We start from the raw sequence: 54289 nt of genomic DNA, 5'->3' as shown, positions 1-54289 counted from the left end.
GTCAAACGTAGAAACTGGCAGCAGCGGATCAAGGAACAAACGGGTAAAGACCCGATGATATGTCCACATTGTGAGAATTGCTATGAATACAGGGGAGAAGTGTGTCTGAAAGACGGCCAATTGGAGATCAAATATGCCAGTGATGATACAGCAAAAAGCTACATGGAAAGGATGATTTACAATTTCACCGGTATCGAAGTCGCGAAACCCCAAAAAGAAGAAGAAAAGAGACCAAAGCTCAAACTTCAGGAGGATAGAGGAAAAGCAGGGTGTGATCAGTTATATATGTTTGGAGTGTCGTGAAAATGAGGAGATACCCTTAGACGTCGTTAGAACAATGGATGCGATGGATGATGGGGATTCCATGGTACCTCCACAGTTTAGTTGTGAGAAATGTGGTGGCACCATGTATCCGGAGTATTATAAGGGTCTTCATGGGAATGAGTATAAAATTACAGATGTCCTAGATGAATAAAAGGACCGAGGCGCAGCCGAGGTTTTTCTTACACTTCTTTATCCTAATCAGACTTTTATGTCCTTTCTAGTCTGCATCTTTCTGAGCAGAAAGTGTTTGTAGACAAAAATAGCGAGGATCTTCAAAGATTCCTTTTTTATTTTACTAAATATTGAGAGGCTATATGGCTAATAATTCGAACGAATGGTATTATAATAATAGTGGATGACTGAATTTATTTAAGCTCAATTAATATCCATCATCTTCTTAGACTATTGCACCTAAGGGCTTACTTATAGTTTCTCTTATGTGGAATATACAACTAATGTTAAGCATTTTAACTATAGGGGATCGAGGAAGGGGATACTTCATCATGGAACAACACCTTCTTGTATTTAAAGAGGTGGCAGAGACAAAAAATATCACTTTAGCAGCTAAGAAGCTTCACATGAGTCAACCCAGCATTAGTTTACAAATTCAAAATCTGGAAAACCAATATGGTGCTCGTTTTTTTGATCGTACTAATAAAGGGGTTACATTAACAAAAGAAGGTAAAATATTCTATGCGCATGTTCGGAGTGTCTTAGACATTTTAGCGAATGCTAAAGAACAGATCTGTGCACTCGCTAAAGATCAGAGAGGGCTGATTTACCTTGGTGCTACTCTAACGATCGGTGAATATATTCTTCCCAATATCTTAGCGTTTCTGTATAAAACTCACCCTGACGTAGACTTCAAAGTTAAAATTGCCAATACCGAATCAATTTCTCAAGATGTCTTGGAGAAGAAAATTCATATCGGACTGATTGAAGGACCTGTTCCCCAGCATAAGGACCTTAAAGTTGAAAACTTCTGGGAAGATGAGTTAGTCGTGGTAATCCCTAATTTTCACCCCTGGGCATCTAGAAAAAGCATTACCTTAACAGAACTTCCTCACGAGCGTTTGGTGACCAGAGAAGACGGATCCGGAACTCGCAAAGTGATGGAAATGGCTTTGAAAGAGAGAGGTCTTGATCCGGATCAATTGAACGTCACAATGGAACTAGGGAGTACTCAGGCAATCAAGCAATTGGTCTCAGCTGGATTAGGAATTACAATTATTTCATCCTTGACGGTTAGTCGAGAAGTGGATCAAAAGATATTCAAGACCTTAAAAATTCAAGAAGCTCCAATATATCGACCTCTTAGTATTCTGACGAATGCACGAACCACTCAGACTAAAGATGAGCGCATCTTAATCAATCTACTTCACGATCACAGATTACTATCGGAAGTATTGAGCAAAGACTATATCGAGTTAGAGGATCTCAATAAGCTAATTTAGCTCAAAGAGCAGGACGAGGACAGAGAGAATGAAAAAGGATTGTAGAATAGGACTTGTACAAATGGAATCATTTGTGGGACAGACTGAGCGGAATTATTTGACTATTACGCGTTTGGCTCAAACTGCCCAGAAACAGGAAATATCTCTGCTGTGCTTTCCAGAGTGTGCGCTTAATGGCTATTCGCCACAAGATGCGTTAGAAATTGGAGAATCTTTGGAGAGTTCTTGGATTAGACAGTTAAGAGAGTGCTCTGCTGACTTAGGACTTACTCTTTTAGTGGGTTTAGTTGAGCAAGTTTCTGAACACGATAAACCTTACATCTCCCACGTGATTCTTTCCCCGGGTGAGGAACCCGCTGTCTATCGTAAAGTGCATTTAGGACGAAGTGAATTAGACTTTTTTAATCCGGGAGACCACTTTCCAATTTTTAATGCACACGGAACAACCTTCGCCATAGGAATCTGTTGGGATTGGCATTTTCCTGAAACAGCGGCGATCTATTCTCTTAAAGGTGCTGAAGTTTTATTTGCTCCGCATGCATCCCCATTAGTCGCTGGGGATCGAAAAGAAATTTGGTTACGTTATCTTGGTGCACGTGCTTATGATAATTCTGTATATCTTGGGGCCTGCAATTTAGTAGGAAGTAATGGAAGGTCTAAAGAATTTAGCGGAGGCGCTTTAGTCATTGGCCCAAAGGGAGACCAATTAAATCAATCTGAGATGAGTGACGAAGGTATACTTGCTGCTACTCTTTCAGCTGATCGGATAAATCTCATTCGGCGTCCTGAACGATCTTCGATGCGAGATAGCTTTTTTCTCGCTGATCGACGTAAGGAGCTTTATCATGAACTTATTGAACTAGATATAAAGACAGGTAGACAAAAATAATAAACTATTCTTTAGAATGCAAAAACCTTTCCAGCAATTAAGCTTGGAAAGGTTTTTATTATTATCGATTTACCAATTGTTGCGTGCGCGAGGTTGATAGCAATCTCGGCAATATACTGGCTTATCACCAGAAGGTTGGAATGGTACAGTTGTTTCTTTTCCACAGGTAGCACAAATAGCTGGGAACATTTCGCGTGGTTGACGAGAATATCCTCCGCCACCGTTATTTCTGGTTTGTGCTTTTCTTGCCGCACGGCATTCAGGGCAACGACCAGGCTCATTAGTAAATCCTTTTTCAGCATAAAATTCTTGTTCTGATGCTGTGAATTCAAATTCACGACCACAGTCTTTACAAGTTAAAATTTTGTCATTAAACATAAAAAACCTCCGAAATTTTATTACCCGCGACATGGGAACTTCAGATAAATCTTCCCACACCCTTAGGCAATCGAGAAGGTTTGAGTAAATCCACAAGTACTCCGAGCATCTTAATTATAGCTAATTAAGATAGATTAGTCAATATTTTCCTTCAAATTAAAAACAAAATTTACCAGTTATTTAAACAGAATAGAAAATATTAAGGAAGTATCTGGTGTGTAAATAAAGTAGTGATTTATCGCATAACATTAAGCCAATAGACATTTCAAAGAATTCAGGCAAGATGGGGGATAAGCAAAATGGAGCACTACAATTGTGAGACGTTACCAGATCGTATCCTGGGCATGCAAAGACTTGAGGACTTATTCAACCAGAACGGTTATATAGTCTGCCAGTCTTCAGGAGAAAAAATATATAACTTTGAGATGATCGTTGCGATCTTTATACCTCTTGGAGCAGAACGTGATCAAGTCATGGCTGTTCATAGGGATCATGCGACAGCCTTTATACAGAGCTGTCTATTGACACTTCATTAGTAACAATATTTAATATGAATTTAGTTTCTAATCTTAAGGTAGGGCTGTACTGGGCCCTACCTTGTTTGAGCTTAGCAAAAGGTTAACTCGGTCCTTTCCCACGCTAACAATTAAGGAGTCGGTATTCAAAGTAATGAAAAATGTAAAGGATACATACCGCTGCGAAATCAACGCCTTATATAAAGGTAATTAAATACAGGGACTAAGGACTAGGACTATTTCTTCTTAGATCGTGACTAATGCCTTATGTTCGATCGAGAGTTGCGGCGCTATAATAAAAACACGAAACACAGAATATAAAGGAGGATTATCAGATGAAAGAAAAGTTAATGGGACTACTTAGAGATGAAGAAGGTCAAGGGATGGTCGAGTATGGGTTAATTCTTGGTCTGATATCAATAGTCGCAATAGTTGCAATTGGTCTTATAGGCCCAAAAGTTAAAGCGTATTTTGATAATGCCAATAATGCAATGTAAGCACTAAGCTTTACTACGAACTAGCAAATGATTCCATTTTATGACAGTAATTATTATCCTTATTAGTATACTAGCTTTAATTCCAGAACCCTACTGGCCGCAGTAGGGTTCTTTATGCAAAGAAGGGGGAGACGGAATGGGAGTGTATGAGGTTGCTCTGGGTTTAACTTTAGGCATCGCTGCTTTAACAGACTGGCGTGAACACAAAATCTATAACAAACTGCTTGTTCCCGCTTTTTTGATTGCACTTCTGCTCAATACGTTTCAAGGTGGGATCTCTGGCTTGACAAGTAGTCTTTTTGGAGCAACTCTTGGTTTTGTGTTACTGCTTCTTCCGTATCTCATGGGTGGGATAGGAGCGGGGGATGTGAAGTTTCTAGCGGTAATTGGATCTTTTGGTGGTGCTTCGTTTGTTCTAACTAGTTTTTTTTATGGAGCTGTTATCGGAGGACTCATCTCGGCCTTTCTACTTGCTCGCCACAAGGTGCTAGTTACTACACTGATGCACTTTCTGTTCTTTTTCCCAATTTTACAAAAACCCAAACATTTTAGCGAAGCCATGAATACCGTAGGACAAGAAAAATTCCCCTACGGAATCGCGATTGCTTTAGGAACCCTGATTGCCTTGTTTTTACCATTGAGAGGTGGATGGTCATGATTCGAAAGCTCAGGACAGGAGAACATGGTCAAGCTTTAGTTGAGATGGCTCTTGTCTTGCCGCTGTTTTTATTGTTACTGTTTGGAGTAATTGAGATGGGACGCATCGGCTACGCTTATATTACGGTTAGCAATGCCGCAAGGGAGGGAGGGCGGGTGGCAACCATTGGAGGAACTGATTCAGAAATAAATACTTCTGTCCAAAATGCTGCAACTTCTCTCGATCCCGCGAACTTAGTGATCAATATAACACCGAATCAAGCTCTACGTCTATCTGGTCAAGGTGTGACCATCCAAGTCTCTTATCCGGTACAATTAGTGATTCCAATCATCAGTGCTGTGATACCTAATCCGGTTGTTGTAAGTTCTAGCATTGTTATGCGACTCGAATAGAAAATACCCAAGTGTCCATTTCTGAACGAAGGAAGGATGGTCATGGTTCAAATAAAATCATATTACCCTCAGGAACGCGGGAGTGTTGTCGTGCTGGTTGCTCTGACCTTAACCGCCCTTCTCGGCTTCTGCGCCATTGTAACAGATATCGGGTTATTGTATGCCCATAAGGCCAAGCTGCAGAATTCAGTGGATGCAGCAACACTCGCTGGGGTACAGGAACTCCCCAATGATCCCAGCCTTGCGGAACAAAGAGCGAGAGATTATGCGACACAAAATGGGGCTCCTGCTGTTACCGTTTCCTTTGAGGCGAATAACGCCAAAATTATTGTTCAAGCCTCCAAGCAAGTGCCTACTTATTTCGCTCGAATTTGGGGGATTACCGAAAAAAGTATTTCTGTATCCTCCAAGGCTATGATGGTTCCACCGCTAGGACTGTTCGGAGCCGTTCCACTTAGCGTCCAGGAACAAGGCTTTATTTATGGACAGAAGTATGTCCTCAAATCTGGAGGAGGGTCTGGAACCACAGATTGGTACCTTGATGAGGATAAGAATAATAGCGTGAAGAAACATGGAGACGAGTCTGGAGCCTCCGGCTGGTACGGCGCCTTGGAACTCACAGGTACTGGTGCCAACAATTATGAATCGGATTTGGCCAACGGGTATCAGGGAACGCTGCGAGTGGGACAAATTCTGGATGTCAAACACGGAAATATGAGTGGGCCGACGGCAGATGCAATTAACACTCGCTTAAGTCGCGATACACGCCTACCTAAAAATACAATCGACCATCATGATCGAAATGCTCCTCAGATCGTGTATATCCCTATTGTCAAGATTATTTCTGAAAGTGGTAATTCCATTCATCAAGTGCAAATTGTTGGATTTGCTGCTTTCTTCCTAGAAGGGGTTGCCGGAAACGGAAATGATTCGGTCGTAACCGGTTGGTTTATCCAGACACTCGCCTTAAATGGCCATTCTTCGGACAACCTAGCGGATTTATTAAACACAGAACAGGCTATGGAGAATGGAGTAGCTAGTAATGATTTCGGATTATACACACCGAAACTGATCCTTAATTAACCCGCATCTTCTTCTGACACAAACTTGAAGAATGCCAGTCTAATTAGCATAGTAAAAGTGATGATTTGTATACTGAGAGGTGATCAACGTGCAGCGAAAAGGTTTTTTTCTCCTGGCTCTGATTTGTGGACTGATCGCAGCAGGATCAATGTATGTTTATCTAAACAGTTTGACTAAAAATTCAACCACCGTTCTTAAGCCTTTAGTGATCGTGAAGACAAATATTCCCGCTCGAACTGTCATAGACGCCAGCCAGTTGGTGGTCAAGGATGTTCCGAGCCATGGTTACCCCCAAGGGGGTTATTCGACGATCCAAAATGTTGTGGGCTCGGTGGCCCTGTTGAATCTCTCAGCCGGAGATTTGATCGTAAGTACGATGCTCGAACGTCAAAATTCTCAGCAGAATACGAGTAATGGGATTTCCACAGGCAGTACAACCGCTCTAACAGTGCCGGACGGAAAAAGGGCAGTCGCGATTCCGATTAATCTAGTAAGTGGAGTTGGCTATTCATTAAAACCTGGTGATCACGTCGATGTTCTTGTGACGATGGATATTAAAGACTCGTCCGCAAATTCGCAGGCTGTGACAGTGACCAGTCTGGCTGCTCAAGATGTTTTAGTTTTGAGCGTGGGAGAAAGTATCGGTGAGGATAAAACCAAGGGTGATGCCACCAAATCTCACACATTAGCACTCAGTGTGCCCCAAGCGATGGCGGTCACCCTCGGCAGTGAAAAAGGTAGTCTTCGTTTATTATTACGTAACCCAGCAAATACGGACATTAGGCAAGATACTCCGATTAACGGGTATGTGTTTATGGATACTAACTATATTAACAACTATAAATAAGTAAGGAGGGCTGATATGAAACGCATCAGCGTCTTAATCGTGGACGATATCACCGACACTAGGGACAGCATCAGGCGGCTTCTCCAGTTTGAAGATGATATAGAGGTCGTCGGTGAAGTAGGATCCGGATCTGAAGCGATAATTTTCGCGGAAGGAAAAAGGCCGGACATTATTTTGATGGATATTAATATGCCCGAAATGGACGGAATACGGGCAACTGAGCTCATAGCCCAACGCGTTCCTGGAAGTTCTGTGATTATCATGTCAGTACAAGGGGAACAGGCATATTTGCGTCGGGCCATGATGGCTGGAGCTAGAGAATATATTGTCAAGCCCTTTACGGGTGACGAACTGGCTAGTGTCATTGCTAAGGTCTATGAAATGGATCGTATCAAAAAGGAAGTTATGGGAGAACAGCCCAAAGTGTTCCTCGACCCTAAAAAACGAAATGGAGAAATCATCTCCTTCTTTAGTACCAAAGGTGGGGTCGGAAAAACGACCTTGGCTACTAATCTGGCTGTTCAATTGGCCAATACAGGTAAATGGCGGGTCCTCTTAATTGACCTTAACCTCCAATTTGGTGATGTTGCAGTCTTCTTAAACCTTGTTCCTAAACGATCAATTGCTGATTTGATCGAATCGGGGCCCATTAAATTTTCCGAGATCCAATCTTACTTTTTGAATCATTCATCGGGTCTTCAAGTGTTAGCGGCCCCAACCCGCCCAGAATATGCCGAACTGATTACGGCTGAGCACGTAGAACAAATTCTTAGCGAGGTGAGACCAAATTTCGATTTTATAATTTGTGACAATGTCAGTCGGTTTGAAGAAGTGGGTTTGGTGACCTTCGATATTGCAACTCAAATTTGGCTTATTGTGGCCATGGATGTACCAACCCTTAAAAATGCTAAACTTAGCCTCGAGGTTATCGAGGGGCTTCATCATACTCCCAAAGTTCAAGTTGTTCTTAACCGTACCAGTAAAGAAATGGGCATGGATCCCCGAGATGTGGAAAAAAGTCTCAATACTAAAATCAGCTATGAGATTCCGAGCGACGGGAGAGCTTTGGTGTCCGCGCTCAATCAAGGTGTGCCTTTCGTAACATCATACCCACAAAGCAAGGCTTCCGAAGCAATTCGAACCATGGCCGGAAGACTCACTTCATCGGAAATTGTCGACCCAAAGCCTAAGCAAAAGGAACAAGAGCGACGAATTCAAAGTCCCATAAAGCAGCTGCGTAGGGTGTTCGGATTTTAGGGAGGGATGAGCAATGTCGTTGCTTAAACGTTTAGAGAAAGAAAAGATTCAACCTCATGAGGAATCTAGGAATGAGCTACGAACGGTTCGTCCTACTTCAACCAATGATCCCTGGCGTGAGTTTAAAAGCACAGTGCATCATGAAGTAATCCAAGCTTTAGATAAGATCAACACCCAAGACCTCAATGCTGAGACACTACACCCGATTATAGAACGTACACTTGATGCGCGGGCTGATGTTTTGGGGTTAACCCCTCCTCGCATGGAACGTCAGCGCCTAGTACAAGAGGTTATGGATGAAATCTTGGGATTTGGTCCGATTGAACCACTACTACAAGACCCTAATGTCAATGAAATCATGGTTAATGGACCTCACCAAGTCTATGTTGAAAGGAAAGGCAAACTTGAGCTGGCAGGGGTCACATTTTACGATGATGCACACGTCTTGCATATTATTGAAAAAATCGTTGCTCCTTTAGGGCGGCGCATTGATGAAAGTCAGCCTATGGTCGATGCTCGTTTACCGGATGGCTCCAGGGTTAACGCGATCATTCCTCCACTGTCCCTAAATGGTCCGATCCTTACTATTAGGAAGTTTTCTAAAGTTCCCTTTGGCATGGAAGACCTAGTAGGCTTTGGGACATTAACTACGGAGATGGCGGAATTTATCGATGCTTGTGTCAAAGCCCGCTTAAATGTCATCGTCTCCGGGGGGACGGGTTCAGGGAAAACAACAACCCTAGGTGTAATTTCCGCGTTTATTCCGGAAGATGAGCGCATTATTACAATCGAAGATGCGGCTGAACTACAACTGCGTCAAACCCATGTCGTCACTCTGGAAACTCGCCCAGCCAACATGGAGGGTAAAGGGGCGATAATGATCCGAGATCTTGTGCGTAATGCTTTGCGGATGAGACCAGAACGGATCATTGTGGGCGAAGTTCGCAGCGGGGAAGCTCTGGATATGTTACAGGCTATGAATACGGGTCATGATGGCTCCCTGACCACTGGGCACGCTAACACTCCGCGCGATATGCTCTCCCGACTAGAAACCATGGTGTTGATGGCCGGGATGGATCTGCCTGTTAGAGCAATACGTGAACAAATTTCCAGTGCCCTAGATGTCATCGTCCAACAGAGCCGCTTGAGAGACGGAAGCCGGAAATTAACCCATATCACCGAAGTTCTAGGAATGGAGGGGGATGTGATTGTGCTCCAAGACATTTACCGTTTTGAGCAAACAGGAATTGACAAGCATGGTAAAGTTCAAGGGCATTTCCGGGCGACCGGAATTCGGCCACATTTTGTTGATAAACTAATTGCTGCAGGGCAGATTCTTCCGGATACTATATTTTCCAATTAATAGTTTCCTTAATAATCTCATGTAAGGAGGGCGAGTATGCTTAATGGGATGGCTCTAACCATCATACTCATTTCGGTAGTCGCCAGTTTTCTAACAGTTTACCTCGCAATTCTTGCCCTTCCACGCCGTGCAGAAACCCTCGAAGCAAAACTTCAACGGTTTACAGCCTTGCGAATTCCGATCAAAAAAGGGACAGATAAACGAGACCTAATACAACTGCTGGCGCTCTTAGGTCGTCACACTCCCCGTCGCTGGAGCGAACGATTGGACCTTGAACTGATTCGGGGAAACATTCCCCTCAAAGGTGGAGAATTCTTGGTCCTCCAAGGTCTTTTGCCCGTTTTCTTTTTCCTGATTGGCAGTATACTCTCGCAAGGAATATATGTTGGGACTCTGTTTGCTGTCGTTGGGGGGGCGCTTCCTAGGATATGGCTAAAATCTGCTCAAAAGAAAAAACGCCGTCAATTTAACAATCAACTAGCGGATGCCTTGCTGGTTTTGGCCAATTCCCTCCGTTCTGGTTTTAGTCTCTTACAAGCCATGGAAATGGTCAGCCAGGAAATGCCTAATCCTATTTCTGGAGAATTTCAACTTGCTTTGCGAGAAATGACCTATGGAACTGCCACAGAAACAGCCTTGACCCATTTATCTGAACGAGTCGGCAGCGATGTCTTAGACCTGCTCGTAACGGCTATGCTGATTCAGCGCCAGGCTGGAGGAAACTTGGCCGAGGTACTTATGAATATTCATGCCACAATCCAGGGGCGCCTTCGCATCCAGCAAGAAATTAAAACACTCACCGCTCAAGGTCGGATTTCTGGATATATTATCGCCATTCTGCCGTTCGGAATTGCTGTTGTTCTGAGCGCGATCAATCCGAGCTACCTTTCCGTACTGTTTACCAATCCGACTGGATTGGCTATGCTTGCAGGAGGGCTGATCTCTCAAATCATAGGGTTTTTGATTATCCGAAAAATCGTTACGATCGAGGTTTGAGGTAACTATGAACAAGGGAGTGAGCCACTATGTTATTATCCATTATTTTATTCAGTGTATTTGGTACCATTTGTTTTACGCTGATCGGGATTTTCTTTGGAAAGCAAGAAATTAAGGCCCAAGAACGGATTTTACGGGCACTAGGTCAGGGAGAAATCAAATTCGAAGCAGATAAACGCTCGCTTAAAGAGCGGTTGCTGCGCCCGATGCTCTACCAATTTGCACAGCGCTTATCACGCCTAGCTCCTAAAGGAAAACCGGAACGCACGACAGAGCAACTGAGTGCTGCAGGATTGTTAGGCCAATGGGCAGAGGTTGAATGGAAAGCTTTACAGTATGCACTGAGCTTATTACTTGCGCTTCTCCTTTTTGGGATGTTTTCATTCATGAATAGTGGACTTTTAACCAGCTTAGAAATGGGGATCATCGGCTTCTTAATAGGTTATATCTTTCCTAATTCCTGGTTGAAGCAGAAAGCAAAAAAGCGGCAAAAGGAAATCCAGCATACTTTGCCCGATGTTCTCGATCTTCTAACCGTAAGTGTGGAAGCGGGCCTTGGGTTTGATGCTGCCTTACTCAAAGTTGTAGAGAAACAAAAAGGGGTCCTGGCGGAAGAATTCCTGAGGGTTTTGCAGGAAATTAAGATGGGACGCCCACGCAGGGAATCTCTGCGCGACTTAGCAAGGCGTAACAAACCGGCTGAAGATCTTAGTAATGTGGTTGCTTCACTCGTACAAGCAGATCAATTAGGGATATCCATCGGTTCAGTTCTGCGTAATCAAGCCAAACAAATACGGCAGAAGCAGCGGCAACGAGCAGAAGAAAAAGCCCAAAAGGCCCCTGTTAAAATGATGATTCCTTTGGTTTTTTTCGTCTTTCCAAGCATATTCATTGTTGTTCTGGGACCTGCTGTTATCCAAATTATTGAAATATTTAAGTAATTTAGTGAACGGAAAACCTACTCATGACCTAGGAGACTTCGGCTGATGAGTACTTTAAGCAAAACAGGAGGGAAGCGAAGGATGAAATCAGGGCATTTGCGTAACCTACGAACTGGGGAGATCGTTGGAGAGTGTGTCATTAAAGCAGACTCGTTTTGGCCTCGTTTTAATGGACTGCTGGGACGCACATCTTTGGCACAAGGAGAAGGGCTTTGGCTCATGCCGTGTCAGCAAGTTCACATGTTAGGTATGCAGTTTGCAGTTTCTGTTTGGTTTTTAGATAGCACAGGACATGTATGTGAGCTGATAGATGAACTACTGCCCTGGAAGGTTTCACCCTATATTCGTGGGGCTCGAAGTGTGATTGAGTTTCCGGTAGGGTGGGGAAACTCAACTAAAACACTGCTCGGGGACAAATTAAATTGGCAAGAAAATATACTCTATGGCTAGTCTACCTATTAGGTGTCCCATAGAATTTCGAAAACACCTTGGCTATAGCCAAATGGTCTTTAACCCCCCCGAGCTCGCGAACTGAATGCATGGCTAAGACCGGATTTCCGACATCCACAGCAGGAATATCAAGGTGTGTACTAGAAATAGGTCCTATGGTTGATCCACCTCGTTCATCAGAACGATTAACAAATATTTGAACGGGGACTTGGGCATTTTGACAGAGGGTTGTGAACACTGCAGCCGTTTCTGCATCAGTTGTGTAACTTTGGTTAGCACTTATTTTTAGCACAGGGCCGCCATTGAGGATAGGATGATTGACTGGATCGTGCTTTTCTACGGCATTGGGATGTAGAGCATGGGCCATATCAGCAGAAATGAGGAAAGAGTGTGCCAAAGCTTGAAAATAAGCCTCTCGGCCTTTTTCTTGTGCTAAGAGGATTCGTTCTAGGACATGAGATAGAAAGGGAGATGCCGCTCCTTGTTTAGAAGTACTGCCACATTCTTCATGATCAAAGCAAGCTAGTACATTGGTCATTAAGGAAGGTTCTGACTTAGCAAGGGCCCAAGCCCCGGCATGGACCATTGCTAAGTCATCAAGTCGTCCTGAGGAGAGATACTCTTGCTGGAGTCCAACAAAACTGCCTTGTATAGTTTCAAAGAGAAAGAGATCAAAATATAAGATTTCTTCTACAGGACAGTTCAATATTTCGGCAAGATGATGAACCAAGCGCTTATCGTTCTGTAAATCATCCGAAATTTGAGACAATAAGGGTAGCATATCTTTTTGTTTATTTAATTCAATTCCTTCATTAATCTTGCGATTCAAATGGATGGATTGATTAGGTATCACCAGCAAAGGGCGTTCACTGTTGTAGAGTTTAATTTGTGGATTAAAGGGAGTCTCACCACGCAGGATTATCCGGCCTGCCAATGATAGCGGTCGGTCCAGCCAAGTATTGAGAATGGGACCGCCATAGGCTTCCACGTTTAATTTGAGATAACGCCCTTCAACCTGGATTTCGGGAATTGACTTCACACGGAAACTGGGACTGTCAGTGTGTGCTGCAATAAGGTGAAAACCATAATCCTCCAATCCACCTAAGCCGATTGTGAAAGCGATCAAGGCAGAGTTATTGCGGCTTACAAAATAGTTCCCACCTGGAACCAAGGACCATTTATCTTGAAGTGATAACTCCTGAAATCCTTGTGGGATAAGGATTTTCTTTACGCTTTGCACAGCATGGAAAGCAGACGGGCTCTGATCAATAAAATTAAGCAGTTCTTGGGCAAACATCCGTTCCTCATCAGTAATAAATGCAGTCATATTATCTTACACCTTTCAAAAGAATTTCATCGTTAGTCGAAGGAGTTCCCTAAATCAGAGTTTAGCTTAGGAAGGAATCTCAGATTTCATCTTTATTCTCCCCGCAGAAAGGACATTCCTTCCTAAACTATTATAATGGTATAATTGCTTAGCAGGAAATTTGAACTCCCTTACAGAAAGATAAAAGCAGATATCTTAGGATCGATATCCATGAATGGGAGAAAAAGTTTGAAAAACTATAGGTTAGCATCACTGGAACATACTAATCATTGTGAATTGACAGAGATTTGGAACCGCTGTTGGCAAGGATATTACTATAATATGTCATTTTCCGATGAGCAAATGAGAGTTTGGCGTGATCTAAGTCAAGCTTCATTAGAGAATTCGATCGGCATTTATGTTGATAATCAAGTCGTCGGATTTAGTTTGCTATCTGTGGACGGAAGTGATGGATGGATCGCTGCGGCCTGTATTGACCCTGATTACCGATGCCAAGGGTTAAGCGAAGTTTTAATGAGAACTCAACTCGATCGTGCATCACGCCTTGATCTTAAACGGGTTTACCTTGAGGTATTGGAACAAAATCACGCACTCAAGGTTTATCAGTCCGTAGGCTTTGCTCCTGTGCGTCAACTTAATCTCTACAGCACACAAGTTAGAACTGACTATCATAATAGTGCTTCGAGAATAATTCCTCTAAGATCAGTTCACGTAGATTTATACTTTGAAAACCGTAGTCGTGCCTTTAAGCCAGCTTGGCAACGAAGGGAAGATTACCTTAGGCGTCATATTAATTATTTTGCAGTTCTGAATATGTCAGGAACCGCGGGCGCCATGTTTGCAGGGGAGAAAAAGGACATTCTGATTGACGTTTGGAGTGCCTCTGCTGCTGGCGCCGCTGAGCTGATTTCTGCTCTACTTCAACGGTCAAATGACCCGTTTTCCTTGATAAATCAGCCTAAGGATTGGATTTTTGCGTTTCTTTGTACGAAGAAAATATTGCCGAGTGCAATACAATTAGAAATGTGCATTCAGGTGACATAAATACTTGTTGCAGCGCATAAGATAGTTGAGTCCCTAAGTTTAGCGGAAATACGGGTCGTTTTTGTTAAACAATTGGCAAACAAAGTTTTTTAATAAAGTTTTTCATAGTTCTTGAAATTTTTGGGATTCAGGTATATAATATTAAGATAACCCAAAAAAATACGAAAGGAAATAATCTCTATGACAAAAGAACAATTAATGATTAATGCGATTTTGGAGTCCGTGGGACTTGAATCTATTAAGTCTGCACCAACCCAAAGGCAAGCCCATGAAGAAGGATAAGTAGTTACAGAAAGGGTGCGGTATTTTGACCCGGATTCTAATCCTAAAGTGTAACCAAGTTAACTTAAACCTATTCTTTAAGACCCAAATCTAAAAGCGAGTTTCTTAAAAATTTAAGGAACTCGCTTTTATACTTGGAATTAGGATGGTCGTTGAAATTAGGGTTTATAAGAATGGAGTCGAAGAATTATGTCATTAGTTGTTTTAGGAATTGCTTGTAGCCCGCGGCGAAATGGTAACACCACTCGCTTGATTCTAGAGGGGATGGAGATTGCGCGAGCTGAGGGTCATACAACGGAAACCATTTATCTCTCGGATTTAAAAATAACTCCCTGTCAAGGGTGTGGAGCTTGTTCAACTAATGGCATCTGTGTACTTAAGGATGATATGCCTGAGCTCCAAGCAAAAATCATTCGTTCTGACCGCTTAATTCTCGCTGCTCCAATCTTTTTTATGGGAGTAAACGCCCAAACAAAAATCATGATTGATCGAATGCAAACATTTTGGGCACTTAAATATTTGCACCACAAAACGTTTCTTCTCCCCTCAGGTCTTAAGCGATCGGGGCTGTTTATTTCTGCGGCCGGAACACGTAAACAAGATGTGTTCTTTTGTGCCGAACGCTCAATTAAAACATTCTTTCATATGTTAGATATTCACTACACTAAACCTTGTTTATTTAGTGGAATCGATAAAGCCGGCGAGATCGAGGACTATCCAAGCTACTTAGAAGAAGTGCGCAAGACTACTCAGGGTTTCCTAATATCCTAATATTGCGATAATTAGCTAGTCCATTCTGGAGGAAATTATGCTATAATAAATGTATATTGTATGATGGAAAGGAAATGTGTCTCATGCAAAAAACTTCTGAACCGTTAATCCACCCTAAGATTGCTATTGTAACAGATAGTACCAGTGATTTAGATCCAGAAATGATCAAGGAGTTTGGGATCGAGATACTTCCTTTGCATGTTGTTTACAAAGATCGAGAATACCTCGACGGAGTTAATATCAGTCCAGATCAAGTTTATGACAATATGGAGGTAGAAGTTCCCACAACTTCATTACCTTCACCTGCTGAAATTTCGAACTTATTTAATCGCTTAAGGGATGAGAAATTCACCCATGTTCTTTCCATACATATCTCCAGCGGCTTGAGTGGTACCTATGATACTGTCTGTCAAGTAGCTCAAGACTATAAGGATATGGTCATTGAAGTATTTGATTCCAAAGCGCTATCCATGGGGCTTGGTTTTCCTGTGTTGGAAGCAGCTCACAAACTCCGCGACAATAATAATTTCCAAAGTATTGTAAATGTAGCTGAGGCTGTTTCAAAACAGACTAAACTCTATTTTGTCCTTTCAACCTTAGAATATCTTAAACGTGGCGGCAGAATTGGCTATGTTTCGGGCACCATCGGGGAGCTACTAAATATTAAGCCCATTATATCCGTGAATGCAGAAGGGAAATATATTACCTCTGCAAAGGTCCGTGGCAGGGATCAGTCCCTTAAGAAGTTATATGATATCTTGGTAGAAAGCACTCAAGAGGGAAGCTACAACGTAGCCATCGTTCATGGGGGGGCAGAGCAGGAAGGACGTAAATTATTAGAAAACGCTCGTCAACTTCCCAACATTAAGCAATTGTTATTTAATCAGATTAGTCCAGTTATGGGCGTTCATACGGGCCCGGGGCTGGTCGGAATCATAATTTCTCCTGTACTTGAACCTTAGTCGTAAGACTGAGGTTTTTCTTAACTCTCAAATAGTTTCGTGACCTAGCATCTATCTAAAGGGAATTTCACATTTACTGTCGAATTCTTTCGAGATTATCTTAACAAATGCATTAAGCGGGTCTGTCGATAAGGGAGAGTTTATATGTTAGAAAAAGAGCGCTGGTACGCCGTGGTTAATCCTAAATCAGCCAATGGGAGTACTTTCAAACAGTGGCCAGTGTATTTAAAACGACTAGAAGAAGAGGGATATTTAATCCAATATGAGTACACTTCAGGGCCAAGGGATGCAACTAAAATAACGCAAAGAATCTTGCAGGAGGGATATACTCATATTATAGCTGTCGGGGGAGACGGTACCATGAATGAAGTGGTTAATGGTTTTTTCACGGACGGCCAAATGATTAATCCTGATGCAGAGTTAGCCCTTTTTTCGCATGGCACCGGAGGGGACTTAATACGCACACTTATGATTCCGAAGGGAATTGAGGGTTTTTTGGCAATCTTAAGTCAGAGACGCAAGCGCAAGGTCGATGTTGGAGAAGTGTTTTTCCAAAAAGATCATGGGCAGCAAGAGAGCCGCTATTTTATTAACGTTGCGGATGTCGGATTAGGTGGAGAGACAGTTGCTCGTGTAAACCAACAAAGTAAATTGCTGGGTGGGAAACTTTCATTTCTAATCGGATCAGTGATAAGTATCCTGCGTTACCGGAATAAAGTCATGCGTTGTGAAATCGACGGTAAATTAATTTCCGAAGGACGACAAAACAGCATTATGGTTGCAAATGGTCGGTTTATTGGTGGGGGCATGATGATCGCACCCCAGGCAGAATTAGATGATGGGCTGTTCGATGTGGTCTGTTTAGGGGATTTTTCAACTCTAACGCTCCTTCGGCACTTGCCTAAGATATATCGTGGAGCACATCTAAAAATCCCTGGTGTGGAGGTGTATCGCGGACAATCTGTTGTCATAACATCGACTGAAAAAGCACTGCTAGATATTGACGGAGAGCAACCCGGATATGCACCTATTACTTTTACCCTTCATCCCAAAACCCTTTGCCTATGGGGTTAATCGACAGTATTAAATTTTACAATTAGAACAGGTATGGGGTAGTTATGCAGAGCCTTGCTCTGCTTGACTACCCCAGCTTAGATTGTTGTTGTACCTATCTAGAGATCAGGTTTATTTCTAAGGTCAATAAAGGTCAAAAAATCTCTGACCATTATTGACCTTAGAATGATTATCGATTATAATTTAACTATCAAGGAAAAAATACCATTGAAGAAATAGAAAATTCAAATCAAAAAGCATAACAATACCTGGAAGTGAGCCTGCGTATGCAGAGTAAATGAGGTGAAACTATGGATTTTAAGGATTATTATGTAGGTCTTGGAGTATCTCCTGATGCCGATGAAAAAACAATTAAGAAAGCCTATCAGAAATTAGCTAAAAAATACCACCCGGATGTTAATCCGGGAGATAAAGTGGCTGAAGAAAAGTTTAAAGAGGCTACAGAAGCTTATCAAGCGATTAGCGATCCAGAGAAACGACGTAAATATGATGAACTCCGGCAGGATTATCAACACTGGCAGAAACGTGGAGGACGAGGAGATTACAACTGGGATCGTTGGCAGACAAATCCCGGCAGAGGGGGTAGCGGGAGTCAGGGTCACACCATGTCCCCAGAAGATTTTGCAGAAATGTTCGGTGGCGCTGGAAGAACGGGTGGCTTCGGTGGTTTTGGAGGGGAAGGATACTCTGATTTCTTCTCTACCCTGTTTGGAGGGGGCGGTGGGCAAGGCCGTGGCTTTAGCGGCGGCTCTACAGTAGGCCGTGGTCGTGCTGGTCAGGACACTGAAGTTGACGTCCAAGTGAGCCTCGAAGAGACGTTTAATGGAACGACACGTCTCATCCGTACAGGGGAAAAACAAATCGAAGCCAAAATTCCAAAAGGGGTTCGCACTGGTTCGAAGGTGCGACTCACTGGTCAAGGCGGCCCTGGGATTGCAGGTGGACCAGGTGGGAATCTCTATTTAAATATTACTGTAAGTCCTCATGTTCACTTTGTCCGTGAAGGAGATGATTTAAGGGCCAAGCAGCCTCTTGATTTCTATCAGGCGATCTTTGGCGGAGAAGTTAGTGTCCGAACGTTTGATGGAGAAGTTCTTCTCAAGATCCCTCCACGCTCTCAGAGCGGCAAGAAATTCCGCTTGAAAGGAAAAGGAATGCCCAATATTGAGCGTCCTGATCAACGGGGAGATCTCTTTATCGAACTTTCCATTATTCTTCCAGATGACTTGAGTGAGCAGGAACTATCCACCCTTCAAGAGTTAGCAAATAAACGAGGATGAGTTTCAACCTAAACTACAAACCTAATAAGGAGTGAGCAACTATGTCTTTTGATACCAATCGACTTACCCAGAAATCCCAGGAAGCAATCACAGAAGCCCAATCAATGGCGGAACGCAATGCCAATAGCCTAGTAGAGCCAGAACATCTAATACTCGCCCTTTTAGAGCAGGTAGAGGGTGTTACATCTCAAGTTTTGACAAAACTAGACATCGCGACGGGTGTACTGATCTCAACAATCCGTCAAGAGATTAATCGATTTCCGCGCATAAGCGGTGGAAACGTGCAAATAAATATTTCCCCACGCTTGCGCACAGTCTTGGTGGCTGCTCATGATGAGATGGCGACCTTTGGAGATGAATATGTCAGTACAGAACATTTACTTTTGGCCATCTTGACAAAGGCTGGAGGACCTGTCGAAAAAATTCTTAAGCAAGCAGGACTGAATCGAGAGAAATTACTGCAAGCTTTGCGAGAAATCAGAGGTACTCAACGCGTTACCAGCCCTAATCCTGAAGGCACTTATGCAGCGCTGGAACAATATGGGCTTAACCTAGTGAAGCAAGCTCGTCGCGGTCGTCTAGACCCAGTCATAGGCCGTGATGAGGAGATACGTCGGGTTATCCAAACTCTTTCCCGTCGTACTAAAAATAACCCCGTCTTAATCGGGGAACCTGGGGTTGGGAAAACTGCCATTGTAGAAGGGCTAGCTCAACGGATTGTACGAGGAGATGTTCCGGAAACTATCAAGGATAAACAAGTTATTTCTCTGGATATGGGAACCCTAATCGCAGGTGCAAAATACCGAGGGGAGTTCGAAGAACGCTTAAAAGCTGTCCTAAAGGAAATTCAAGATCGTGATGATGTGATCTTGTTTATTGATGAATTGCACACCGTCGTTGGAGCAGGGGCTGCCGAAGGGGCTATGGATGCCAGCAACATGTTAAAACCAATGTTAGCGCGTGGAGAGCTTAGCATGCTTGGGGCAACGACTCTCGCTGAATACCGCAAACACATTGAAAAAGATGCAGCACTTGAACGTCGCTTTCAACCGATCCTGGTCGACGCTCCCAGTGTTGAAGATACCATCTCTATTCTGCGTGGTCTTAAGGAACGCTATGAAACCCACCATGGAGTGCGAATCACGGATGGAGCCATCATTGCTGCAGCTATGCTCTCGGATCGTTATATCAGTGACCGATTTCTCCCCGACAAGGCGATTGACCTGATCGATGAAGCTGGAGCACGAATGCGCATGGAAATTACGAGCGATCCCTTTGAATTAGATCAAATTAAACGCAGAATGATGCAATTGGAAATTGAACGCGAGGCTCTTAAGAAAGAAAAAGATGACGCAAGTAAAGATCGTTTAGCAAAGATTGAAGAAGAGTTAGCAAATCTCAAAGAAGAACGTACCGCACTAGAAGGGCAGTTACAAGGTGAACGGGAAGTTCTGGCTCAAATTCAACAACTTAAAGAAGAGATTGACCGCTCGCGTACTCTTATGGAGCAAGCGCAACAGCAATTGGACTACAATAAGGCTGCCGAACTCCAGTATGGTATCATTCCGACTCTAGAAAAAGAACTTCAAGTGGCAGAGCTAAACCTTCAAGCCAAGAAGAATTCACTCTTAAAGCAAGAAGTAGTGGAGCAAGATATTGCTGAAATAGTGGCAACCTGGACTCATGTTCCTGTTGCCAAGCTTATGGAGAGTGAGATGGAAAAACTCGTCCATATGGAAGAACGTCTTCATCAAAGAGTGATCGGTCAAGAGGAGGCTGTTCGTGTAGTTTCTGATGCTGTCCGCCGTGCACGGGCAGGGATACAAGATCCTAATCGTCCTTTAGGCTCATTCCTTTTCTTGGGACCAACGGGAGTTGGAAAAACAGAACTGGCCAGAGCTTTAGCCGAGTACCTCTTTGATGATGAACAAGCGATTGTGCGGATTGACATGTCAGAGTATATGGAAAAACATACAGTCGCGCGTCTCATCGGAGCCCCTCCCGGATATGTCGGATATGAAGAGGGTGGACAACTCACAGAGGCTGTTCGTCGTAAACCTTATAGTGTCATCCTCTTTGACGAAATTGAAAAAGCACATGGTGATGTGACCAATATTCTCTTGCAGCTCTTAGATGATGGCCGCTTAACGGATGGTCAAGGGCGCATAGTAAACTTTAAAAATACGGTGGTCATCTTAACGAGTAATATCATCTTATCTATTGAAGAACTGATCAGCCGCAATGCAGCTCAAAATGAAGTTCGCTCTGCCATTAACGAACAACTTCGAAGGCACTTTCGTCCAGAATTCCTTAACCGGCTTGATGAAGCGATTGTCTTTCATCCTTTAGGGCGTGAGCATATCGGCCGGATCGTAGATATTCAACTTGAGTTGCTGAGTAAACGTTTAAGTGAACGCAGACTCTCGCTGGAATTAACTCCGATGGCTAGTGAGCAACTGGCTAATGAAGGGTATGACCCAGTTTATGGAGCAAGGCCGCTCAAAAGGGTCATTCAACAGCGTCTGCAAAATCCTTTAGCTCTTAAACTCCTGCAGGGTGAAATTAAGGACGGGCAACAAATTCAAGTGGATGTTGATGGGGCAGGATATTCGTTTTCCCAGAAGATGAACCACTAAGTCATTTTTGAGATTCCACTGATCTATAGATTTTCAAAATAGTTATGTTTCCCTGTCCAATGAGGAGGAGTTTGGGGAGAAAAATCTCGAAGAGGCCGAAACAGTGCATCATGCATCTGCTTCGGCCTCGTTTCAACCTCCTATATCAGCTTGAAGTATCCTGCTTACTGTATTCATACGGGTCAGTGTCTTTTGTATAGCACTCGCAGTTAGGGTAACGATTTAGAGGTTATTATCTATCGCTTGCTCAGATGTGAACAATTCTTTGGCCATTTCTAAATAACGAATGGCCTGATCTACTTGGCTTTTAAGTTCATTTTTCCGTTCCCATAATCCTTCTATTTGCTCCTCAAGCTGGACAATTTCAGCCCGCTTTTCCAGGAGCATAGTTTCTACTTCAATTTCCTTGGACTTTGAAAGCTGTGTGGCTTCACTGATTAATGTTTCTCTTTCACTTTGAGCAGCTTGTAAAACCTCGTTAGCCTGTTTATTGGCATCATCTTTTATTTGATTTGCGACCCTCTGGGCGCTGAGAAGGGCATCCCGCAGGTCTTTTTCAATTTGTTCATAGGACTTAAGACGGTTGCCCCATTCCGAGTTTTGTTCCCGTAAGCTGTTTATTTGTAAGCGCAATTCTTTGTTGGCGGCATTGGCTTCCGATAATTGACGGTCTGTTTCTGCCCATGCTTGATCGACAGCCTCCGAATCATACCCACGGAAAACTCGTTTGAATTCTAGTGTGTCCATAGTTTCCATACCCTCCTTTTTATACTTCACAACTTGCATACTTATAAATAAGTAAGGATCATTTTGTTATTTTCTTTCCAGTTTAACTTATCGGGATCTGTCTGTCTAGAATAATAATAATTTATATTTTTAGTGAATAATTTGCGATCTTTTTACACATCCTGAAACTGTTATGTAAATTAATGTTATAAAGGGAGGGATTTTAGGATGCAATTAAATGAGCTGGAAATGAAGAAGATTCTTGACCAAGGCATGTTAACCCGAAGTATTATCGAAAACGAAACTGTCATGAAAAAGTGTCAAATGTACAATGAGATGGCAAAAGATGCTGCAGTTAAAGGGTTTTTTAAAGAACAGGTCAAAGGTTTAGAGGATGTCATCGGATATTTTAAAAAAGAAATGGTGGGACTTCAATAGAAAGGGGAGCTTTGAAATGAGTCAATTTACGGATTTGGATATGCTTTATGATTATGAAAAGGACGCTGCTGCTGCTGCAATGGGCTATATGACACTAGCTACGCGTGCTCATAATGGTAATTTAAGAGATATGTACTTACGCTTAGCTAACGAAGCTACCAATGCCCATAGTAAGGTGAGCAAATTGATTAATCAAAGCGGTGGTATAGCCTGAGGTGACTATAATATTAAAGAACCGGGAACGAATGTTCTCGGTTCTTTAATATTATTCATCATGTTTCCCGACCATGGTTAAAGTGAATTAGACTAAAGATTAACCTGCCACTTGACGAGAACGGTAAAGTGCAGTTTTGTGGCGAATGCGTTGGATTGCATTGTCCAAAGATTTTGGATTAAGCCCCAGACGTTGAGTCACCTCACGTTGTTTGAACCCTTGTATGAAATAATGCTTAAAGACTAGACGTTCAAGATCTGAGAAGTTCTTATTTAGGCCTTGAATCATTGTAATAGCTTCGTCATTTGCGATCACCATTGATGCAGGATCCTCAGCGTTCGGTAATAGTTCTAAGAAACTTGTTTCCTCTGTTTCAGATAAGACATTGTTAAGGGAGTATGCTTCGTTTAAGTTAAGGTGTTTCTGGCGAGTATACTTGCGAAGGCTATCAATGAGTTTGCGTTTTATAACCATTCGTAAAAAATGCAGGAAAGGAATTTCTGAAGTTTGATCATAAGATAAAACGGCTCTGTATATTGCAATTCGGCCTTCTTGCATTAGGTCATCATATTCCGCTCTTGGTAAAAAATATTTATACGCAATGATACGCACTTCAGGTTCATAGTGCTCGATGATTTCGTTTAATGCTTCTTTATTGCCTGAGCGTGCTGCTTCAAGCATGGCCGTTTCTTTATCTTGGGCTCCAATGTTCGAAGTCATAACACTCATCTCCTATCAAAAATTATACTTGATCACCTCTATGAGTCTAATGGAGATGATCTCTTTTGACAAGAGTATTTCAGTGGACAATCCTCCAAAACCTGTAAATAAAGTTACTTGAGCTTTAAATTCTTACGCTTAAAAGGATTTAAGTAAGTTTGCTGTTTCAATAGCTGTCATAGCAGCGTCAAACCCTTTATTTCCAGCTTTAGTTCCTGCACGTTCAATCGCCTGTTCGATACTATCCGTAGCTATAACTCCAAAAATCACAGGAACGCCGGTCTGTAGGCCTACCTGGGCAATACCTTTACTGACTTCATTGCTGACAAGATCAAAATGAGGGGTAGCTCCTCGAATAACAGCACCTAAGCAAATTATGACATCATAACGTTTAGAATTGGCCATTTTTTGAGCTACAAGTGGAATTTCGAAGGCGCCTGGTACCCAGGTGAGTTCAATATCATCGTCCAGACAACCATGTCTGCGCAGGGCGTCCATGGCACCTCCGACTAATTTACTGGTGATAAACTCGTTAAAACGTGCAGCAATAATTCCGACTCTAAGTCCTTGGGCTAATAAATTTCCTTCATATGTTTTCATAGGAACTTCCCTTCTCTACAATATTTTTGCCTTATGAACGATCCTCAAATCTACTATTGAACACTTGTTAAATAATGCCCCATTTTTTGTTTCTTAGTGCAAAGATATTTTGAATTTTCGGGTTTGCACACAGTTTCGAGAGGGACGCGTTGTACAACATTTAAGCCATACCCTTCGAGACCTACAATTTTACGTGGGTTATTGGTCATTAAACGTACTTTGGATATTCCTAGGTCTGCTAAAATTTGTGCTCCTACACCATAATCACGCAAGTCTTCCTGAAAGCCTAAAGCTAGGTTGGCTTCAACCGTGTCTTTGCCTTGTTCTTGAAGTTTATAGGCCTTCAGTTTATTCAATAATCCAATTCCTCGGCCTTCTTGGCGCATATAGAGTAACACACCGCGACCTTCGCGTTCAATATCTTCCAAAGCTCGACTGAGTTGATCTCCACAGTCACAACGCCTAGAATGAAAAACATCTCCAGTAAGGCATTCTGAGTGAACTCTGACGAGCACAGGAGCACCATCATCAACAGTTCCTTTAACGATTGCTAAATGTTCTTTCTGATCAATAATACTAAGATAACCTACAGCGTTAAAGTCTCCGAATTCTGTCGGAAGATGGATGCTTTCCACCCTTTCAATTAGTTTTTCTGATTGGCGACGATAACTAATCAGGTCTTTCAAGGTGATTAGTTTTAGATTATGCTTAGCCACAAAAAGAAACAAATCCGGTACTCTAGCCATGGTTCCGTCTTCATTCATAATCTCGCAGATCAGGCCTGCAGGCTGAAGTCCAGCAAGTCGCGCTAAATCCACGGAACCTTCAGTGTGCCCTGCACGTATTAAAACTCCACCTTCTCTAGCTTTAAGTGGAAAGATGTGTCCTGGACGATGTAATTTGCTAGGTTCACTTTCGGGATCTGCTAAAATTTTAACGGTTGCAGCGCGTTCGAAGGCGGATATCCCAGTGGTACTTGTGACAGCATCGACACTGACGGTAAAGGCTGTTTCGTGTGGATCTGTATTGTTAGTGACCATCGGTTCAAGTTGTAAAGCCCGAATACGATCCCCAGTCATCGGAACACAAATTAGCCCTCTTCCATAAGTCGCCATGAAGTTGATCGCTTCTGGGGTTGCCATTTCGGCAGCCATAACAAGATCCCCTTCATTCTCTCGATCCTCGTCGTCCACCATGACAATCATTTTACCTTGTCGAATATCTTCCAAGGCTTCCTCAACAGTATTAAATGGCATGTCCTTCACTCCTTTAATAATTTTCTTCGATTTGTAGAGGTTACCTCAAATAAAACCATGTTCAGCTAAAAAGCCTAAGGAAAGATCTTTTTTCATTTTATCTGAGTCCTTGCTCATTCCCATAAATCGTGCAACATATTTGCCGATCAGATCTGTTTCAAGGTTTACACTTGCTCCAATGGTCTTTAGTCCCAATGTGGTCTGATCAAAGGTATGAGGAATAAGAGAAACTGTAAAATAATCGGATTCCACATCTATGACGGTCAGAGAAATGCCGTCAATAGCTACGGATCCCTTAGGCAACAGAAAAGGCAATAGAGTAGGAGGGGCGTTGATTTCATAGACTAGGGCAATGCCTACTGGGGATATACGACGTATTGTGCCAACGCCATCAACATGCCCACTGACCAAATGCCCACCTAATCGAGTTTGAAGTTGTAACGCTCGTTCTAAATTAACTTGGCTGCCACCTTTAAGCTCAGCCAGATTAGTTTTTGCCAAGGTTTCAGCCATCACATCCACTGTAAATTCGCGGTCGCTCTGCCGAATTACCGTTAAGCAAACTCCGTTGACCGAGATGCTATCTCCTATCTGAGTTCCCATTAGTACCTTTTTGGCTTCAAGTGTAAGCTGCCCCGATTCTGGTAAGAGGCGCAGGCCGCGGACAGTACCCAGTTCTTCCACAATTCCGGTAAACAAGACTATCCCTCCTTGATGCAGCTTGGCTAAAGTGATTTATAATAAGCTAATAGTCACTTTAGCGGAGATATCCAGTAACATGTAGATCGCCCGTTTCCATATCAACTTGCACGTTATCCAGTGTCAAGGCCTCTGCCATACGCTGGATATGTAAACCTGATAGGGGAGAGGGACCATGCCCGCCAACTAGTTTTGGCGCAATGAAAAATTCGACTTTGTCAATACAGGACTCATTAATCAGTGATCCTGCCAATCTGCCGCCCCCTTCTAATAAGACACTAGTCCAACCGCGACGGACAAGATCCATTAATAGTTCTTTGAGGGGGACATATCTCGAAGTGTCATATTGCCAGACCTCAACCAGTTCATGAGCATGTTGCAAAGAATCGACCTTGTTCTTTGAAGCTGCAAGGGTTGTGGCAATGATGCAAGGGCTTTGTTGGGAAGCGGAAAGAATCTGAGCAGTTTCGGGTAAGCGTAATTGTCCGTCGACAATGACCCGCACAGGGTCTTTGCCCCCTGGAAGTCGACAGGTGAGTTGGGGGTTATCTTGAAGAACTGTTTCACTTCCCACCAAAATGACATCATAGTGATCACGGAGTTGGTGAACATAATGGCGGGACTTTTCCGAACTAACCCAGCGTGAGTCCCCTGTCTCTGTAGCAATTTTGCCATCTAGGGTCATGGCAGATTTATATAAGACAAAGGGTAAACCAGTCGTAATTGCTTTAATAAAGACTTCATTAACTAGGGTGGCTTCTTGGTCCAGGAGACCTACGTCTACCTGAATTCCAGCCTTACGTAAACGATCGATACCGCGACCTGCTACGATTGGATTTGGATCTCTCATGGCAACTACAACACGTTTGATCTCGGCTTTGATCAGGGCGTCAGCACAAGGAGGTGTTCTGCCAAAATGGGAACATGGTTCTAAGGTTACATAAGCCGTAGCGCCACAAGCCTGATCTCCTGCGGCTGTAAGAGCATGAACTTCAGCGTGAGGGGACCCAGCCTTATGGTGATATCCCTCTCCTACGATTAGGTCATCTTTGACAATCACACATCCTACCAGAGGATTCGGACTGGTTCTACCGACAGCTTTAACCGCTAGCTCAAGTGCTCTTTTCATAAATTTTTGGTCGTGTAAATTTGAAGGACTCGATTTAAGCATAGGATTCCTTTCTTAAAACTAGATTTAGTGTATCCAAAAAAAGAAGAAGTAAAAAATAAAAAACACCTGTTCTTTCTCCAGGTGTTGATCATAAAGTCACAGCTCAAAAAAGCGCTCAAACGCTTAAATGTGCTGTTCCTCTTCTCATCCAGACTTTACTGTCGGCCCCGGAATTGACACCGGGTCTGCCTTACGGCTCGCGGGCTTTACCGCCGGTAGGGAATTTCACCCAACCCCAGAGGAATAATACGGATTATTAAATTTCCTATAGTTTACTCCAGGTTGTTGATTTTCGCAACCCTATATTTTCCCATGCAAGGCAAGGAATTCTTCTCGTAATAAACCCATCAGAATTGCGTCATGGTAGTTTCCTAGTACGTAACGAGCCTCACGTTGACGGCCTTCAATTACAAAGCCAACTTTTTCATAAGCCTTAATGGCCCGGATGTTCTGATCCCAAGTATCCAGAGAAATTCGGTGAAAATTCCACTGGCTAAAGAGGTAGCGCGCAAAGGTGATTACGGCATCTGTGCCATAGGCTTTGCCCCAATAGTTTTTATCCCCAATAACAACAAAGAGCGCAACCGAACGAGCAGGGATATTGATTTCTTTAAAGCCAATGGTTCCAATCAGTCGTTCGTTTTCATCTAAAATTATATAGCGATGGGTATCGGGCGACTCGTCAAGAAACTTTACGGCGAGTTGATCTTTGCTTTGTAGGGTATTCAAGGGCCAAGCCCCACTAGACCATAAATTTACCTCTTGATCATTATACCATTGATAGATTTCGTCAAGATCATCTTCTTCTATCGGGCGAATGGAGGTTTTGAGACCTTTTAGCATCAAGCAGAACTCCTTAGTCATCGTTAGTATGTTTCATGAGACTTATTTTAGCATTGATTTTAGGCAAAAATCAAACTGGAAGAAGACCCTAGTGAGCGAAAATTAGGGTCAACAGCTTACTGAATCATACCAGCGGATTAATAGAACCTGTTAAATCCCGCTAGCAAGCTCTGAAATAAAAAAGGGTCTGAATTTATTCACGTTCCTAAAAGTGAATAAATTCAGACCTTTTGGCTAAACTGGTCGGGGCGACGGGATTCGAACCCACGGCCTCTTGGTCCCGAACCAAGCACGCTACCAAACTGCGCCACGCCCCGAATCATTAGAACGAACTTCATATTACCAAACCGAGGTAATCCTGTCAACCTAAATTGGTTATTTGTACGAACTAAAAAAACGGGAAATAGCTATTGATTTGATTTGAAAAGATTTGGTGACTAAACCAACATAAAATGAATGACAATTCATTGCCAAACTTAAAAATATATTGTAGAATAACTTATAATTAATTTTTCAAAATATTGAGTTATGTTGTAGGAAATACTATAATATTGTCAGAATATTTGTTATCCAATGAGTTTTTAACATTAATTAAATTATGAATTATACTTTATTTAGCTCTAGATTGCTACATGTTTTATTTTCATATATACTTTATACAAGCTATCTTATAAATAAAACCCTTAATAGGTGCTTATCTAGAGGGAGAGAAGAAAATGGGGAAAATTGGGATTGTTATGGATTCTACTGGATATCTTTCAAAAGAAATTCTTGAGCAATTTAAGATTCGCGTCGTACCCCTTAATGTTAATATTGGTGATGAAACGTTTTCTGAAACAGAACTAACCAATCCGATTTATTTTGAAAAGCTAAGTCATATCTCCGGTTTGTCGACAACCTCACAACCTTCCGTTGGCACATTCTTGGAAACCTATAATTCAATGTTTTCGGAAGGCATTGAGGATATTGTAAGTATTCATATTTCTGCGGCGATCAGTGGAACAATCCAGTCAGCTCTGATGGCCAAAGAACAAGCTTCCAGTCCGAATATTCACATCTTTGATTCAAGGTCTTCTGCTTTGGGTCTCGGTGTACTTGCTTGGGCAGCAGCAGAATGGGCAGAGCAAGGGTTAAGTAGTTCGGATATCATGGCGCAGCTTCAAACTCTTAATCAACAGACAGAACTATATTTTATAGTTAATACGCTGGAAAATTTACGTAAAGGAGGACGGATTGGTGGTGCAGCTTCACTAGTTGGAACTTTACTTCAAATAAAACCGATTCTTTACTTTAATCAAAACGCACAAATCGATGTTTTTGATAAAGTGCGGTCGCGTACTAAGGCATGGCAACGGGTACTTGACGAATTAAATCGTGCCTTAGCTACAGGAAAACGTTACCGTATTTGTGTTATGCACGTTAACATACCGGAAGAAGGAAAAATCCTACTCAACGAACTTAAGGTTCGATTTCCAGAACATGAAGTTCGTTTATTTGAAGCCGGAGCCGTCATTGCTACTCATGTCGGACCTGGAGCATTTGGCCTCACGTTTCACCCTTGGCCTGTTGTATAAAACTATCTCTTTTTACTGAAGTTGCTAGCCTCAGCGTTGAAACTTATTGATCGTTTAGTGAGCGCTATAGTTGCTCACACGCTCAAAGAGAAAACTGAAAATTTATAATACCCAGACAAAAATCAAAAAAGATTTCTCTTTAAGAGGAAAACTTAGCTTTCTAACGAATAATAATCTCATAGGAGGTTAAGCACATACGAATATTATGCGTTATTGCATTTTAAATTGACTCAGTAAGGTTTGTTGGTTTAATTAGAATATTAAGTATATTCTGAAAATTTTATTAATATCCATTTACACTTTGTGAATATTAACTCATTATCTTATAATTTTAAATTATTCTTGAAATACTGAAAAATTAGTCAATAAATTTTAAACTTTGGCAGGATTTTTAAAACAAAAAAAGAATAGGTTATATCAAGGGGAGATTAGATTGCAGGAGAAGTCTCATAAATATCAATCTAGAAGGAGTTGAGGCATGTTGAAAATAGCAATCTCTGGTAAAGGCGGGGTCGGTAAAACTACCTTTGCAGCCAATCTTGCCCATTGGCTCTCGCAAAAAGGGATCACTGTTTTAGCGGTGGATGCTGATCCCGATGCCAGCCTTGGGACGATCCTGGGTCTCTCTGAGGACGTTCTCTCAGATCTTAAACCGATTGTCGACATGAAAGAACTGATTGAAGCCAGAATGGGTGGTAGTGGAACTTATTACCCACTTAATCCTCAGGTTGACGATATACTCGATGATTACAGCATTTCAATGGGGTCGATTCGCTTTTTCCGGATGGGCAATATCAAAGGGGGAGGAACCTCCTGTTATTGTAAGGAAAACAGTTTTCTTCAAGCCTTGGTCAATTCATTGATTCTTGGCGAACAAGATACTGTGATTTTAGATATGGGGGCAGGTATTGAACAGCTTACTCGTGGTACTGCCTTAGGGGTTGATATCCTAGTCATTGTGACCGAACCATCTAAAGTTAGTGTCCAAACAGTAAAAGTTATTCAAAAACTGGCACTTGAGTTGGGAATTCCACGTGTGGTTGTGGTAGGGAATAAAGTACGCAATTCTAAAGATGAAAATTTTCTTAGAGACCTCTTTCCTTCAGAACAGCTAATTGGTATTATCCCTTACAGTGACGAGCTGTTGGAAATGTCCATTAATTCAGGCAGTGACGAGTTGCCTGGTGGGTCTCTGGGAGTTATTATTAATACCATTTATCAAAAAATCATCGATGAAGGGAGATGACAGAGGTTTTCGTAAGTAGAGATGTGAGTATTAGTATGAGACGAGATCTTAATAAAGAGGAGGGTGTAATATGCCTAGATATCGGGATTTAACCCATACTGCCCGACCATCCGACGCACCGCGAGTCGTTGACCCTAAGAATCCCATTCGTACTACCGACCCTGGCGCACTTCAAATGTTAAAATTGATTGAGGATAAAAAGATTGAGACGGTTTATGACCGTGTAGTTGCCCAACAACCACAATGTGCCTTTGGATATAAAGGAATATGTTGCCGAATTTGTATTGCTGGCCCTTGTCGAGTGAAAAAAGAGGATGGCCCTGGCAGTCGAGGGATTTGCGGAGCATCCGCTTACACGATTGTCTCCCGCAATCTTGTTCGATATATTGCTGGGGGTACGGCGTCCCACTCTGAGCATGCTCGCCATATTCTTCATACCGCACATGCTTTAGTTGAAGGACATGCCGATGACTATGAGATAAAATCCTCCGCAAAGCTTATGAAATTAGCTCAGGATTTAGGGGTTGCCACCCTAGACCGCGAAGAAAAAGAAATCCTGAGAGATGTTGTAGAGATCGGGTATTCCGATTTCGGCCGTTACCAAGATCGACCACTAGCCTTTTTGGATGCTTTTTTGACAGAGGGACGACGCAGAAAGTTTAAACACACCAACATTATGCCAAGAGCTATTGACGGTACTGTCACAGAACTTTTAGCACAAACGGCCATGGGCGTTGACAGTGATCCAGTAAATATCATTTTTGGTGGTCTTAAAGCTGCTCTCGCCGACTTAGGTGGAGAATATATCGGTACAACTCTGAGTGATGTTTTGTTTGGCATCCCTGAACCTATCGTCTCTGAAGCCAATCTGGGAGTCATTAACCCGAAAATGGTTAATATTGCTGTTCACGGACACAATCCAGTCTTGAGTGAAATGGTCGTTGCTGCTGCCCGGAAAATGAAAGCGGAAGCCGAGAAAGTTGGAGCTGAGGGAATCAATATCGTTGGAATCTGCTGTACAGGTAATGAGCTGTTGATGCGTGAAGGTGTCTATCTGGCAACTTCTTCAGCGTCTCAAGAAATGGCAATCATGACCGGTGCTTTGGATGCGATGGTGGTTGATATTCAGTGTATTTATCCCTCCGTGCAAACCGTGGCTGAATGTTTCCATACTAAAGTTGTAACAACCGAAGCTATTATGAAAATCCCCAACGCTCAACACATTGCTTTCAATACAGAAACCGCTATGGATGATGCTAAGAAGCTTATTGCCATAGCTATTGAAGCTTATAAACATCGGGATCCTAAGAAGATTTCTATTCCTACTGAACGTCATAAGCTTGTTGCTGGCTTCAGCTTGGAAGCATTGAAGGAGATCTTCTCTAAAATTAACCCTGATCGACCCATCTCAGTTCTTACGGATGCTATTCAGAGTGGTCAGATTAAAGGGGTTGCTCTCATGGCTGGTTGTAACAATCTCAAACGCTTACAGGACGAGTCCCATATCACAGTTTTAAAAGAACTCGTCAAAAATGACGTTTTTGTAATTGCCACGGGCTGTTCCTCTGGCGCCTTTGCAAAATTTGGACTCATGTCTCCGCTGGCAGTGGATACCTATGCTGGCGAAGGTCTTAAATCATTCATTCAAACCTTAGAAGCTGCAAATCCTGAATTATCAACTGGTTTACCGTTAGTCTTCCATGTTGGCTCCTGTGTCGATAACAGCCGCGGGATCGATTTAGCCATGGCTATGGCTAATGAACTCGGTGTCGATGTGCCAAAAGTTCCTTTTGTGGCATCTGCTCCAGAAGCTATGCATGAAAAAGCAGTCGCTATCGGAAGTTGGGCAGTCACAATGGGACTACCAGTCCATGTTGGATCCATGCCTCCCGTTGAAGGCAGCGACCTTGTCTATGGTATTACGACTCAAATCGCCCATGACGTCTTTGGCGGAAACTTTATTTTTGAAGTTGATCCAGTGCTTGGCGCTCAAAAGCTTATCAATGCTCTAGAATATAGGACTTGGAAGCTAAATGTTCATCAAAAGACTGCGGAAAAAAATAATACGGCAATAGCCCAAGGTTGGTAAGAAAGGAGGAATGTTTATGTCTATGGAGGAAATTTACGCAGACGCAATTAAGGACCCCAACAATCAACCCAAAAAACTCTTACGTAGAGTTTACGATGGCACCATAATTGCTATGACTTATGCAGAAATCCTATTAAATCGGGCGCTTAAAGACTTTGGAAGCGAGCAAATTGTTGGTTATCCGGATACCGCTTATCATCTACCCGTTATCACCTGTCTTTCCGGTGAAAAGGTTACTAAACTGGGTGAGTTAGTTCCAATTTTAAATCGCATGCGTAGTCAAATTCGTACAGATCTTACCTTTGATAACGCCAGGCTTTGGGGTGAATCCGTCCTTTATGCCGCGGAAGTCATTGAGACCCTTAATTATCTACGTGGGGAAGAACCCAAAGTTAAACCTTGGACTGGATTCTTAGGTGACCCAATTGTACGGAAACACGGGATTAAAATGGTTGACTGGACAATTCCTGGTGTTGCTGTTATTCTAGGTCGTGCCAAAGACTCTCAAGCTGCGAAGAAAATTGTCGATAATCTGATGGGTAAAGGCTTTATGATCTTCCTCTGTGATGAGATTATTGAACAATTGCTGGAAGAAAACGTCAAGATTGGGGAAGACTATATAGCGTTCCCACTTGGAAACTTTACTCAAATTATTCATGCTGTGAACTATGCGTTCCGTGCAGGACTCGCCTTCGGTGGAATTCCAGCTGGAGAACGAGAAAATCATCGTGATTATCAGCGTCGTCGGATTCGGGCTTTCGTTTTAAATTTTGGTGAGTTAGATGATGTTAAACTGGCTGCTTCAATGGGCGCAATTTTCATGGGCTTCCCAGTCTTTACGGATCAGGTACTCAGTGATGATATGCAAATCCCTGATTGGTACATTTCTGAGCCTGATTATGAGAAGATCGTTCCCTTGGCAATGGAAGTGCGTGGAATCAAACTAACCAACATCGAAATTCCTATTCCGGTAAACTTCGGTCCTGCTTTTGAGGGAGAAACCATCCGCAAAGCAGAAACCTATGTTGAATTCGGTGGCGGACGTTCTACAGCCTTTGAACTCGTTCAGACAGTTGGACCTGATGAAATTGTTGACGGTCAGGTCACAGTTATTGGGCCCGAACTCGATTCTATTCCTGAAGGGACCAAACTGCCTTTGGGAATTAAGATTGACATTTACGGACGTAAGATGCAAGCAGATTTTGAAGGAGTTTTGGAGCGTCGAATTCATTACTTTGCCAACTATGGGGAAGGTATTTGGCACGTTGCTCAGCGTGATTTGTGCTGGGTGCGGATTTCCAAAGATGCCAGAGCAAAAGGCTTCTTAATTAAACATCTAGGAGAGCTTCTGTTAGCAAAGTTAAAGCAGGAATTCCCGGCCATCGTCGACCGAGTTCAAGTCACTCTTATTACAGACCAAATAGCCGTTGAGGAAGGTCTTGTGAAAGCACGCGAACGATATCGTGCTCGTGACGATCGGATGAGGAGCTTAACAGATGAGTCTGTCGAAGATTTCTATTCCTGTTTACTTTGTCAGTCCTTTGCCCCAAACCATGTTTGTATTGTTACCCCTGAACGGGTCGGCTTGTGCGGTGCAGTGAGCTGGTTAGATGCCAAGGCCTCTTATGAAATCTCACCAAACGGACCAAACCAACCTATTCCTAAAGGGCCAGCCATCGATGAGTTAAAAGGTATGTGGCAAAGTACCAACGACTATTTATTTAAGGCTTCGAACAACACCTTGGAAGAGGTCAATCTCTATACCCTCATGGATAAGCCGATGACCTCTTGCGGTTGCTTTGAGGCTATCATGGCCATCGTTCCTGAAGCAAATGGACTCATGCTGACGACTCGTGAGCATTCAGGAATGACCCCTTGCGGTATGACATTCTCCTCTCTGGCAGGAACCTGCGGTGGTGGAATGCAAACTCCAGGATTCATGGGAATTGGCAGAACTTATCTGCTCAGTAAAAAATTCATTCCTGCTGATGGTGGACTGGCGCGTATTGTCTGGATGCCAAAAGAACTCAAAGAATTCTTGCGTGAGGACTTTATTCAACGCTCCATCGATGAAGGTTTAGGAGCAGACTTCATCGACAAGATTGCAGACGAGTCTGTCGGCACCACTGTCGAGGAAATCGTACCCTTCCTTGAGGAAAATGGACATCCTTGCTTTGCCCTTGAATCACTAATGTAATTGACCCACTAGACGACAAGGCCCTAACGGTATATCTCCAAGGGCCTTGCCAGTCTGTATTATTCGCCTATATCGATTAGAAAGGGGATTTAAAATGGCTCTTACAGGTTTAGAAATCTATAAACAACTACCCAAGAAAAACTGCGGAGAATGTGGCGTACCAACTTGCCTAGCCTTTGCTATGGCATTAGCTTCAGGAAAAGCAGCTTTAGACGCTTGCCCATATGTAACTGATGCTGCCCGAGAGAATTTGGATTCGGCTGCTGCCCCTCCAATCAAAGCCATAAAATTTGGTAAAGAGTCTGTGCTTGGAGATGAAACAGTCCTTTTCCGTCATGATAAGACGTTTTATCACCCAACCACGTTGCTGATTCAGGTCTCTGATACCCTAAATGATGAGGAATTGAATGCTAAAATCGCAGAGATCAAGGGCCTAGAATTCGAGCGTGTTGGTCTCCAATACACCATAGATGGAGTGGCTGTAATACACGAATCGGGAGACGCTGCGCGTTTTGCTAAGGTAGCTGCTGCTGTAGCTGAAGCAACAGATATATCATTGCTCTTGTTAAGCAGTGATGCTGGAGCTTTAAAAGTTGCCCTTGAGCCGTTGGCATCCCGTAAGCCCCTAATTGGAGTAGCAACTGCTGAGAATTATGAAGCTATGGTCAACTTGGCTAAAGATAACTCCGTTCCTGTTATTCTTAAGGCAGATGGCTTGGATGCTCTCGAAGAACTCGTCGTTAAAGCGACAGCCTTGGGCTATAAAGAGTTCGTCTTGGATCCTGGTGCAAGGACTCCTGTTCAGACGTTAGCAAATCTTACCCATATACGACGTTTGGCTATTAAGAAAAAATTCCGGCCCTTCGGCTATCCAGTCATTGCTTTCACAAGCAATACAGAGCCAATGGAAGAAGTCATGGAGGCTACTGTTTATGTGGCTAAATATGCCAGTGCAGTTGTCTTGAAAACCAGCAAGAAAGCTCACGTTTTACCACTTATGACCTTAAGACAGAACATATATACTGATCCACAGAAACCGATTCAAGTTGAGCCTAAATTGCATTCTGTAGGGAATGTCAATGAGAACTCACCATTTTACATTACGACAAACTTCTCCTTAACCTACTATAGTGTCGAAGGTGAAGTAGAAACCTCCAAGATTCCAAGCTACATTCTACCGATCGATACTGACGGAACCTCTGTTCTCACAGCTTATGCTGCTGGTAAATTTGAGCCAGAGAAAATCGTCGAAGCGATGGTGGCCTGCGGTATTGCCGACAAGGTAAAACACCGTAACGTTATCATTCCAGGCTATGTCGCTGTTATTTCAGGAAAGCTTTCTGAACTATCTGGCTGGAAAGCAGTTGTAGGACCACGGGAGTCTAGCGGAATTGTTTCTTTCTCGAAATCCTTAACTTAAGTTTTGGTGCTAGATACCATGATGCAATGCTGAGATCTGATTGATGTTTTCTATACAAAACTATATTATTCGTGGGATTTCTGGTGAAGTAAGGAAGTGAAAGCGATGTCCCAATTTCAAGTGAAGTTTATGCCCGAGAACCGAGTTGTTGAAGTACCTGATGGTACATCCTTGCTCAATGCAGCCGCTAAAGCGGAAATATTCATTAAATCTGGATGCGGTGGTAAGGGGACTTGTGGAGCCTGTAAAGTTGTCGTTTTGAGTGGGGATCCCACAGTAAGTGGAACCGGAAATTTGACACCTGAACAGCTTTCCAGAGGGGTCCGACTTGCCTGCAAAACCTTGGTCCAAGGGGATATGACAATTGAAGTGCCTCCAGAATCAAGGTTACAAGAACATCAAGTTTTAATGGGGGATGTTCAAAAAGGGTTCTTACAGGAAAGCGAACAGGATTTACTCGAAAAATTCGGGCATCATCCCTTAGCAATCAAGCAGAGGATTTCACTTTCCAAACCGACCTTGACAGAAAACTCCAGTGATTGGGCTCGCCTGAGCATAGAACTCCGTCGAGTATTGAAAACCGGAGATAAACCCATTCATATTCCCTTATCCGTTCTCAAACATCTGCCAGAGTCACTCCGTAAAGCAAATTGGGATGTATCCATCACTCTGACTGATACGAACACTGGATTAACGGTTACACACCTTGAAGCTGGAAATGATGTTCCTCCTTATGGGCTTGCCATTGATATAGGTACCACAACCGTTGTCGTTTACCTCGTCAATCTCTTAACGGGAGAGATTGTCGATCAACAGGGTACATACAACAAACAAGCGAAGTATGGGGATGACGTTATATCCCGTATCGTGTTCGCCGTTGAAAACGAGCAAAACTTACAAGAGATTAGAAACGCTGTAGTCGATACCATCAATGGCCTTCTCGACAAGATTCTAACTCGCCAGTCTTTGAGTAAGACGAATATCTCTAGCGCAATGGTAGCCGGAAATACGACTATGACACAGTTGTTCTTAGGTGTAGATCCACGCTATATTCGATTAGAGCCTTATATTCCAACAATGACAACTGTGCCATCTATCCCTGCTCGGGAAATTGGGCTTCATATGTTACCTGAGGCCTTGGTGCATTGTTATCCTTCGGTAGCGAGTTATGTCGGTGGAGATATTGTTGCTGGAACACTTGTCACGGATTTGGCCAACAACGAAGACATTATCCTCTTTATCGATATTGGAACGAATGGAGAAATTGTACTCGGAAACCAGGATTGGCTTGTTGCTTGCGCTTGTTCTGCAGGTCCGAGCTTTGAAGGTGGCGGTATTACCTTTGGTATGCGAGCTATGCCAGGAGCGATTGAGCGGATTATCATTGATCCCCAATCGTTGGATGTATCCCTGAAGGTGATCAATAACCAAACTCCTGTAGGAATATGCGGATCGGGGCTTGTGGATTGTATAGCCAAACTACTCAGTGCCGGTATTATCGACCGCGCTGGGAATTTCCAGCTAGGGCATAAATCAGGCTCGGAACGATTACGGGCCACTACCGATGATAAAGAATTTGTCCTAGCTTGGGCTCATCAAGCCGGTGGGGAAAAAGATGTGGTCATCACTGAAAACGATGTCAAGAATGTTATTCGTGCCAAAGGGGCGATTTACGCTGGAATCCGATCCTTATTAAACATGGTTGCAGTGGATCTTGAAATGATTAGCCGAATCGTCATTGCTGGCGGTTTTGGAAATTACCTTAATATTCATGATTCCGTTCAAATAGGCCTGCTTCCAGATCTTGAGCCAGACCGGTTTGTGTTTATTGGCAATGCTTCCGTTAAAGGTGCGCGTCTTGCCTTACTTTCTCAGAACGCCTGGCGAGAAGCAGAAGAATTGGGACGAAAAATGACCTATGTTGAGCTTTCAGTTGGAGCAACCTATATGGACGAATACATGGCAGCCTTGTTTTTACCCCATACGGATATATCCCTATTTCCATCTTTTCAATAACTATTATTATGGAGGTCACTTATGTCTAAATATATAGCAGTTGCAGGTAAAGGTGGAGTAGGAAAAACCACATTCACCGCTTTATTGTTAAGGCAAATGGTTCATCGCAAACAAGGGACTTCAATCCTCGCTGTCGATGCAGATCCCAATGCAAATCTTGGCGAAGCTTTGGGCCTAACTGTCACGTCGACGATCTCAGAATTGCTTGAACAAAGTAAGGATCCCAAAGCAATTCCTCAGGGAATGCCTAAAAACATCTTTATCGAATACAAACTCCAACAATCCCTAGTTGAGTCAAAAGAAATTGATCTACTAGTTATGGGGGGGCCACAAGGAGCAGGGTGTTATTGCTATCCTAATGATCTCTTGCGCAAACATCTTGAGAATATAGGAGAGAACTATGACTTTGTGGCCGTAGATTCTGAAGCTGGTTTGGAACACATCAGTCGACGTACTATTCCCCATATCGAGATCATGTTTGTAATCAGTGATTCTTCTGCACGAGGTATACGTTCGGCAGGACGGGTCCACGATCTGATACGAGGACTAAAGTCTGCAGTACAAACCATCTACTTAATTGTCACAAAGACAACGGAAGGTAGCTTGGAATCCTTGAGTGAAGAAATTAAACGAACAGGTCTCACTTTGATCGGAGATATTCCGTTAGATCCATTAGTTGTGGAATATGACTTGGCAGGTAAACCATTATATGATTTGCCTGATGATGCCGTCTCGGTAAAGGCTGTGGAAAGCATTCTGAACCGTGCCGGAATCTTTAACTAGAAAGGAGAGAAGTTCATGTCCGTAACATTAGTGAAAGAAAAGTATTCCAGTAAAGTTGGAGAGGTAGTCCTCGGCGCAACTGCTGAACAGGGAGGAACAAGAACCTCCACAATTACAGTTGGAGGAGATAGTGCCTTGCCTTTTCTCCATTTTGAAGGAGAAATGAAGAACCGTCCAGTGATCGCCATGGAGGTCACTGATGTCGTACCAACTTGGAGCGATATCATTACAAGCCAAATTGGAGATGTCATCAATAATCCAGCAGCTTGGGCGAAAAAATGTGTCGACGAATTTGGTGCCGATCTCATTTATTTAAAACTTAACGGTGCAGACCCTGAAGGGGAAAACCGTTCGCCTGAAGATTGTGCTCGTATCGTAAAAGAAGTCTTAGCAGCTGTGGGAGTTCCCCTTATTGTTGAAGGTTGCGACGACTCTCAAAAAAATAACGAGATAATGACAGTTATCGCAGAAGCTGCAACCGGAGAAAATCTTCTGATCGGTATTGCTGAACAGGATAACTATAAGTCCATTGCCGCAGCTGCCATGGTTCACAAACACACCTTGATTGCACGTTCTCCACTTGATATTAATATCTGTAAACAACTTAATATTCTGATCACTGAAATGGGACTACCACTCAACAAAATCGTCATCGACCCTACAGTGGCTGGTCTTGGATTCGGAATTGAATATGTTTATTCTATCATGGAGCGGGCACGTCTCGGAGCCTTAGCCGGTGATAAAATGCTTTCCATGCCCATTATTTGTACTGTTGGTTATGAAGCCAATCGCTGCAAAGAAGCCTATGCATCAGTCGAAGAGTTTCCCGGCTGGGGCGATCTTGAAGACCGTGGATTGCTTTGGGAGGCAGTAACCGCTTCTGGAGTACTACAAGTTGGTGCTAGTATCCTTGTTATGCGTAACCCTGCAGCAGTAAAGGTTGTCCAGAAGAATATTGCTGACATGTTCAATAAATAGGTCATCATTAAACTTCAGATGGAGTAAAACTCCATCTGAAGTAAGTTACATTTATCCGTGAAAATCACCTTCCTATAGTATAATTTTATTATTTTATTAAGATGAAAGGACGTGACCGAATGCTTATTTTTGGCGAACGGATTAACGGAATGTTTACTGATATTGGAGAAGCACTTCGCAATAAGGATCCAAAACCACTCCAATACTGGGCAGTGAAGCAACAAGAAGGAGGAGCTCACTACCTTGACGTAAACTCGGGTCCAGCTATTCCCACGGAAGAGCGAGTCGCAGCTTATGAGTGGATGGTTAATGTCATTCAAGAAGTATCTGAATTGCCACTTGTTTTGGACTCTACAAACTATAATGCTATTGAAGCCGGCTTGAAAGTTTGTAAACGCCCTGCGATTATTAACTCTTGCCCTGCAGAACAAGTCAAAATCGAGCGTGTTTTCCCGATGGCGATTCAATATAACGCGGGTATTATTGGTTTGACCATGGACAAGAAAGGTATTCCTAAAGACGCTGAAAACCGGGTAGCCTTTGCCATGGAATTGGTAGCAGCCGCAGATGAATATGGCGTGCCAATGGAAGATCTCTATATTGACCCATTGATTCTCCCTGTTAACGTGGCTCAGGAGCATGCGCCTGAAGTTTTAGAATCCTTACGTCAGGTGAAAATGTTAGCAAACCCAGCACCACGTACGGTTCTTGGCTTATCCAACGTTTCGCAGAAATCACCGGATCGCAATTTGATCAATCGGACATACATGGCTATGGCCATTGCCTCTGGACTTGATGCTGCCATTATGGATGCTAATGATGATGACCTCGTTGATGTAGCAGCTACGTGTCAGATCCTTCTCAATAGGAGCGTCTATGCTGATTCTTATTTGAAAGTTTTCCGAGCACGCTAATTTCCTAAAGATTTGGGTAAGAGAGACCTAGTTTTGATCGTTAAATTCCTCGTAATTCAGCAAATTTGTTAAGCTCCTCAGAGTTAACTCTGAGGAGCTTAACAATTCCAGAACAATTCTGTGAGATTTTAATCCTTTGTTATTCATACCCTCCAGAAAACAAGCATAGCTATCAAGAGATATACAATCTATCTGGAGGTGTATAATTGGAGACTATTTTTCATCATGATCCACGAATTGAAGACTGGGTTAAGCAAATTACCGAAAAAATCTTTACAGTATGTTTACTGTCAGGAGTAGATTCGGAGGCAGAATTTCAAGAAGGTAGTTTGATTGTTGCGAAAATTGCAGCAGTATTTTTGGGTTTTGCTACGTTTCCTTCAGAATATTTAGAAGATGGCTTAAAACAACTTCTCGAACAGCAACTTCCTGACGCACGTGTGATTAATAACTTTCCGACGTTTCGCGAGACGATGAACAGGATGCTACAAGCAGGAATTTCGAAGGTGATGGAATCCCATCAGATAGCAGCCGAATGTATGAGACAAGAAGCTACAGAAGAAGCTATAGAGGAAGCTGCAGAAGAAGCTACAGAGGAAGCTACAGAGGAAGCTACAGAAGAAGCTATAGAGGAAGTCACAGAAGAAGTTACAAAAAAAGTTACAGAAGAGTTCGTAGAAAAAACTACTAAAGATGACAGTGAAAAGGTTATAATAACTAAGGGTAGTGCAGAAGGAGAACTTATGGTCACTTTAAAACATGTCCTAAGTTTTTCCTTTCCAAATAAAAAAATAACTTGGAACTCCAAGTTAATGGGTCAGACATTTTTAGCCCAAGTAGAGGATACACTGATTTGTCTACAGGATCCTAACCAGGCCATTGATTTGCAGATTTATATTAAGGAAGGTTGGAAAGTCGTCCTATGCACCACAGATGAGCTTAAATTTCCTCGTAGACTAGAGAGGAAATTTAGACAAGCTCAGCGATTAGGAAAAAGGTCCTATCTTTAGGATATTTCTTGCGAAGAAGTAGGAAATACTATTTCAGTGTCGAATTAAGGATAGTAGAGAAGGTTTAGGCATTAATCTAGATTGAAATGAGGAATAGTTTTGTTGGATCAGTTGGGAGAAATATTAAAGAAAACATTATCAGCGATTGAATCAGGAAAAGAAGAAATTTTCTTCATTGCAGAAACGTCACGGACTGAGACTACTCGCCTGATTAATGAACTCTCTCAGCTAAAACTTAACATTGCAGAAGTGATTTCCCAAGTGGACAGTCAAGAAAGAATTGATCGGCGCATGCGTCAGAAACTCATGGAAGTAAATCGTGCGCATCACATACACACCCAAGAAGAAATGATCGAGACTTATGCAGAAGCAAAAGATGCCCAGGTAAAATTACAACTCTTACAGCATAAGGAAGTTCAATTGCGTAATCGCAGAGATGATCTTGAACGATCCCTTCGTCAGATGCAAGCAACAATCGAGCGTGCTCAAAATTTGATGACTCAGGTGGGAATGGCAATCAGCTTATTACAAGGTGGTTTAGCCGAGGCCCTGCATACCCAGACCAACGAACAACGGTTTGAGATGGGTTTACGTGTAATTAGAGCACAGGAAGAAGAACGCCGACGCGTGGCGAGAGAAATTCACGATGGACCTGCTCAAACCCTCGCGAATATCGTTTTGCGTTTGGAAATTGCCGAAAAGTTACTTGAGTTAGATCCTAGCCGAGTCAAAGCCGAGCTAATGGACCTGAAAAATTTAGTACGGGCAAATCTCCAAGATATACGAAGAATAATTTTTGATCTTCGACCGATGGCTTTGGATGACTTAGGAATTGTGCCAGCAATTACGAAATACCTAGATAACTTCCAGGAGAATTATGGGATAAAATGTAAGCTTCGGATTGAGGGACGTGAAAAACGACTTCTTCCGGCTATGGAAGTTGCCCTTTTTCGTTTAGTTCAAGAAGGAATGACCAATGTTGCAAAACATGCCTGCTCGCCTAAGGTCGAAGTATGGCTTATATATCGAGAGGATTGGATGATTGCACGGATTCATGACTATGGCAAAGGGTTTGAGGTCAAATCTGCGATGAATGCACCCGGGGAACATTTTGGACTCGTCGGAATGCGCGAACGAGTAGAAATGTTCTCAGGGCGTTTTTCTATCCAATCTACTTTAGGGAAGGGGACTTTAATCGAATTGTCAATTCCATCGAGTCAGGAGGAGGTACGACAACTTGATACAGATCGTGATTGCCGATGATCACCCCCTGTTAAGGGAGGGACTACGTCGCATATTAGAATTTGAAGAAGGAATCGAAGTTGTTGCCGAAGTAGGGGATGGACAAGGTGCCATTAATGTCGCCCGAAAGATGAAATTCGATATCTTATTAATGGATCTTAATATGCCTGTGGTGAATGGCTTAGAAGCTGGACGTGTCATTCGTCGTGAATACCCGGATATTGGAATACTGGTTCTCACTGTTGATGATTCTGATGAGAAAATATTTCAAGTCCTTCAAATTGGTGTTGCAGGCTATCTTCTAAAAGACGTGGATTCTAAAACATTGATTCACTCAATTCGCAAGGTATATTCCGGTGAACCCATCTTATCTCCTGCTGTTACCGGTAAGTTAATGGGGCAATTGAGTCATCCAAGCCCCGTAAAAGATACTTGTGGACTCAGTGATCGAGAGATGGAAATTCTTCACTATGTGGTACAAGGCTCATCTAACCGAGAGATTGGTACCTCATTATTTATTAGTGAAAAGACCGTAAAGAACCATTTATCCAGCATTTATCGAAAATTAGCGGTAGAAGACCGCACCCAAGCGGCTTTAAAAGCAGTTAAGCTTAAGTTTTTCTTGCTTGATTAAAAATCCCGGAGATTAATTATATTGCGAATCTTCAGACAAACAGGTAAACTATTATTAGAAAATCGTTTAATCTTAAATCACAAACAATATAGAGTGAACTGCTATGCATAGAATTAATATTTAATTTGTAAAGCGTCTATGAAGCATTTTCTATTATAATTTAGATTAGAAAAGCTTTGCGAGGCGCTATTTTTTGGAGGATTGATTTGATGAAAATTAGTTTTTTCGGAGCTGCGCAAGTTGTCACGGGTTCATCCTTTCTTGTCGAATCAGGCGAATCACGTATCCTAATTGATTGTGGAATGTTTCAAGGCTCTAAGGCACTTAAAGAGTTAAATTACAATGAATTCCCCTATAATCCCGCGAGCATTGATGCAGTTATTTTAACGCATGCCCATACTGATCATGCTGGTATGCTTCCCAAACTTATTAAAGCCGGATTCAAGGGTTCAATTTGGGCAACCCCTGAAACCATAAAATTATGTTCTATCATGCTTCCAGATAGTGGTCATATTCAAGAGATGGAAGTTGAACGCAAGAATCGTAAGCGTTTAAGAGCAGGAATTCAACCCTTAAATCCAATCTATACCGTCCAAGATGCCATTGATACTATAGCGTATTTTAAGGCAACCTCTTATCAACAACTCGTTGACTTAGTTCCAACCTTGTCGTTCAAATTTTCTGATGCTGGTCATATTTTGGGTGCGGCACATGTTTCACTCTATGTTAAAGAACAAGACTTTACTAAAACTATTGTTTTTTCTGGTGACATTGGAAATAGTAACCAACCTTATGTTGAAGATCCCAGCATTATAAACGAAGCAGATATTGTCATAATGGAAACGACTTATGGGAATCGACTCCACTCCGAAAAGTCCGAAAATAATCAAACGATTGACCGTATGGAGCAACTTGCTGAAACAATTCGTTCAACCCATGAAGCTGGAGGGAATTTGATTATTCCTGCTTTTGCAATTGAACGTACCCAAGATTTACTATTTTATCTCCGAAAATTGCAAAACGAGCAGCGCATACCTACTTTGCCAGTTTATATTGACAGTCCTTTAGCCATCGCAGCAACAAAAATATTCCAAGAAAACACAGCCCATTTTGATCAAGAAACACAAGACCTGATTAAGCAGGGCAGTAATCCCTTGAAAATGCCAAACGTTCATTTCAGTCAGACCGCTGCAGATTCTATGGCTCTAAATAAGATTGAAAAAGGAGCCATTATTATTGCGGCTAGCGGCATGGCTGATGCAGGGCGGATTAAACATCATCTCAAACACAATCTTTGGCGTGAGAACGCTACCGTATTATTTGTAGGGTATCAGGCCCAAGGAACCCTCGGTCGTCTGCTATCAGATGGCGCAGAGGTCGTAACCATACATGGAGAAAAGGTAGCGGTCAAAGCACGTATCAATCATATGGATGGCCTTTCAGCCCATGCGGACCAAGGAGAATTACTTAATTGGCTTTCTAATTCACAAAAAAAAGCTGAGCAAATTATTCTAGTTCACGGAGAGTTAGAATCTCAAACGATCTTTGCTGAGAAAATACAACAATTGTTCGAGAAGAAACCCATTATTCCCCAACTGGGAGAAATGATTGAGTTCTTGTCCGATCAAATCATTCTTCATCCTACTCCAAAAGCTTGGTTAAGAACAGAGCCTCAAGGTATAACCGAGGATAAGGGACGTTTGGCATCTGAACAAGAATTTGCTAAATCAACCCAACCTTCTGTTCAGCAAAGTTACCATCGAGACAGAAAGCCGAAAACAGGCCTATCTCGTACACATGTTAACAGAGCTTATGTACGGCTTAGGAACCATCTTAAACAGCTTATCGATGATGGGCAACGAACCCGTGATTATGAGAAGGTTGTCAACCTCCTTGATAGCATGACCCGCTGGCTGGAAGAACAACGTAAAACACGACACTAAAGAATTAAGGGTGTTAAAGCCAGGCATATTCCGATGTTTGGCGTTTTATACCGGCTAAGAAGCGGAGGGTTTCCTCACGGCGCTTTACGGCTAAACGTTTGCCAGCTTTTGTGGAGACTTTGTTAGGAAGAGCATCTGCGAAGAGGCGAGCTCTTTCGATGGCATCTTCAGGAGTTTGGATTAATTCATCTTGCCCGACTAAACTAAATAACCGCATTAAACCAATGTTGCCTAAATTATCTAAAATATCAGATTCGCGTAAGTAGACTGCTTCGTCACTCCGACCAGGTTCCGAATAGTACATGTGGTTTTCTATGGCGTCTAAAACTATTGGTAATTTGATCGGAGTGAACATCATTTGTTGCAAGATATTTGCAGCAACCCCTTTGGAACGTAAAGCGTGGTCAATACTCTTGAGGGCATAAACCGGGTATTTTCCCGTGTCATGTAGCATAGCAGCCGTATAAAGAACTTCATCATCAAGTGCTAAATGACTTGAAAGTTCTTTGGACAGATGATATACTCTGAAACAATGTTTAACTCCCCAAGCTGAGTGAGCTCCCGATTTATCGACGATCTGAATAAGTTGTTGTTGAAAGTCCATGTATTTTCCTCCTTTATCCATATGCCAACTATATACGCCAAAGGGCTATCATTATCCTTCCATAAAATGGCATTTATTTTAAGAGGTATTCATTGTTTTTTGTCAAAATAAAGAAGTGAACAGTCAATTTTTCCGCGATTCAATCTTATAATCAGACATATTGCACAATAAGAGAATTATCTTCTTATCATATTTTTGAACGGTACATGGGGAGTGACGTAAATGAATAAGGTTAGTGTTTATGGGAGCTTTACACAAGCTCTTTTCTTTTCAGGTAACGTTTCAATTCCGAAATATCTCTTAACTCATTATAAAGAAATTGGCTTGAATGATCTTGAGATGATGATTTTAATTCAGATTCTCTGCGAGGCAGAATCAAATCCCTATCCATCAATCGCTACTTTAAAGGGTCGAATGACTGCGTCTTCCTCCAATATTGAGGAGAGTCTGGGTCAGTTGGTGGAACGAAAATTGCTAACGATTGAAAGGTACTGGAATCCGAGCGAATCAAAGTGGAGTAACAGTTATAGTTTGGTAGGTCTGATAGAGGAACTTGCTGAGCTATGGGCGATAGAACGTTCTCAACAGTTGGAGGAAGAACGTACACTTAAACAAACTCTTACTCCCCCCCAGTTAATATCCCCACCAAGTAACTTGCCTATGGAAAATTTAGTACGTACATTTGAACAGGAGCTAGGTCGTCCGCTAACTCAAATAGAATGTCAAAACCTTGACCGTTGGTTATCGTCCCATTTTTCAGAAGAGTTGATTATTGAAGCCTTAAGAAGAGGCGTGAGCGCTGGTATTCGAAACTTTCGCTATTTAGACTCTATACTTCGCGAATGGGAAAAAAAGGGTTTAAAGACGCGGGCTGAGATAGAAACCGAAGATGCGTATTTTCAGTCTCGTCAGGATAAAAAGAATACCAAGCCTAAGAGTCAGACCCGTAAAACAACTCCTAATAAATATGAGAACTTTTATCTTTAAAACAATGTAAGGTTTTTTGTGAATATTAAGGAGGATATCTAATATGAGAAGTGTTAAAGATATCTTAAATAGTACGGGCATCACTAATAAAGCACTCAAGGCCGATTTAGAAAGGGATGTTCCGGCTCCTATTCCTTCTAAAACCTTCGAGTGTTCTATTTGCCAAGATCGAGGTATCTTTCTTGAAGGGGATTTAGCTTATCCATGTGATTGTATGAAGACGAAGAAACGGGAGAATCAGTTCCGCCATGCGAGGATCTCGAGGGAATTAATGAAATGTCGTTTTGAAAAATTCAGATTCGATTATTATACACAGGAAATTGAAGATCAAACACATCGAGAAGGTGCTACCAGGGCGTTCAATGCTTCTCAACGGTTTGTTGAAGATTGTCTTCAGAATCCCCACGGTCTAGGAATTATGTTTACTGGTCCAGTTGGATCTGGAAAAACATTTCTTGCCGCAGCCATAGCCAATAAGCTCATAGAATCTAAGTTACAAGTCCTTTTTTTGATTGTTCCTGATCTGCTGGATGAGCTAAGAGCAACCTACAAGTCTGAGATTAATGAGCTGGATTTACTAGATACTGCCCGCACAATTCCCATCCTTATCCTTGATGACTTAGGTGCTCATAATTATACGGATTGGACCCGGAATAGACTTTATTCAATCATTAATTATCGGATGAATGAACAACTTCCCACAGTGATTACTTCAAATCTTTCACTCGATGAAATGGAGGAGTATATAGGGGTTCGAACAACATCACGAATTATTCAATGTTCAAGAATTTTCCGCTTAACTGTCCACAATGATATTCGTCTTCAGATTTATCAGGAACGAGAAAGAAAAAATAAGTAAAAATATTTTCCCAAACCTATGCATGTCTACTGAGAGACATGCATAGGTTTTTTTAAAGATTAAAATTAATAGATATAGGAGGTGTTCAAGTTTGTCAAAAATCATTACGATTAACCGCAAATACATCGTCATGGTCGCTAGCGTTCTTGTAATCTGTCTCATAGGATTTGCAGGATTTTCATTCTGGCAAAATTCAGAGGCAAGTGCATCAAAGAACAGTGGGATTCCGGAGATCAAAATGCTTGGAGTGACCGTAGAACCAGCTTCAGTCGTTAAGGATCTCACGTATGGCAGTGTAACTTTAAAAGGGGCACAAGTGATTACCACCAAATCATTTGATCTTATCGCTACAGTTCAAAACACATCAGCTAAAAAAATGACGAACATTCCAGTGGAATTGCAGGTAACTTTGGTTGGGGATAACACTAAGAAAGTAACCTCACCTGGAAACTTACCATCGTTAGAACCAGGTGCCATGGCCCGCGTCGCTTTTCGTCAGATTAATGTCTTAGGCGATGCATTAGGAAAGAGTTCAACAAACGGGCAGCATTTAGTAACTTTGAGAATAAATCCCAACCCTGAGGGGGGAGTAGAACAAGCTACAGAAGCAAGTTTTCGCTTCAATGTAGATACGACAGTCAAAGTGCCTACCACTGTGCAAAAGCAGTAAACTCCAGATAAAGCTGAACATTGAGACATCCCCTAAAATAAGTGCTAATGACTAGCACTTATTTTTATTTCATATATTGAGCACACCAATTAGACGTGCACAGAACTTTTCGCTTCCATATATTATATCGAAGGGGGCATTCGAATGTTTGTTAATTCGTCAATAAGCCTGAGCGAAGCGCCGCTCAACCTAGGAATTAGTATATTTGCTCCCATCAGTTCTGCGACGGGGAGTGGAACACTGTTTTATATCCAACCTCTATTAGCGGGGAGTGTTTGTGAAGCCTCTTTGGTTATGATCATTGCAGAACTTTTACTATATATTACAAAACAAATTTTCCGTGTTGACAGGATACCTGTTCTTGATGTCAAGAATGGTCAAATAGTGCAAATGCCTTTAACAGAACTCCAAGAGTTTTTAAAATGGATGACAAAGGGAACGAACTACATTACAAACTCTAACTCACAATCTAACACATCTACGGATGTCAGGAACCTATCAACGAATGGAGAGTTGATGACTGGACAACGAGGCCTTATAACTCCAGAAAGTCTTGAAGCACCTCTAGTTATTGCCATATCCATTACAGGAAACTATGCAGATCTTCTGTATTCACCTGCAGTTAGCTTGATCGTGCCGGTCCTTAAGTTCCCTGGCTTACGAGGATCACTTCCTCTGCTGATCTTGGGGCTAATTGCTACGATCTTTATTCGTTCAGTTGTCACACCGGATTTAACGGGAGCTGAGACACTTACTAAATCAAAAGCAGTAAATAACGATTCGAATCGTTTCCTGAACCTAACCCCCAACGATCTTTTAGAAATGCTGTCCAGGTTCGGAAAACACTTTGGCTCAAAGTGAGCATATTTGCATTTCTTTCACTAACTATTTATAGTACAATGTGTTTTGTGGGCAAACTAGATTTGAATTTAATTTTTTTATAAAACATTAAGTTTAATCGCGAAACATTAATTGTAGAAGTGAAGGACGTGTAAGAGTGTTAGTTAGAGTAAGAAAATTTGATCGTGAACGGTTAGCTGGAGCTACAATACTAATTAGTCTGATTATTATCCTACTATCCATGATTGGAATAGTGTTAGCAGATGTTAAAGTTTCCAACATAGAATTAGTTGACCGCGGTCTGTATACAATTATTACGAATAATGGACCGATTAATGTTGGTCAAGAAGATATTTTGAGAATCGAAAAAACCTATACGAAAGCTGCTGTCACAGGTACAGCTGTAGAGCTTGATAAAATTTATACGACAAAAGGGTTTATCTATATTTCTTCTTTAGATCCCTTTTACAAGACTGGAAATCAGCTGATCAACTCGGTAGATTCAGAGAGTAAGCCTGTTTGGATTCCTTCGAATAATACAGGATCTGAGGTAACCCTTGATCAACGTCAACGCGCTAATCTAAGCTTAGTCAAACCATTTAATTATGCAATAGGCACCTCTTCGAAGCTGGTGATTGTAATCTTTTCAGTTTTATCAATGCAGTATCTCGCGCTTTCTATTGGAGGGTTGGCTTTAATAGTTCTTATTTTTCCCTTGCGTTTAAGCACTGAAATACCTGATCAATCACTAATGCGCCAAGAGAGAGAGTATTGTTCAAATGAGGATCAGATAGACGCAGTTGCCAAATAATCTGAACTCAGTTTTCCTTTAATCTGCAGGGATACTACCTGTCATGGTCGAAAGTTAAGGAGAAACTCGTAATCTGAAATAGGCGGTTTGGTAAAAAGACATAAAGCAATTGATTTACTATGACAGAAAAGGAGTCTTGTCATGAAAGTATCAGTAAAATATATTAAAGGAATGTTTTTTCAGGGAGAAGGAAGTAGTAAGATGATGACTAATATGGATGCTAGTGTTAATGCAGGAGGAACTGGGCATGGAACTAGCCCAATGGAACTACTTCTAATGTCAATTGCCGGATGCAGTGGTATGGATATTGTTACGATTCTTGAAAAGATGCAGGTTAAAATACAGCGTTTTGAAACTACCGTAGAAGGTGAACGTGCCAACGATCATCCGAGGGTTTTCAAGGATATTGAACTAGTTTATAAGTTTTGGGGTGAAGCTCTTCCTGAAGTCAAACTGAGGCGTGCAGTACAACTCTCGATGGGCAAATATTGTAGTGTTGCAAACATGATTGATAAAGCTGCCAATTTAACCTACAGGATTGAAATTAACCCTCTTAAGGGGTCATAATAAAGCGATTTTACGTGAGAATAGAGCCGTTCTAGCTATAAAAAGGACGGTTCTATTCTTTTTCAAACACCAAAAGTAGTCATACAGGTCAACATAATTGAACTATACAAGCAAATGGGATTAATTGGAGGGCGATTATTGATTATTTTTTCCAGATACTTAATAGGTATCCTTGATAGAACATACATGATTTGTTATACTGAGAACGGTGTTATTAAATAACCTTAAACTTTGTAGTAATTCGTTGGCCGCACATCTCAAAATCTGCGGTTGTTTTTTATGAGAATGGAATCTATGCCAGTGTCATTAAAGAAAATTTTAATTTGTTACAAAAGAAGGAGATAGAACTTGCATGATAAAAAAGAGTAGAATTAGGATAAAGAAGATTTTGTTATTCATAAGCTTTAATATCGTTTTCGCAGCAATCCTTATTCCATTTGTCTTGTTCTGGGGACCGTTTCAATCTCTTAAAACTGTAGCTGTGGGTGCAGTTGCTACATCACGACATCCTCAGATAGTACAGGCATTTTTATCTCCAGATGAAATTAATCGGATTATGAATGGGAGTTTATCTCAAGACTCAAGCGGTGGACAAGCTTTCGAACGCAAGCAAGTAATGACGGATAAGAATTCAGGAATAACTATTGAAGATATTCAAGGCCGTAGCTTTAAAGGTAAAGTAATGTTGATAAAAGACCCTAAGCGAGTAAAATTGGCCGTAACCAAAGAAATTGGAGTTACAGGAGAACGAGTTAGCGATTTTGTTAAGGACATGGGAGCTGTTGCTGGGATTAATGCCGGAGGGTTCTATGACCCTAATGGAAAAGGAAACGGAGCTTTTCCTGACGGTCTAACCATGCAAGACGGAAAGTTAGTCCACAACAATGTCGGTGACAAAGCGGTAAATATTGTCGGATTCGATGATAAAGGGAAACTTGTCCTTGGTAAAATGACCGCAAAGCAATTAGTAGAGAAAAACATTCGCGAAGCAGTAACCTTTGAACCCAATTTAATAGTCGATGGTAAACCTGTAATTTCGGGAGACGGTGGATGGGGGATTGCTCCACGCACCGGAATCGGCCAAATGGCGGATGGAACCGTAATTTTTGTCGTAATTGATGGACGACAACCGACCTGGAGTATAGGGGCCACCTTACGTGATCTCATGAATGTATTTGCTGATTATAATGCTGTCAATGCTATTAATCTTGATGGTGGATCTTCTTCAGAACTCGTCTATGATGGTAAAGTAATGAATAAACTTTGGAACATTTTCGGGGAGCGGTATATTCCCACAGCCTTTGTAGTGACCCCTTAACAACTTAGTTTTATTTAATGTTCAGCTTTTAGCTTGAACCAGTTGACTATTCTATAAAGGAGACCTCGCATGAAAAAGAAACTGCGTATTATATTGGTTTGGATATTAGTGTCACTCATCCTGCAATTTGGAGCGTACTCCTATTTGAACATGCAAGTTGCCAATGTACTTGCTCCTAAAGGGGATATCAATGAACCAATCACAACGCAACTTAAAGCAACCATCCCAGGCTCTAATCTCAAGAATATTCAAATATCCTATGCTAAGGATTATTTGGCTTATACGGAGAACGGGACACTTAAGATTTTTAACCTGGCGAAAGAACGAATCGTCTTCGAAAAGGAGCTACCCTCGGCAGCTGATAAAACACTGGGTGTACTCACCTACCAATGGTTGCCTGACAGAGACACACTACTCTATTTCTATGCTAAGAAGAATCCTAATCCAATAACCTATGTTCCCGTACAACCTACTAAGCCAGTAACCCAGACTCCGGCTAAAGACCCAGAAGCAGGGGTACTTCCCCAAGATCCAAAAGTGGAAGACCCCAATGAAAAAGTTAAAAAAGAAGTCCCTAAAGAGGTTCCAGTTGAACCTAAGCTTGAAAAGCGGTATGGAAATCCTCAGATTACTGAACTCTATACACTGGCACTTCCCAATAGTGATGAGGATACTCCGCCTGATGATCGATTCAATCAAACCATTAACACATTCCCTGCAGGTGGGAAAATTGAAGAATTAGTAGTCTCAACTTCAACCAATTTGATTTACCTTACTGTCAAGAACGGATCGACTGAACTACTCATGGAAATTGATGTCATGAAAAACGTGCGACAAATCAATCGATCTGGGGAGACCATAGATGACATGGTTGCTTCAGATCGCTATGGAACACTGTATATTAACAGTAAAGTAGGAGGAACCCAACAAGTCATTGCATTAAGTGGGGATAAGCGTATCGTGATTTCAAAGAATAGTAAAGATCGGGTCATAGGTCTCGGAGACGGCAAGGTTTATATTGGGGAAATTGAAAACAATAAACTGATTAGGATTAAGACAACAGCTGACCGTGTAGACCTGGCCAGCAATCCTGCTCTTAAGACTGAATGGGAAGGGTCCCTACCCTTTAACAATGATAGGACGCTGATCGGGTCAAAGGGTCAGGTAGTCACCTATGATCAAAGTACTGCTTATATTGTAACGAATGGTCAACTGAAAGAGCTTAAATTACAAGGGGATGAGAATTACATCTCAGAAGATGGTGCAGAGCTTATCCAACTAAATCGCTCAGGAACATCCACTATAGTAGAGTTAATACCTCTTAAATCTTAGATAATAGCTTTTAAGGTTCACTAGATACTCAGTTAAATCAAGGGACTGTCTCATAATAATGTCCGTGGACATTCTCGAAAAGGCAAAAAGAGAATTGTGATCGCGCAGCGGCATAGATGTCTGATAGTGCAAAAAGGACGGGTCTTCGGACTCGTCTTTTGGCATTTA

The 54289-nt window shown here is 42.1% G+C and carries 54 protein-coding genes, 1 tRNA gene and 1 riboswitch; of the genes, 44 read left to right on the top strand and 11 right to left on the bottom strand.

Annotated elements, in window-relative coordinates; genetic code table 11:
* The 4 genes from JL57_RS31925 to JL57_RS31910 form a co-directional block, all read left to right on the top strand.
* On the top strand, positions 1–303 hold a 303-nt coding region (locus tag JL57_RS31925), incomplete at its 5' end, for a hypothetical protein (protein ID WP_034145897.1).
* Complete coding sequence (locus JL57_RS31920) at positions 272–475, top strand: hypothetical protein (RefSeq protein ID WP_291299888.1); 204 nt, start codon at positions 272–274, stop codon at positions 473–475. The genes JL57_RS31925 and JL57_RS31920, both read left to right, overlap by 32 nt.
* A 352-nt stretch (positions 476–827) precedes the next feature.
* Complete coding sequence (locus tag JL57_RS31915) at positions 828–1778, top strand: LysR family transcriptional regulator (protein ID WP_291300833.1); 951 nt, start codon at positions 828–830, stop codon at positions 1776–1778.
* A 28-nt stretch (positions 1779–1806) separates the two neighbouring features.
* A complete protein-coding gene (locus JL57_RS31910) occupies positions 1807–2667 on the top strand; it encodes a nitrilase-related carbon-nitrogen hydrolase (RefSeq protein WP_034145896.1) in 861 nt (286 codons plus the stop codon).
* Between the two features lie 69 nt (positions 2668–2736).
* On the opposite strand, the gene JL57_RS31905 is transcribed toward JL57_RS31910, so the two are convergent.
* Complete coding sequence (locus JL57_RS31905) at positions 2737–3045, bottom strand: zinc-ribbon domain containing protein (RefSeq protein ID WP_291300832.1); 309 nt, start codon at positions 3043–3045, stop codon at positions 2737–2739.
* A gap of 299 nt (positions 3046–3344) precedes the next feature.
* On the opposite strand from JL57_RS31905, the gene JL57_RS31900 reads away from it, so the two are divergent.
* The 11 genes from JL57_RS31900 (at position 3345) to JL57_RS31855 (ending at position 12044) form a co-directional block, all read left to right on the top strand.
* Complete coding sequence (locus tag JL57_RS31900; protein ID WP_034145894.1) at positions 3345–3581, top strand: hypothetical protein; 237 nt, start codon at positions 3345–3347, stop codon at positions 3579–3581.
* 314 nt (positions 3582–3895) lie between these two features.
* Positions 3896–4057, top strand: coding sequence for a Flp family type IVb pilin (locus JL57_RS36085; RefSeq protein WP_291300831.1), 162 nt, complete (start codon positions 3896–3898; stop codon positions 4055–4057).
* Positions 4058–4193: 136 nt separating this feature from the next.
* Positions 4194–4715, top strand: coding sequence for a prepilin peptidase (locus JL57_RS31895; RefSeq protein WP_034145893.1), 522 nt, complete (start codon positions 4194–4196; stop codon positions 4713–4715).
* Positions 4712–5107 carry a TadE/TadG family type IV pilus assembly protein gene (locus JL57_RS31890; RefSeq protein WP_034145892.1) on the top strand — a complete coding sequence of 132 codons (396 nt, stop codon included), beginning with the start codon at positions 4712–4714 and terminating at the stop codon, positions 5105–5107. Before JL57_RS31895 ends, JL57_RS31890 begins: the two co-directional genes overlap by 4 nt.
* Before the next feature lie 42 nt (positions 5108–5149).
* The gene (locus JL57_RS31885; RefSeq protein ID WP_291300830.1) at positions 5150–6190 is read left to right on the top strand and encodes a Tad domain-containing protein; all 1041 of its coding nucleotides are present in this window, start codon (positions 5150–5152) and stop codon (positions 6188–6190) included.
* 88 nt (positions 6191–6278) lie between these two features.
* Entirely contained in the window at positions 6279–7037 is a 759-nt protein-coding gene (gene cpaB / locus JL57_RS31880) for a Flp pilus assembly protein CpaB (RefSeq protein ID WP_034145891.1), read from the top strand.
* A 15-nt stretch (positions 7038–7052) separates the two neighbouring features.
* The gene (locus tag JL57_RS31875; RefSeq protein WP_034145890.1) at positions 7053–8294 is read left to right on the top strand and encodes a CpaE family protein; all 1242 of its coding nucleotides are present in this window, start codon (positions 7053–7055) and stop codon (positions 8292–8294) included.
* Between the two features lie 13 nt (positions 8295–8307).
* Positions 8308–9657: a CpaF family protein gene (locus tag JL57_RS31870; protein ID WP_034145889.1), complete on the top strand. Its 1350-nt coding sequence runs from the start codon at positions 8308–8310 to the stop codon at positions 9655–9657.
* A gap of 36 nt (positions 9658–9693) precedes the next feature.
* Positions 9694–10653: a type II secretion system F family protein gene (locus JL57_RS31865; RefSeq protein WP_291300829.1), complete on the top strand. Its 960-nt coding sequence runs from the start codon at positions 9694–9696 to the stop codon at positions 10651–10653.
* 29 nt (positions 10654–10682) lie between these two features.
* Positions 10683–11594: a type II secretion system F family protein gene (locus JL57_RS31860; protein ID WP_034145888.1), complete on the top strand. Its 912-nt coding sequence runs from the start codon at positions 10683–10685 to the stop codon at positions 11592–11594.
* An 81-nt stretch (positions 11595–11675) separates the two neighbouring features.
* Entirely contained in the window at positions 11676–12044 is a 369-nt protein-coding gene (locus JL57_RS31855; RefSeq protein WP_034145887.1) for a DUF192 domain-containing protein, read from the top strand.
* Between the two features lies 1 nt (position 12045).
* Here the strand turns inward: JL57_RS31855 and JL57_RS31850 are convergent, their stop codons facing one another.
* Positions 12046–13371 carry a M18 family aminopeptidase gene (locus JL57_RS31850; RefSeq protein ID WP_034145886.1) on the bottom strand — a complete coding sequence of 442 codons (1326 nt, stop codon included), beginning with the start codon at positions 13369–13371 and terminating at the stop codon, positions 12046–12048.
* 228 nt (positions 13372–13599) lie between these two features.
* Here JL57_RS31850 and JL57_RS31845 point away from each other — a divergent pair, with 228 nt between their 5' ends.
* The 6 genes from JL57_RS31845 (at position 13600) to clpB (ending at position 21420) form a co-directional block, all read left to right on the top strand.
* Entirely contained in the window at positions 13600–14415 is an 816-nt protein-coding gene (locus JL57_RS31845) for a GNAT family N-acetyltransferase (RefSeq protein WP_291300828.1), read from the top strand.
* A 471-nt stretch (positions 14416–14886) separates the two neighbouring features.
* Positions 14887–15468, top strand: a complete 582-nt coding sequence (locus JL57_RS31840; protein ID WP_034145885.1) for a flavodoxin family protein — start codon at positions 14887–14889, stop codon at positions 15466–15468.
* 83 nt (positions 15469–15551) lie between these two features.
* On the top strand, positions 15552–16430 hold the full coding sequence (locus tag JL57_RS31835; RefSeq protein WP_034145884.1) for a DegV family protein: 879 nt from the start codon (positions 15552–15554) through the stop codon (positions 16428–16430).
* A gap of 144 nt (positions 16431–16574) precedes the next feature.
* Positions 16575–17504: a diacylglycerol kinase family protein gene (locus JL57_RS31830; protein ID WP_034145883.1), complete on the top strand. Its 930-nt coding sequence runs from the start codon at positions 16575–16577 to the stop codon at positions 17502–17504.
* A 290-nt stretch (positions 17505–17794) separates the two neighbouring features.
* Positions 17795–18784, top strand: coding sequence for a DnaJ C-terminal domain-containing protein (locus JL57_RS31825; RefSeq protein ID WP_034145882.1), 990 nt, complete (start codon positions 17795–17797; stop codon positions 18782–18784).
* 41 nt (positions 18785–18825) lie between these two features.
* Positions 18826–21420 carry an ATP-dependent chaperone ClpB gene (clpB, locus tag JL57_RS31820; RefSeq protein ID WP_034145881.1) on the top strand — a complete coding sequence of 865 codons (2595 nt, stop codon included), beginning with the start codon at positions 18826–18828 and terminating at the stop codon, positions 21418–21420.
* Between the two features lie 222 nt (positions 21421–21642).
* Here the strand turns inward: clpB and JL57_RS31815 are convergent, their stop codons facing one another.
* A complete protein-coding gene (locus JL57_RS31815) occupies positions 21643–22167 on the bottom strand; it encodes a DivIVA domain-containing protein (protein WP_034145880.1) in 525 nt (174 codons plus the stop codon).
* A gap of 207 nt (positions 22168–22374) precedes the next feature.
* Between JL57_RS31815 and JL57_RS31810 the strand changes: the two genes are divergently transcribed.
* On the top strand, positions 22375–22584 hold the full coding sequence (locus tag JL57_RS31810) for a hypothetical protein (RefSeq protein ID WP_034145879.1): 210 nt from the start codon (positions 22375–22377) through the stop codon (positions 22582–22584).
* Positions 22585–22600: 16 nt separating this feature from the next.
* Entirely contained in the window at positions 22601–22798 is a 198-nt protein-coding gene (locus tag JL57_RS31805; protein ID WP_034145878.1) for a spore coat protein, read from the top strand.
* A 99-nt stretch (positions 22799–22897) separates the two neighbouring features.
* Here the strand turns inward: JL57_RS31805 and JL57_RS31800 are convergent, their stop codons facing one another.
* The 7 genes from JL57_RS31800 to JL57_RS31770 all read right to left on the bottom strand — a co-directional run bounded on the left by JL57_RS31800 (position 22898) and on the right by JL57_RS31770 (position 28404).
* Positions 22898–23518 (bottom strand): sigma-70 family RNA polymerase sigma factor, encoded by a 621-nt coding sequence (locus tag JL57_RS31800; protein WP_291300827.1) that lies wholly within the window; start codon positions 23516–23518, stop codon positions 22898–22900.
* Between the two features lie 138 nt (positions 23519–23656).
* Positions 23657–24118, bottom strand: coding sequence for a 6,7-dimethyl-8-ribityllumazine synthase (gene ribE, locus JL57_RS31795; RefSeq protein ID WP_034145876.1), 462 nt, complete (start codon positions 24116–24118; stop codon positions 23657–23659).
* Positions 24119–24171: 53 nt separating this feature from the next.
* Positions 24172–25374: a bifunctional 3,4-dihydroxy-2-butanone-4-phosphate synthase/GTP cyclohydrolase II gene (locus JL57_RS31790; protein ID WP_034145875.1), complete on the bottom strand. Its 1203-nt coding sequence runs from the start codon at positions 25372–25374 to the stop codon at positions 24172–24174.
* A gap of 45 nt (positions 25375–25419) precedes the next feature.
* The gene (locus JL57_RS31785; RefSeq protein ID WP_034145874.1) at positions 25420–26073 is read right to left on the bottom strand and encodes a riboflavin synthase; all 654 of its coding nucleotides are present in this window, start codon (positions 26071–26073) and stop codon (positions 25420–25422) included.
* A 58-nt stretch (positions 26074–26131) separates the two neighbouring features.
* Complete coding sequence (ribD, locus tag JL57_RS31780; protein ID WP_045691418.1) at positions 26132–27244, bottom strand: bifunctional diaminohydroxyphosphoribosylaminopyrimidine deaminase/5-amino-6-(5-phosphoribosylamino)uracil reductase RibD; 1113 nt, start codon at positions 27242–27244, stop codon at positions 26132–26134.
* A 132-nt stretch (positions 27245–27376) separates the two neighbouring features.
* Positions 27377–27491: riboswitch (FMN riboswitch) on the bottom strand.
* A 53-nt stretch (positions 27492–27544) separates the two neighbouring features.
* Positions 27545–28087, bottom strand: a complete 543-nt coding sequence (locus JL57_RS31775; protein WP_034145873.1) for a GNAT family N-acetyltransferase — start codon at positions 28085–28087, stop codon at positions 27545–27547.
* 240 nt (positions 28088–28327) lie between these two features.
* Positions 28328–28404: transfer RNA gene (locus JL57_RS31770), tRNA-Pro, on the bottom strand.
* A 399-nt stretch (positions 28405–28803) separates the two neighbouring features.
* Here JL57_RS31770 and JL57_RS31765 point away from each other — a divergent pair.
* The 13 genes from JL57_RS31765 (at position 28804) to JL57_RS31705 (ending at position 46133) form a co-directional block, all read left to right on the top strand.
* Positions 28804–29661, top strand: a complete 858-nt coding sequence (locus JL57_RS31765) for a DegV family protein (RefSeq protein WP_034145872.1) — start codon at positions 28804–28806, stop codon at positions 29659–29661.
* 481 nt (positions 29662–30142) lie between these two features.
* A complete protein-coding gene (locus JL57_RS31760; RefSeq protein ID WP_034145899.1) occupies positions 30143–30907 on the top strand; it encodes a P-loop NTPase in 765 nt (254 codons plus the stop codon).
* A 70-nt stretch (positions 30908–30977) separates the two neighbouring features.
* Complete coding sequence (gene cooS / locus JL57_RS31755) at positions 30978–32996, top strand: anaerobic carbon-monoxide dehydrogenase catalytic subunit (protein WP_034145871.1); 2019 nt, start codon at positions 30978–30980, stop codon at positions 32994–32996.
* 16 nt (positions 32997–33012) lie between these two features.
* A complete protein-coding gene (gene acsB / locus JL57_RS31750; protein WP_034145870.1) occupies positions 33013–35193 on the top strand; it encodes an acetyl-CoA decarbonylase/synthase complex subunit alpha/beta in 2181 nt (726 codons plus the stop codon).
* A 94-nt stretch (positions 35194–35287) separates the two neighbouring features.
* The gene (gene acsC, locus JL57_RS31745) at positions 35288–36613 is read left to right on the top strand and encodes an acetyl-CoA decarbonylase/synthase complex subunit gamma (RefSeq protein WP_034145869.1); all 1326 of its coding nucleotides are present in this window, start codon (positions 35288–35290) and stop codon (positions 36611–36613) included.
* A gap of 105 nt (positions 36614–36718) precedes the next feature.
* Positions 36719–38629, top strand: coding sequence for an ASKHA domain-containing protein (locus tag JL57_RS31740; RefSeq protein WP_034145868.1), 1911 nt, complete (start codon positions 36719–36721; stop codon positions 38627–38629).
* A 21-nt stretch (positions 38630–38650) separates the two neighbouring features.
* Positions 38651–39412, top strand: coding sequence for an AAA family ATPase (locus tag JL57_RS31735; RefSeq protein WP_034145867.1), 762 nt, complete (start codon positions 38651–38653; stop codon positions 39410–39412).
* Between the two features lie 15 nt (positions 39413–39427).
* Positions 39428–40390: an acetyl-CoA decarbonylase/synthase complex subunit delta gene (locus JL57_RS31730; RefSeq protein ID WP_034145866.1), complete on the top strand. Its 963-nt coding sequence runs from the start codon at positions 39428–39430 to the stop codon at positions 40388–40390.
* A 119-nt stretch (positions 40391–40509) separates the two neighbouring features.
* A complete protein-coding gene (locus JL57_RS31725; protein WP_034145865.1) occupies positions 40510–41304 on the top strand; it encodes a methyltetrahydrofolate cobalamin methyltransferase in 795 nt (264 codons plus the stop codon).
* A 206-nt stretch (positions 41305–41510) separates the two neighbouring features.
* Positions 41511–42314, top strand: coding sequence for a hypothetical protein (locus JL57_RS31720; RefSeq protein WP_034145864.1), 804 nt, complete (start codon positions 41511–41513; stop codon positions 42312–42314).
* A 99-nt stretch (positions 42315–42413) separates the two neighbouring features.
* Positions 42414–43577, top strand: a complete 1164-nt coding sequence (locus tag JL57_RS31715; protein WP_291300826.1) for a sensor histidine kinase — start codon at positions 42414–42416, stop codon at positions 43575–43577.
* The gene (locus tag JL57_RS31710) at positions 43552–44190 is read left to right on the top strand and encodes a response regulator transcription factor (RefSeq protein ID WP_034145863.1); all 639 of its coding nucleotides are present in this window, start codon (positions 43552–43554) and stop codon (positions 44188–44190) included. The genes JL57_RS31715 and JL57_RS31710 overlap by 26 nt, the downstream gene beginning before the upstream one ends.
* Before the next feature lie 209 nt (positions 44191–44399).
* Positions 44400–46133 (top strand): MBL fold metallo-hydrolase RNA specificity domain-containing protein, encoded by a 1734-nt coding sequence (locus JL57_RS31705; protein WP_034145862.1) that lies wholly within the window; start codon positions 44400–44402, stop codon positions 46131–46133.
* A 13-nt stretch (positions 46134–46146) separates the two neighbouring features.
* On the opposite strand, the gene JL57_RS31700 is transcribed toward JL57_RS31705, so the two are convergent.
* Complete coding sequence (locus JL57_RS31700; protein WP_034145861.1) at positions 46147–46737, bottom strand: HD domain-containing protein; 591 nt, start codon at positions 46735–46737, stop codon at positions 46147–46149.
* Between the two features lie 222 nt (positions 46738–46959).
* On the opposite strand from JL57_RS31700, the gene JL57_RS31695 reads away from it, so the two are divergent.
* The 8 genes from JL57_RS31695 to JL57_RS31660 all read left to right on the top strand — a co-directional run bounded on the left by JL57_RS31695 (position 46960) and on the right by JL57_RS31660 (position 54121).
* Entirely contained in the window at positions 46960–47724 is a 765-nt protein-coding gene (locus JL57_RS31695) for a DnaD domain-containing protein (protein ID WP_034145860.1), read from the top strand.
* Positions 47725–47767: 43 nt separating this feature from the next.
* Positions 47768–48583, top strand: a complete 816-nt coding sequence (locus tag JL57_RS31690; RefSeq protein WP_034145859.1) for an ATP-binding protein — start codon at positions 47768–47770, stop codon at positions 48581–48583.
* Positions 48584–48674: 91 nt separating this feature from the next.
* A complete protein-coding gene (locus JL57_RS31685) occupies positions 48675–49253 on the top strand; it encodes a hypothetical protein (RefSeq protein ID WP_034145858.1) in 579 nt (192 codons plus the stop codon).
* 144 nt (positions 49254–49397) lie between these two features.
* Positions 49398–50114: a hypothetical protein gene (locus JL57_RS31680; protein ID WP_034145857.1), complete on the top strand. Its 717-nt coding sequence runs from the start codon at positions 49398–49400 to the stop codon at positions 50112–50114.
* Positions 50115–50250: 136 nt separating this feature from the next.
* Positions 50251–50904 (top strand): hypothetical protein, encoded by a 654-nt coding sequence (locus tag JL57_RS31675; protein ID WP_034145856.1) that lies wholly within the window; start codon positions 50251–50253, stop codon positions 50902–50904.
* Positions 50905–51045: 141 nt separating this feature from the next.
* The gene (locus JL57_RS31670; protein ID WP_034145855.1) at positions 51046–51471 is read left to right on the top strand and encodes an OsmC family protein; all 426 of its coding nucleotides are present in this window, start codon (positions 51046–51048) and stop codon (positions 51469–51471) included.
* A 352-nt stretch (positions 51472–51823) separates the two neighbouring features.
* On the top strand, positions 51824–52789 hold the full coding sequence (locus JL57_RS31665) for a phosphodiester glycosidase family protein (protein ID WP_034145854.1): 966 nt from the start codon (positions 51824–51826) through the stop codon (positions 52787–52789).
* 69 nt (positions 52790–52858) lie between these two features.
* A complete protein-coding gene (locus tag JL57_RS31660; protein ID WP_034145853.1) occupies positions 52859–54121 on the top strand; it encodes a hypothetical protein in 1263 nt (420 codons plus the stop codon).
* Positions 54122–54289: the final 168 nt, after the last annotated feature.

The organism is Desulfosporosinus sp. BICA1-9, from assembly GCF_000802135.1.
Note: the sequence above shows the minus strand (reverse complement) of the source record. Positions and strands in the feature narration are given on the sequence as shown.

Excerpts from the sequence above, each read along its gene's own strand:
- ribD (WP_045691418.1), bottom strand. The coding sequence starts at position 27,244 with ATGCTTAAATCGAGTCCTTCAAATTTACACGACCAAAAATTTATGAAA.
- JL57_RS31790 (WP_034145875.1), bottom strand. The coding sequence starts at position 25,374 with ATGCCATTTAATACTGTTGAGGAAGCCTTGGAAGATATTCGACAAGGT.
- JL57_RS31810 (WP_034145879.1), top strand. The coding sequence starts at position 22,375 with ATGCAATTAAATGAGCTGGAAATGAAGAAGATTCTTGACCAAGGCATG.
- JL57_RS31695 (WP_034145860.1), top strand. The coding sequence starts at position 46,960 with ATGAATAAGGTTAGTGTTTATGGGAGCTTTACACAAGCTCTTTTCTTT.
- JL57_RS31875 (WP_034145890.1), top strand. The coding sequence starts at position 7,053 with ATGAAACGCATCAGCGTCTTAATCGTGGACGATATCACCGACACTAGG.
- clpB (WP_034145881.1), top strand. The coding sequence starts at position 18,826 with ATGTCTTTTGATACCAATCGACTTACCCAGAAATCCCAGGAAGCAATC.
- JL57_RS31730 (WP_034145866.1), top strand. The coding sequence starts at position 39,428 with ATGTCCGTAACATTAGTGAAAGAAAAGTATTCCAGTAAAGTTGGAGAG.
- JL57_RS31870 (WP_034145889.1), top strand. The coding sequence starts at position 8,308 with ATGTCGTTGCTTAAACGTTTAGAGAAAGAAAAGATTCAACCTCATGAG.
- JL57_RS31900 (WP_034145894.1), top strand. The coding sequence starts at position 3,345 with ATGGAGCACTACAATTGTGAGACGTTACCAGATCGTATCCTGGGCATG.
- JL57_RS36085 (WP_291300831.1), top strand. The coding sequence starts at position 3,896 with ATGAAAGAAAAGTTAATGGGACTACTTAGAGATGAAGAAGGTCAAGGG.
- JL57_RS31705 (WP_034145862.1), top strand. The coding sequence starts at position 44,400 with ATGAAAATTAGTTTTTTCGGAGCTGCGCAAGTTGTCACGGGTTCATCC.
- JL57_RS31860 (WP_034145888.1), top strand. The coding sequence starts at position 10,683 with ATGTTATTATCCATTATTTTATTCAGTGTATTTGGTACCATTTGTTTT.
- JL57_RS31850 (WP_034145886.1), bottom strand. The coding sequence starts at position 13,371 with ATGACTGCATTTATTACTGATGAGGAACGGATGTTTGCCCAAGAACTG.
- cooS (WP_034145871.1), top strand. The coding sequence starts at position 30,978 with ATGCCTAGATATCGGGATTTAACCCATACTGCCCGACCATCCGACGCA.
- JL57_RS31905 (WP_291300832.1), bottom strand. The coding sequence starts at position 3,045 with ATGTTTAATGACAAAATTTTAACTTGTAAAGACTGTGGTCGTGAATTT.
- JL57_RS31865 (WP_291300829.1), top strand. The coding sequence starts at position 9,694 with ATGCTTAATGGGATGGCTCTAACCATCATACTCATTTCGGTAGTCGCC.
- JL57_RS31680 (WP_034145857.1), top strand. The coding sequence starts at position 49,398 with ATGTTTGTTAATTCGTCAATAAGCCTGAGCGAAGCGCCGCTCAACCTA.
- JL57_RS31690 (WP_034145859.1), top strand. The coding sequence starts at position 47,768 with ATGAGAAGTGTTAAAGATATCTTAAATAGTACGGGCATCACTAATAAA.
- JL57_RS31915 (WP_291300833.1), top strand. The coding sequence starts at position 828 with ATGGAACAACACCTTCTTGTATTTAAAGAGGTGGCAGAGACAAAAAAT.
- JL57_RS31830 (WP_034145883.1), top strand. The coding sequence starts at position 16,575 with ATGTTAGAAAAAGAGCGCTGGTACGCCGTGGTTAATCCTAAATCAGCC.
- JL57_RS31670 (WP_034145855.1), top strand. The coding sequence starts at position 51,046 with ATGAAAGTATCAGTAAAATATATTAAAGGAATGTTTTTTCAGGGAGAA.
- JL57_RS31740 (WP_034145868.1), top strand. The coding sequence starts at position 36,719 with ATGTCCCAATTTCAAGTGAAGTTTATGCCCGAGAACCGAGTTGTTGAA.
- JL57_RS31660 (WP_034145853.1), top strand. The coding sequence starts at position 52,859 with ATGAAAAAGAAACTGCGTATTATATTGGTTTGGATATTAGTGTCACTC.
- JL57_RS31775 (WP_034145873.1), bottom strand. The coding sequence starts at position 28,087 with ATGCTAAAAGGTCTCAAAACCTCCATTCGCCCGATAGAAGAAGATGAT.
- ribE (WP_034145876.1), bottom strand. The coding sequence starts at position 24,118 with ATGAAAACATATGAAGGAAATTTATTAGCCCAAGGACTTAGAGTCGGA.
- JL57_RS31890 (WP_034145892.1), top strand. The coding sequence starts at position 4,712 with ATGATTCGAAAGCTCAGGACAGGAGAACATGGTCAAGCTTTAGTTGAG.
- JL57_RS31765 (WP_034145872.1), top strand. The coding sequence starts at position 28,804 with ATGGGGAAAATTGGGATTGTTATGGATTCTACTGGATATCTTTCAAAA.
- acsB (WP_034145870.1), top strand. The coding sequence starts at position 33,013 with ATGTCTATGGAGGAAATTTACGCAGACGCAATTAAGGACCCCAACAAT.
- JL57_RS31840 (WP_034145885.1), top strand. The coding sequence starts at position 14,887 with ATGTCATTAGTTGTTTTAGGAATTGCTTGTAGCCCGCGGCGAAATGGT.
- JL57_RS31815 (WP_034145880.1), bottom strand. The coding sequence starts at position 22,167 with ATGGACACACTAGAATTCAAACGAGTTTTCCGTGGGTATGATTCGGAG.
- JL57_RS31910 (WP_034145896.1), top strand. The coding sequence starts at position 1,807 with ATGAAAAAGGATTGTAGAATAGGACTTGTACAAATGGAATCATTTGTG.
- JL57_RS31665 (WP_034145854.1), top strand. The coding sequence starts at position 51,824 with ATGATAAAAAAGAGTAGAATTAGGATAAAGAAGATTTTGTTATTCATA.
- JL57_RS31825 (WP_034145882.1), top strand. The coding sequence starts at position 17,795 with ATGGATTTTAAGGATTATTATGTAGGTCTTGGAGTATCTCCTGATGCC.
- JL57_RS31725 (WP_034145865.1), top strand. The coding sequence starts at position 40,510 with ATGCTTATTTTTGGCGAACGGATTAACGGAATGTTTACTGATATTGGA.
- JL57_RS31735 (WP_034145867.1), top strand. The coding sequence starts at position 38,651 with ATGTCTAAATATATAGCAGTTGCAGGTAAAGGTGGAGTAGGAAAAACC.
- acsC (WP_034145869.1), top strand. The coding sequence starts at position 35,288 with ATGGCTCTTACAGGTTTAGAAATCTATAAACAACTACCCAAGAAAAAC.
- JL57_RS31835 (WP_034145884.1), top strand. The coding sequence starts at position 15,552 with ATGCAAAAAACTTCTGAACCGTTAATCCACCCTAAGATTGCTATTGTA.
- JL57_RS31805 (WP_034145878.1), top strand. The coding sequence starts at position 22,601 with ATGAGTCAATTTACGGATTTGGATATGCTTTATGATTATGAAAAGGAC.
- JL57_RS31700 (WP_034145861.1), bottom strand. The coding sequence starts at position 46,737 with ATGGACTTTCAACAACAACTTATTCAGATCGTCGATAAATCGGGAGCT.
- JL57_RS31895 (WP_034145893.1), top strand. The coding sequence starts at position 4,194 with ATGGGAGTGTATGAGGTTGCTCTGGGTTTAACTTTAGGCATCGCTGCT.
- JL57_RS31885 (WP_291300830.1), top strand. The coding sequence starts at position 5,150 with ATGGTTCAAATAAAATCATATTACCCTCAGGAACGCGGGAGTGTTGTC.
- JL57_RS31855 (WP_034145887.1), top strand. The coding sequence starts at position 11,676 with ATGAAATCAGGGCATTTGCGTAACCTACGAACTGGGGAGATCGTTGGA.
- JL57_RS31800 (WP_291300827.1), bottom strand. The coding sequence starts at position 23,518 with ATGACTTCGAACATTGGAGCCCAAGATAAAGAAACGGCCATGCTTGAA.